The sequence below is a fragment of the Streptomyces sp. NEAU-174 genome (genome assembly GCF_052665095.1).
Genome location: NZ_JBQTCE010000022.1, coordinates 1 through 56,679, shown reverse-complemented (window position 1 = coordinate 56,679; position 56,679 = coordinate 1). Strand labels below are relative to the sequence as shown.

50 protein-coding genes and 7 pseudogenes are annotated in these 56,679 nt (G+C 68.1%); 30 read left to right on the top strand and 27 right to left on the bottom strand.

What is annotated here, in order from left to right; translation table 11 throughout:
• Window positions 1-48: 48 nt before the first annotated feature.
• The 3 genes from speB to argJ (ACT2CW_RS43140) all read left to right on the top strand — a co-directional run bounded on the left by speB (window position 49) and on the right by argJ (ACT2CW_RS43140) (window position 3,325).
• Window positions 49-999, top strand: coding sequence for an agmatinase (speB, locus tag ACT2CW_RS43150; RefSeq protein ID WP_037960949.1), 951 nt, complete (start codon window positions 49-51; stop codon window positions 997-999).
• Window positions 996-1,970 (top strand): clavaminate synthase Cs1, encoded by a 975-nt coding sequence (cs1, locus tag ACT2CW_RS43145; protein ID WP_037960951.1) that lies wholly within the window; start codon window positions 996-998, stop codon window positions 1,968-1,970. Before speB ends, cs1 begins: the two co-directional genes overlap by 4 nt.
• Window positions 1,971-2,143: 173 nt before the next feature.
• The gene (gene argJ, locus ACT2CW_RS43140; RefSeq protein WP_037961036.1) at window positions 2,144-3,325 is read left to right on the top strand and encodes a bifunctional glutamate N-acetyltransferase/amino-acid acetyltransferase ArgJ; all 1,182 of its coding nucleotides are present in this window, start codon (window positions 2,144-2,146) and stop codon (window positions 3,323-3,325) included.
• Between the two features lie 248 nt (window positions 3,326-3,573).
• On the opposite strand, the gene ACT2CW_RS43135 is transcribed toward argJ (ACT2CW_RS43140), so the two are convergent.
• Window positions 3,574-3,807: a hypothetical protein gene (locus ACT2CW_RS43135; RefSeq protein ID WP_138911707.1), complete on the bottom strand. Its 234-nt coding sequence runs from the start codon at window positions 3,805-3,807 to the stop codon at window positions 3,574-3,576.
• Between the two features lie 323 nt (window positions 3,808-4,130).
• Between ACT2CW_RS43135 and ACT2CW_RS43130 the strand changes: the two genes are divergently transcribed.
• Window positions 4,131-4,292 (top strand): hypothetical protein, encoded by a 162-nt coding sequence (locus ACT2CW_RS43130; RefSeq protein WP_445520558.1) that lies wholly within the window; start codon window positions 4,131-4,133, stop codon window positions 4,290-4,292.
• Window positions 4,293-4,565 (top strand): annotated as a pseudogene (locus ACT2CW_RS43125) (DUF4158 domain-containing protein); the annotation flags it as partial.
• A 23-nt stretch (window positions 4,566-4,588) separates the two neighbouring features.
• On the opposite strand, the gene ACT2CW_RS43120 reads toward ACT2CW_RS43125, so the two are convergent.
• Complete coding sequence (locus ACT2CW_RS43120) at window positions 4,589-4,804, bottom strand: hypothetical protein (RefSeq protein WP_241787977.1); 216 nt, start codon at window positions 4,802-4,804, stop codon at window positions 4,589-4,591.
• 462 nt (window positions 4,805-5,266) lie between these two features.
• Between ACT2CW_RS43120 and ACT2CW_RS43115 the strand changes: the two genes are divergently transcribed.
• Window positions 5,267-5,392 (top strand): hypothetical protein, encoded by a 126-nt coding sequence (locus ACT2CW_RS43115; RefSeq protein ID WP_276616780.1) that lies wholly within the window; start codon window positions 5,267-5,269, stop codon window positions 5,390-5,392.
• 327 nt (window positions 5,393-5,719) lie between these two features.
• Window positions 5,720-6,877 carry a bifunctional glutamate N-acetyltransferase/amino-acid acetyltransferase ArgJ gene (gene argJ, locus ACT2CW_RS43110; RefSeq protein ID WP_445520557.1) on the top strand — a complete coding sequence of 386 codons (1,158 nt, stop codon included), beginning with the start codon at window positions 5,720-5,722 and terminating at the stop codon, window positions 6,875-6,877.
• Between the two features lie 30 nt (window positions 6,878-6,907).
• Here the strand turns inward: argJ (ACT2CW_RS43110) and ACT2CW_RS43105 are convergent, their stop codons facing one another.
• The 10 genes and pseudogenes from ACT2CW_RS43105 to ACT2CW_RS43060 all read right to left on the bottom strand — a co-directional run.
• Window positions 6,908-9,958 (bottom strand): BTAD domain-containing putative transcriptional regulator, encoded by a 3,051-nt coding sequence (locus ACT2CW_RS43105; protein ID WP_445520556.1) that lies wholly within the window; start codon window positions 9,956-9,958, stop codon window positions 6,908-6,910.
• A 486-nt stretch (window positions 9,959-10,444) separates the two neighbouring features.
• Window positions 10,445-10,828: a hypothetical protein gene (locus ACT2CW_RS43100; protein ID WP_241787978.1), complete on the bottom strand. Its 384-nt coding sequence runs from the start codon at window positions 10,826-10,828 to the stop codon at window positions 10,445-10,447.
• A gap of 55 nt (window positions 10,829-10,883) precedes the next feature.
• A pseudogene (locus tag ACT2CW_RS43095) lies at window positions 10,884-11,273 on the bottom strand (alpha/beta fold hydrolase); the annotation flags it as partial.
• Window positions 11,274-12,010: 737 nt separating this feature from the next.
• Window positions 12,011-12,316: an AzlC family ABC transporter permease gene (locus tag ACT2CW_RS43090; RefSeq protein WP_445520555.1), complete on the bottom strand. Its 306-nt coding sequence runs from the start codon at window positions 12,314-12,316 to the stop codon at window positions 12,011-12,013.
• Window positions 12,317-12,757: 441 nt separating this feature from the next.
• Window positions 12,758-13,150, bottom strand: coding sequence for an aminotransferase class I/II-fold pyridoxal phosphate-dependent enzyme (locus ACT2CW_RS43085; RefSeq protein ID WP_445520554.1), 393 nt, complete (start codon window positions 13,148-13,150; stop codon window positions 12,758-12,760).
• A 267-nt stretch (window positions 13,151-13,417) separates the two neighbouring features.
• Entirely contained in the window at window positions 13,418-13,609 is a 192-nt protein-coding gene (locus ACT2CW_RS43080) for a hypothetical protein (protein ID WP_445520616.1), read from the bottom strand.
• A gap of 12 nt (window positions 13,610-13,621) precedes the next feature.
• Window positions 13,622-13,907: pseudogene (locus ACT2CW_RS43075) on the bottom strand (transposase); the annotation flags it as partial.
• A 56-nt stretch (window positions 13,908-13,963) separates the two neighbouring features.
• Complete coding sequence (locus ACT2CW_RS43070; RefSeq protein WP_445520614.1) at window positions 13,964-14,071, bottom strand: winged helix-turn-helix domain-containing protein; 108 nt, start codon at window positions 14,069-14,071, stop codon at window positions 13,964-13,966.
• Window positions 14,072-14,479, bottom strand: a complete 408-nt coding sequence (locus ACT2CW_RS43065) for a helix-turn-helix domain-containing protein (RefSeq protein WP_445520553.1) — start codon at window positions 14,477-14,479, stop codon at window positions 14,072-14,074.
• Between the two features lie 85 nt (window positions 14,480-14,564).
• A pseudogene (locus ACT2CW_RS43060) lies at window positions 14,565-15,522 on the bottom strand (IS630 family transposase); the annotation flags it as partial.
• An 83-nt stretch (window positions 15,523-15,605) separates the two neighbouring features.
• Here ACT2CW_RS43060 and ACT2CW_RS43055 point away from each other — a divergent pair.
• Window positions 15,606-16,151, top strand: coding sequence for a hypothetical protein (locus tag ACT2CW_RS43055; RefSeq protein WP_164436131.1), 546 nt, complete (start codon window positions 15,606-15,608; stop codon window positions 16,149-16,151).
• Between the two features lie 175 nt (window positions 16,152-16,326).
• Here ACT2CW_RS43055 and ACT2CW_RS43050 read toward each other — a convergent pair whose 3' ends face one another.
• The 4 genes and pseudogenes from ACT2CW_RS43050 to ACT2CW_RS43035 form a co-directional block, all read right to left on the bottom strand.
• Complete coding sequence (locus tag ACT2CW_RS43050) at window positions 16,327-17,226, bottom strand: hypothetical protein (protein WP_445520552.1); 900 nt, start codon at window positions 17,224-17,226, stop codon at window positions 16,327-16,329.
• Window positions 17,227-17,294: 68 nt separating this feature from the next.
• A complete protein-coding gene (locus ACT2CW_RS43045; RefSeq protein ID WP_166484362.1) occupies window positions 17,295-17,432 on the bottom strand; it encodes a hypothetical protein in 138 nt (45 codons plus the stop codon).
• A 191-nt stretch (window positions 17,433-17,623) separates the two neighbouring features.
• A pseudogene (locus ACT2CW_RS43040) lies at window positions 17,624-17,867 on the bottom strand (transposase); the annotation flags it as partial.
• 333 nt (window positions 17,868-18,200) lie between these two features.
• Window positions 18,201-18,353 (bottom strand): annotated as a pseudogene (locus tag ACT2CW_RS43035) (MarR family transcriptional regulator); the annotation flags it as partial.
• A gap of 495 nt (window positions 18,354-18,848) precedes the next feature.
• On the opposite strand from ACT2CW_RS43035, the gene ACT2CW_RS43030 reads away from it, so the two are divergent.
• The 8 genes from ACT2CW_RS43030 to ACT2CW_RS42995 all read left to right on the top strand — a co-directional run bounded on the left by ACT2CW_RS43030 (window position 18,849) and on the right by ACT2CW_RS42995 (window position 27,832).
• Complete coding sequence (locus ACT2CW_RS43030) at window positions 18,849-20,255, top strand: peptide ABC transporter substrate-binding protein (protein ID WP_445520551.1); 1,407 nt, start codon at window positions 18,849-18,851, stop codon at window positions 20,253-20,255.
• A gap of 73 nt (window positions 20,256-20,328) precedes the next feature.
• On the top strand, window positions 20,329-21,798 hold the full coding sequence (locus tag ACT2CW_RS43025) for a M14 family zinc carboxypeptidase (protein WP_445520550.1): 1,470 nt from the start codon (window positions 20,329-20,331) through the stop codon (window positions 21,796-21,798).
• Window positions 21,795-22,718 carry an ABC transporter permease gene (locus ACT2CW_RS43020; protein ID WP_164436122.1) on the top strand — a complete coding sequence of 308 codons (924 nt, stop codon included), beginning with the start codon at window positions 21,795-21,797 and terminating at the stop codon, window positions 22,716-22,718. The genes ACT2CW_RS43025 and ACT2CW_RS43020 overlap by 4 nt, the downstream gene beginning before the upstream one ends.
• Complete coding sequence (locus ACT2CW_RS43015; protein ID WP_164436120.1) at window positions 22,711-23,610, top strand: ABC transporter permease; 900 nt, start codon at window positions 22,711-22,713, stop codon at window positions 23,608-23,610. Before ACT2CW_RS43020 ends, ACT2CW_RS43015 begins: the two co-directional genes overlap by 8 nt.
• A gap of 4 nt (window positions 23,611-23,614) precedes the next feature.
• Entirely contained in the window at window positions 23,615-24,655 is a 1,041-nt protein-coding gene (locus tag ACT2CW_RS43010) for an ABC transporter ATP-binding protein (RefSeq protein WP_311767062.1), read from the top strand.
• Entirely contained in the window at window positions 24,645-25,652 is a 1,008-nt protein-coding gene (locus tag ACT2CW_RS43005; protein ID WP_445520549.1) for an ABC transporter ATP-binding protein, read from the top strand. The genes ACT2CW_RS43010 and ACT2CW_RS43005 overlap by 11 nt, the downstream gene beginning before the upstream one ends.
• A gap of 18 nt (window positions 25,653-25,670) precedes the next feature.
• Window positions 25,671-26,306 (top strand): FMN-binding negative transcriptional regulator, encoded by a 636-nt coding sequence (locus tag ACT2CW_RS43000; RefSeq protein ID WP_445520548.1) that lies wholly within the window; start codon window positions 25,671-25,673, stop codon window positions 26,304-26,306.
• Entirely contained in the window at window positions 26,303-27,832 is a 1,530-nt protein-coding gene (locus ACT2CW_RS42995) for an amidohydrolase (RefSeq protein ID WP_445520547.1), read from the top strand. Before ACT2CW_RS43000 ends, ACT2CW_RS42995 begins: the two co-directional genes overlap by 4 nt.
• Window positions 27,833-28,071: 239 nt before the next feature.
• Here ACT2CW_RS42995 and ACT2CW_RS42990 read toward each other — a convergent pair.
• Both ACT2CW_RS42990 and ACT2CW_RS42985 read right to left on the bottom strand, forming a co-directional pair.
• Window positions 28,072-28,353: pseudogene (locus tag ACT2CW_RS42990) on the bottom strand (aldo/keto reductase); the annotation flags it as partial.
• A complete protein-coding gene (locus tag ACT2CW_RS42985; protein ID WP_164436113.1) occupies window positions 28,350-29,576 on the bottom strand; it encodes an FAD-dependent monooxygenase in 1,227 nt (408 codons plus the stop codon). The pseudogene ACT2CW_RS42990 and the gene ACT2CW_RS42985, both read right to left, overlap by 4 nt.
• Before the next feature lie 120 nt (window positions 29,577-29,696).
• On the opposite strand from ACT2CW_RS42985, the gene ACT2CW_RS42980 reads away from it, so the two are divergent.
• On the top strand, window positions 29,697-30,488 hold the full coding sequence (locus tag ACT2CW_RS42980; RefSeq protein WP_164436111.1) for an AraC family transcriptional regulator: 792 nt from the start codon (window positions 29,697-29,699) through the stop codon (window positions 30,486-30,488).
• Between the two features lie 228 nt (window positions 30,489-30,716).
• On the opposite strand, the gene ACT2CW_RS42975 is transcribed toward ACT2CW_RS42980, so the two are convergent.
• Window positions 30,717-31,133, bottom strand: a complete 417-nt coding sequence (locus ACT2CW_RS42975) for a transposase (RefSeq protein WP_164436109.1) — start codon at window positions 31,131-31,133, stop codon at window positions 30,717-30,719.
• A gap of 1,249 nt (window positions 31,134-32,382) precedes the next feature.
• Here ACT2CW_RS42975 and ACT2CW_RS42970 point away from each other — a divergent pair.
• The 6 genes from ACT2CW_RS42970 to ACT2CW_RS42945 all read left to right on the top strand — a co-directional run bounded on the left by ACT2CW_RS42970 (window position 32,383) and on the right by ACT2CW_RS42945 (window position 39,127).
• Window positions 32,383-33,183, top strand: coding sequence for an AfsA-related hotdog domain-containing protein (locus ACT2CW_RS42970; protein WP_164436108.1), 801 nt, complete (start codon window positions 32,383-32,385; stop codon window positions 33,181-33,183).
• A gap of 78 nt (window positions 33,184-33,261) precedes the next feature.
• Complete coding sequence (locus ACT2CW_RS42965; RefSeq protein WP_037964747.1) at window positions 33,262-33,906, top strand: methyltransferase family protein; 645 nt, start codon at window positions 33,262-33,264, stop codon at window positions 33,904-33,906.
• 7 nt (window positions 33,907-33,913) lie between these two features.
• Window positions 33,914-36,610, top strand: coding sequence for a PEP/pyruvate-binding domain-containing protein (locus tag ACT2CW_RS42960; protein ID WP_164436107.1), 2,697 nt, complete (start codon window positions 33,914-33,916; stop codon window positions 36,608-36,610).
• Window positions 36,607-37,578 carry a hypothetical protein gene (locus ACT2CW_RS42955; RefSeq protein ID WP_445520546.1) on the top strand — a complete coding sequence of 324 codons (972 nt, stop codon included), beginning with the start codon at window positions 36,607-36,609 and terminating at the stop codon, window positions 37,576-37,578. Before ACT2CW_RS42960 ends, ACT2CW_RS42955 begins: the two co-directional genes overlap by 4 nt.
• A complete protein-coding gene (locus tag ACT2CW_RS42950; protein WP_445520545.1) occupies window positions 37,575-38,594 on the top strand; it encodes an MDR family NADP-dependent oxidoreductase in 1,020 nt (339 codons plus the stop codon). The genes ACT2CW_RS42955 and ACT2CW_RS42950 overlap by 4 nt, the downstream gene beginning before the upstream one ends.
• A gap of 8 nt (window positions 38,595-38,602) precedes the next feature.
• Entirely contained in the window at window positions 38,603-39,127 is a 525-nt protein-coding gene (locus tag ACT2CW_RS42945; protein WP_164436104.1) for an NUDIX domain-containing protein, read from the top strand.
• Between the two features lie 177 nt (window positions 39,128-39,304).
• On the opposite strand, the gene ACT2CW_RS42940 is transcribed toward ACT2CW_RS42945, so the two are convergent.
• Window positions 39,305-40,342 carry an IS110 family transposase gene (locus ACT2CW_RS42940; protein WP_250853594.1) on the bottom strand — a complete coding sequence of 346 codons (1,038 nt, stop codon included), beginning with the start codon at window positions 40,340-40,342 and terminating at the stop codon, window positions 39,305-39,307.
• 285 nt (window positions 40,343-40,627) lie between these two features.
• Between ACT2CW_RS42940 and ACT2CW_RS42935 the strand changes: the two genes are divergently transcribed.
• Both ACT2CW_RS42935 and ACT2CW_RS42930 read left to right on the top strand, forming a co-directional pair.
• Window positions 40,628-41,845, top strand: coding sequence for an IS110 family transposase (locus ACT2CW_RS42935; protein WP_375792357.1), 1,218 nt, complete (start codon window positions 40,628-40,630; stop codon window positions 41,843-41,845).
• Window positions 41,846-41,934: 89 nt separating this feature from the next.
• On the top strand, window positions 41,935-42,126 hold the full coding sequence (locus ACT2CW_RS42930) for a hypothetical protein (RefSeq protein WP_445520544.1): 192 nt from the start codon (window positions 41,935-41,937) through the stop codon (window positions 42,124-42,126).
• A gap of 184 nt (window positions 42,127-42,310) precedes the next feature.
• Here ACT2CW_RS42930 and ACT2CW_RS42925 read toward each other — a convergent pair whose 3' ends face one another.
• From ACT2CW_RS42925 to ACT2CW_RS42905, 5 genes are all read right to left on the bottom strand, one after another.
• Complete coding sequence (locus ACT2CW_RS42925) at window positions 42,311-45,037, bottom strand: SpoIIE family protein phosphatase/ATP-binding protein (protein ID WP_250853592.1); 2,727 nt, start codon at window positions 45,035-45,037, stop codon at window positions 42,311-42,313.
• A 790-nt stretch (window positions 45,038-45,827) separates the two neighbouring features.
• Window positions 45,828-47,174, bottom strand: coding sequence for a phytase (locus ACT2CW_RS42920; RefSeq protein ID WP_138911719.1), 1,347 nt, complete (start codon window positions 47,172-47,174; stop codon window positions 45,828-45,830).
• 236 nt (window positions 47,175-47,410) lie between these two features.
• The gene (locus ACT2CW_RS42915) at window positions 47,411-47,659 is read right to left on the bottom strand and encodes a hypothetical protein (protein ID WP_138911720.1); all 249 of its coding nucleotides are present in this window, start codon (window positions 47,657-47,659) and stop codon (window positions 47,411-47,413) included.
• Window positions 47,660-47,694: 35 nt separating this feature from the next.
• On the bottom strand, window positions 47,695-48,162 hold the full coding sequence (locus ACT2CW_RS42910; protein WP_445520543.1) for a DUF418 domain-containing protein: 468 nt from the start codon (window positions 48,160-48,162) through the stop codon (window positions 47,695-47,697).
• A 237-nt stretch (window positions 48,163-48,399) separates the two neighbouring features.
• On the bottom strand, window positions 48,400-48,546 hold the full coding sequence (locus ACT2CW_RS42905) for a hypothetical protein (RefSeq protein ID WP_445520542.1): 147 nt from the start codon (window positions 48,544-48,546) through the stop codon (window positions 48,400-48,402).
• Window positions 48,547-48,929: 383 nt separating this feature from the next.
• Between ACT2CW_RS42905 and ACT2CW_RS42900 the strand changes: the two genes are divergently transcribed.
• On the top strand, window positions 48,930-49,286 hold the full coding sequence (locus tag ACT2CW_RS42900; RefSeq protein ID WP_164436103.1) for a hypothetical protein: 357 nt from the start codon (window positions 48,930-48,932) through the stop codon (window positions 49,284-49,286).
• Between the two features lie 642 nt (window positions 49,287-49,928).
• Here ACT2CW_RS42900 and ACT2CW_RS42895 read toward each other — a convergent pair.
• Window positions 49,929-50,753 (bottom strand): helix-turn-helix transcriptional regulator, encoded by an 825-nt coding sequence (locus ACT2CW_RS42895; RefSeq protein ID WP_037964761.1) that lies wholly within the window; start codon window positions 50,751-50,753, stop codon window positions 49,929-49,931.
• 218 nt (window positions 50,754-50,971) lie between these two features.
• Here ACT2CW_RS42895 and ACT2CW_RS42890 point away from each other — a divergent pair, with 218 nt between their 5' ends.
• Both ACT2CW_RS42890 and ACT2CW_RS42885 read left to right on the top strand, forming a co-directional pair.
• Entirely contained in the window at window positions 50,972-51,709 is a 738-nt protein-coding gene (locus ACT2CW_RS42890; protein WP_445520541.1) for an SDR family oxidoreductase, read from the top strand.
• Between the two features lie 212 nt (window positions 51,710-51,921).
• Window positions 51,922-52,569: a hypothetical protein gene (locus ACT2CW_RS42885; RefSeq protein WP_164437350.1), complete on the top strand. Its 648-nt coding sequence runs from the start codon at window positions 51,922-51,924 to the stop codon at window positions 52,567-52,569.
• A 54-nt stretch (window positions 52,570-52,623) separates the two neighbouring features.
• Here the strand turns inward: ACT2CW_RS42885 and ACT2CW_RS42880 are convergent, their stop codons facing one another.
• Window positions 52,624-53,352, bottom strand: a complete 729-nt coding sequence (locus ACT2CW_RS42880; RefSeq protein ID WP_037964765.1) for a TetR family transcriptional regulator — start codon at window positions 53,350-53,352, stop codon at window positions 52,624-52,626.
• 154 nt (window positions 53,353-53,506) lie between these two features.
• On the opposite strand from ACT2CW_RS42880, the gene ACT2CW_RS42875 reads away from it, so the two are divergent.
• Together ACT2CW_RS42875 and ACT2CW_RS42870 are read left to right on the top strand one after the other, a co-directional pair.
• Complete coding sequence (locus ACT2CW_RS42875) at window positions 53,507-54,658, top strand: acyl-CoA dehydrogenase family protein (RefSeq protein ID WP_037964769.1); 1,152 nt, start codon at window positions 53,507-53,509, stop codon at window positions 54,656-54,658.
• A 1,206-nt stretch (window positions 54,659-55,864) separates the two neighbouring features.
• Window positions 55,865-56,662: an SDR family NAD(P)-dependent oxidoreductase gene (locus tag ACT2CW_RS42870; protein WP_445520540.1), complete on the top strand. Its 798-nt coding sequence runs from the start codon at window positions 55,865-55,867 to the stop codon at window positions 56,660-56,662.
• Window positions 56,663-56,679: the final 17 nt, after the last annotated feature.

Genomic DNA, 56,679 nt, shown 5'->3' with positions numbered 1-56,679 from the left:
CCGTTGCCCTCGCTCCGCGACCAGCCCCTACTGTGAGGAGGATCCTTCTTGGAACGCACCGATACGAATATATCTCCACGCTACGCCCAGGTCCCGACGTTCATGCGGCTCCCACACGAGCCCATGCCGCGGGGCAGGGATGTCGTGGTCATCGGCGCCCCGTACGACGGCGGCACTAGCTACAGACCCGGTGCCCGGTTCGGTCCGCGGGCGGTGCGGAATGAATCTGGGCTGATCCACGGGGTGGGCATCGACCGCGGGCCCGGTACCTTCGACCTGATCGACTGCGTCGACGCCGGGGACATCGACCTCACCCCGTTCAGCATGCATATAGCGATGGACACTGCCACAAAGCGGTTGTCCCGACTGCTCACCGATAATGCCGCCTTCCTCATGATCGGTGGCGACCACTCGTTGACTCTGGCAGCCCTGCGCGCGGTTGCTGGGAAGCACGGCCCAGTCGCCGTCCTGCATCTGGATGCACACTCCGACACCAACCCCGCTTTTTACGGCGGCGAGTACCACCATGGCACCCCCTTCCGACATGCCATAGAGGAGAAGCTCGTCATTCCAGAGTGCATGGTGCAGATCGGCATCCGTGGGCACAATCCGCGCCCCGACTCGCTGGACTACGCTCGTGACCGCGGTGTTCGGATCGTCACCTCTGACGAGTTCTACACGTTGGGCCCAGAAGCTACGGCGGGGCTGGTGTGCGACCGGGTCGGCGAGTTGCCAGTCTATGTGTCAGTCGACATCGACGTGGTGGACCCGGCCTTCGCACCAGGCACCGGTACCCCTGCACCGGGCGGGCCCAGCTCCCGGGAGGTGCTCGCCCTGTTGCGAGCCATTGGCGATCTACACCCGGTGGGCTTCGACGTCATGGAAGTCTCGCCCCTCTATGACCATGGCGGTATCACCTCGATCCTTGCCACTGAGATCGGCGCCGAACTCCTGCACCAGTACGCACGTGCTCACACTCAAGAAAGGCCAGACACATGACTATCGTGGACTGCTCGACATACGCCTCCGAGCTCAGGGGCCTGGCGGCACAACTGCCTGACGTCCCCCGCACGGACCTGTACGGCTTCCTCGATGCGGGTCGCCGCGGAGCCGTCGCGCTCCCTGAACCCATCGCCAGGGCGCTGGACGCGTTCAACGTGAGGGGGAGCCAGAGCGGTTACCTGCTGTTGCGGGGGATGCCCGTAGAAGAGGATGACGCCCTGCCTCGTACACCCTCCAGTACGCCGGCGCCTGTGGACCGGCCCATGCTGACCATGGAGGCCATGCTCGCGCTCACCGGCCGCCGCCTGGGGCTGCATACTGGCTATCGCGAACTGCGCTCGGGCACCGTCTACCATGACGTGTACCCCTCACCCGGCGCGCACCACCTCTCCTCGGAGACCTCCGACACCCTGCTCGAGTTCCACACCGAGATGGCCTACCACGTGCTCCAGCCGAACTATGTGATGCTGGCCTGCTCCCGCGCTGACCACGAACGTAAGGCAGCCACCCTGGTGGCCTCGGTTCGCAAAGCGCTGCCGCTGGTCCCCCAGGATGTCCGTACTCACTTGTTCGACCGGCCGATGCCCTGCTGCGTGGACGTTGCCTTCCGCGGTGAGGTGGAGAACCCGGGTCCCATCGCAAGCGTCAAGCCGCTGTACGGTAATCCGCAGGACCCGTTCCTGGGCTACGACCGCGAACTGCTTACCCCGCGTGAGCATGCCGATGTTGAGGCGGTCGCGGTGCTGTCGAAAGCGCTGGACGAGGTCACCGAGCCGGTGCACTTAGTGCCCGGCGACGTTCTGATCGTGGACAACTTTCGCACCACGCACGCCCGGACGCCCTTTACTCCGCGCTGGGACGGCAAGGACCGCTGGCTGCACCGTGTCTACATCCGTACCGATCGCAATGGGCAGCTGTCGGGTGGGGAACGCGCCGGCGACGTCGTGGACTTCACACCGCGCCGGTGAGCCACACCGCCCGGCTGACATGCGGCCCCCGCGAGGAAATGCTGGGGCTCGTGTCGAGATGTCGCCTGTAGCCGACCAAGCTGGGCAAACCCCATGATGGAGATCCGCCGGGCACCCTCGGTGTCCGGCGGGCCTTAATGACGTATGTCTGTATATGGTTGAGGGGATTAATCATGACACACGGCGCATTCGAAGAACCCAGAGGGTTCGCGGTTCACACTGCGCCAGCCGGGCTCTTGGACGACGGGCGAGACGACTTCACGGTGCTCGTCTCAACCGTACCCGCAGTGGTAAGCGGCGTTTTTACAAGGTCCCGTTTCGCCGGGCCGAGCGTGTCGCTCAGCCGCGCTAGTGTCGCGGACCATTCCGCCCGTGGCGTGGTGGTCTTAGCCCGCAACGCGAACGTTGCCACCGGCCAGGAGGGCGAGAGGAATGCCCGTGAGGTACGCGACTCGGTGGCCCGAGCCATCGGCGTCGCCAATGACGAGCTCCTCATCGCCTCTACAGGAGTGATCGGCCGCCAGTACCCCATGGCCTCAATCCGGGAGCTCATAAGGACCCTGCCGCCCGACCTTCCCCAGGGCGGCTTCGACCATGCGGCGCGGGCAATCATGACCACCGACACGCGGTCCAAGATCGCATCCGCTCGGGTGGGTGACACGGTGATCACCGGGATTGCCAAGGGGATCGGGATGATGGAGCCTGACATGGCAACCTTGCTGGCCTTCTTCGTCACCGATGCCCGGCTGGACCCGGAGGCTCAGGATCCACTCTTCCGAAGGGTGATGGACCGCACCTTCAACGCGGTCAGCATCGACACCGACACGTCCACGAGCGACACTGCCGCGTTGTTCGCCAATGGCCTCGCGGGGGACGTGGACCCGGCCGCGTTCGAGGAGGCCCTGTATGAGGTGGCGCTCGCCCTGGTAAAGGACATTGCCCACGATGGCGAGGGCGCTGGCAAGCTCATCGAGGTGCAGGTGACCGGTGCACGCGACGACGAGCAGGCCAAGCGGGTCGGTAAGGCGGTCGTCAACTCTCCCCTGGTGAAGACCGCAGTGCATGGCGCCGACCCCAACTGGGGCAGGGTGGCCATGGCGATCGGCAAGTGCTCCGATGACACAGACATCGACCAGGACAAGGTGGTCATCCGTTTTGGCGAGGTGGCCGTCTACCCACCGGGCCGACACGCCAGCAAGAGCAACGACGGGGTACGCGCAGCGGTGGCCGAGGTGATGCGGAACCCCGAGGTCGTGATCGGTGTCGATCTCGACATCGCTGACGGCGCCTTCACGGTGTACGGCTGCGATCTGACAGAGGGGTACGTACAGCTGAACTCGGAATACTCCACGTGAACTTCGTCGGCGCAGTAAGTGGGATGGCGAGGTCATCGAGTCACCAAGTCCAAGGCTGTGTCTTGCAGTGCCCCTTCGGCCCTCCTCCCTGACCGCGCACGCGGCGCTCGCAGCCTTCAAGGACATCGGCCGGATCGAGGACGCAGCGCGGACCCTCGGGACGGAGTCCCCAGACCGCTCGGCCGAGCTGGTCGGCTGCCAGTGGCAGACCCACACCGTCCGAGTGGCCAGAAACAACGGATCAGATGTCAGTCCGCCGGAATCGCGCTGGTTATCTGCTGGGTCAAGTGGGCGAAGTGGCGTGCGGCGGGTGGCGGATTGTGAGGCAGTGCCACGTAGACGTCACACCAGGACGCGTCGGTGATGGTGAGGTAGGCCAGACCGGGACGTGCGTAGAAGCGGGCGGCTGTGGCCGGTGCGATGGAAATGCGGCGGCCGGAGGCCACAGCCTTCAGCTCCGCATCGAAAGACAGCCGCCTCATGCAACCACAAGCAGATTGACGAAGATCCGGTCCCTCACGGTCGCCGACCAGCGCTCCAGCTGCGCCAGGAAGCAGATGTAGACGAGTCCGAACAGCAGCCAGTCTGCCAGCAGTAGCGACCGCCAGGCGATGCACGGAGGGGACCACTCTCTGTCCCTGGCCGCGATGCGCGCCTTGCACGGCAAGCTCGCTGTGCTTCCCCTCGGGGTCCCAGTAGTACCCGCCGAGAAAACCACGGAGTAGCCCCTGACCTGGCCCGTTGCCGTGAAGCCGGTGGCTCGTTGGGCCGAACGAGTGAATCCGGCGGCGAGAGGGGCGGGCAGATGGCAACGCGGGTGTTCTCCGGTGAGGAGTTGGAGGCCCTGCGCTCCTTTCCCGCGATCGGCAAGGACGAGCTGATCAGCTACTGCACCCTCACCCCGGCGGATGAGGCGTTCCTGCGGAAGTTCCTGCGTCCCCAGGCGGTTCTCGGCGCCGCGGTGTAGTTGTGCACGCTGCCGTGGCTGGGCTTCGTGCCGGACGAAGTGCCATCGGCACCGCTGGCGGCGGTGGGGCGGCTGGCCAGGCAGCTCGGCCTGCCGGTCGAGGTGGTGGCGAAGTATCTGGGGTGGCGGTCGGCGAAGTCGCTGGAGCTGAAGGAACTGGACGAGTTCCTGCTGGCCCGAGCGATGGAGCATGACTCGCCGTCGCTGTTGTTCCGCCTGGGCTGCGAGTACCTGCGCTCGGCGGAGGTGATCCGGCCCGGCGTGGTCACGCTGCTGGAGAAGGTCGGCACCGCGCGTCAGGCCGCCGAGCGGGAGATCCACGCCCGCGTGGCCCACCTGCTGACCGACGAGCGCGCCCGCGGCTTGGACGGGCTGCTCGTAGTCGAGGCGAAGCTGAAGTCCTCGCGCTTGCACTGGCTGGTCACCGGACCGGTGCAGGTGTCGCCCAACAGCGTGGGTGGCGAGGTCGAGAAGCTGAACCTGCGCAGCCTCGACGCCGACACGCTCGACATGTCCGCGCTACCCGCTGAACGGCGCCGTCACCTCGCCCAGATTGGCCGGCGGCTCGCCTCGCAGGCCCTGGCGCGTCGGGAGCCGAACCGGCGCCACCCGATCCTGCTCACGCTGCTGGCCCAGTCCGCGGTCGACGTCCTCGACTCCGTCGTGCAGCTCTTCGACCAGACCCTCTCGAGTCGGAGTCCCGGGCCCGGATCAAGCTGCGCGACGAACTCGCCGAGCGGGCCGAGCTCTCGGAGGACCGGCTCACCCTGCTGGGTGAGATCCTGCCCGTGCTCGCCGATGTTGGCGTCCCGGACGATGACGTCGGCACGCTGCTGCGCGAGAAGATCGGAATGGATCGCATCCGCGCCGACCGCGAGGGCAAGGCCACACCTTGGACGGCTCCGTACGCAAGGGGTTATCCCGTCTGGACGAGTCCACCCGCACGGAGCTGTACCGCAAGCCCATGAGCTGCCATGCCGATATGGCCCTCCGCACCAGCGAGGGAACCCTACTGGATCTCCGTCCTCGACGGCCACCGCGACGACCCGCTGTTCGCCTATGACCGGGAACTGTTCGACCCCGTCGACCTGCCCACCTAGCAGGTCCTGGCGGAGCTCTCGGAGGCCCTTGACGAGGTGACCGAACTGTTGCACTTGAGGCCGGGCACCCCCCTTATCGTCGACAACTACCGCGCCACGCACGCCCGTACGCCGGTCACCCCCAGGTAGGACGGCAAAGGCCGGTGGCTGCGCCGCATGGACATCCGTTCCGGAGCGCATGACCGACAACGCTGCTCAGGTGGGCGACGTCGTCGGCTTTGTGGGCCGGTGAGGTAGCACCGACCCGAACGTACTCCGAACGGCTATCACCGGGGCGGCCTCGTCGGAGTACGATCACCGCGAACTTCAGAGAGGACCAAGCCCAAGATGACCACGCTGTCCTTACCGCAGGGGTTCCGCACGCACACTGGACGGTCCGGAATCCGCGGCGACCGTGACGACTTCCTAGTCGTGGCTTCCGACGTGTCGGCCGCTGTCAGCGCCGTGTTCACCCGGTCCCGGTTCGCAGGCCCCAGCGTTGTCCTCAGCCGTGCGGCGGCCGCGTCGAAGACCGGCCGTGGTGTCATCGCGCTGTCCGGCAATGCCAACGTCGCCACCGGTGCGGGAGGGCTCAGCGACGCGCGTGAGGTCCGGGCGGGTGTGGCCAGGGCCCTCGGGGTCGCGGACGACGAGCTGCTGATCACCTCCACGGGCCTTATCGGGCAGCGCTACCCCATGCCCGCGGTGCGCGACCACCTCGCGACACTGAGTTATCCCTTCCTCGGCGCCGATTTCGAGGCCGCGGCCAAGGCATTCATGACCACAGACACCCGGCACAAGGTCCGCTCCGCCCGTTGCGGTACGGCGTCCCTGATCGGCATCGCCAAGGGCGTCGGCATGATGGAGCCGAATATGGCGACTCTGCTGACGTTCTTCTTCACCGACGCCAAACTCGATCCCGATGTCCTGGACGCCGTGTTCCGCCGGGTGATCGACCGCACCTTCAACGCGCTCAGCATCGATACCGACACCTCCACCAGCGACACCGCGGCGGTGTTCGCCAACGGCCTGGCCGGTGCAGTGGACGTCACGGAGTTCGAGCGGGAGCTGTTCGGTGTCGCCCTCGACCTGGTCAAGGACATCGCCCGCGACGGTGAGGGCGCCACCAAGCTAATCGAGGTGGCCGTCGCCGGCGCCCGCGACGCCGAACAGGCCCGCCGGGTCGGCAAGGCGGTCGTCAATTCCCCGCTGGTGAAGACCGCCGTGCACGGCGCGGACCCCAACTGGGGGCGTGTGGCGATGGCCATCGGCAAGGGCGAGGAGGACGCGGACATCGCCCCGGAGAACGTCACCATCGGCTTCGGTGACGTCGACGTCTACCCCGACCTGCCCGACAAGGAGCGCCTCGCGCAGGTTGTCGAGCATCTCAAGGGCGACGAGGTCCTCATCAAGGTGCGCCTTGGCACCGGCCACTCCGCCTTCCGCGTGTACGGGTGCGATCTGACCGAGGGCTACGTCCGTCTGAACGCCGACTACTCGACCTGACCGCACCCGTCATCGCCGTACGGCAGGCCATCAGGCCGCGTGCGGCAGTGCTCGCCACGGCAATAGGTGCGCTGGCAGCGTGTTGAGGAACACCACCTCACCGGTCTGGGCCACTAGCCTTCGCAGGCGCCGCAGATGGGCGTGGGCCTCGCGCGGGTGTCCGGCGACCCGCTCGGCGTCGGACACCAGCGCGAGGCCGAGCGTGATGAGCCGGGTACCTGCCAGCTCTTCCCGGGCCAGGGAGCTGAGCGCGGCGGCGAAGTCGGCCGAACGCGCCGTGCCCCGCCGGGCGTTCGCCCAGAGCAGCACGGCATCGATCAGCCACTGCCAGCGGGACGTCCACTTCCGCTGGATCGGCTCGACGGCCGCGATCGCGTTCCGCCGGGCCCCCTCGGGGTCGTCCTCGAAGACCTGCAGGACCGCCTCGTAGGTATGCGCCAGGCTGGTGGCCACCGGCCTGGCGCCGTGACACTTCAAGCGCCAGATCTCGGCCATATTCTGCCAGGCCTCGTCCGTGCGCCCCCGCAGCCATTGGATCACCGCCTTGTTCAGCCGCGCTTCGAAATGCAGCCATCGGGCGGTAATTGCGCCAGAGTGTGCCGCCGTCCCGCCATCGGCTACGGCGAGCGCGTCGTCCATCGAGGCCTGGGCCTCGGACAACTTGCCCCGGGCATAGTGCACGCGGCCCTGGCCGTAATGGGTGACGAAGTCCAGGTATGGGTCATTCTCCTGCTGCGCTGGGCCCGACCGGGGCGAGACTGTCGCCTCTGCGGCGGACAGGTCTCCGCGGGTGATTTGGTCGATCAGGCGGCTGGGCAGGATGACACCCGCCTGCGGGGAGCCCAAATAGCACCCGAGTTGCTGCACACGGTCGCGCAGTGCGTCCCGGGACACTGGCGCGGTCCGTTGGACGACATTCAGCAGATCCAGGCGTCGCAGCTGTACGTTCAGCTCCGCCTGTGCGTACCGCTGGTCGCCGGCGGGAGTGTGCAGTATGTCCGCCAGGAGGTCCAGCCAGTCCAAAGCCACGTCGTACAGTCCAAGCTTGACGGCCTTCTCCACCTCGTCCAGAAGCGGCCGCAGGACCTGTGCCGGGGGCGCCGACCGCAGGGCGGCGCGGGAATGGGCGCGGATGGGGTCACGTATGTCGGAGAACCGGGCGCCGTTCAGCAGGGCGGGCACCGCCTTCCAGTGCAGTTCCCCTAGCTCACCGTGGGACAGGTTGCGGCGCACCGTGTCCCGCAGCAACGGGTGGACGAACTCTAGGCTCAGCCCTCCGGACGCCCGGGTCAGCAGGCCGCCACGGATCGCCTGCTGGATCGCCGGACCGGCGCCGTCTTCACCTCCGCCAACGACCTGACTCAGCACGGACTCGGTGCAGTCGTCGCCGAGCACAGTGCACGCTCGCAGGACGCTGTTCACCAGCCGGGGGAGCAGGGCTAGCCGTTCGAGGACGACTTCCTCCAGGGTCTCAGGCAGCAGGCTCTCCACGGCAGCGGCGGACATATCGGGGTTGAGCTGTTTCAGCATTGCGACCAGGAAGTACGGGTTGCCGACCGTGCGCCGGTGGAGGGCGTCGGCCACGGTGTCGGTGGGGTGCCGTCCCGCCGCCCGCGCCAGCTCGCGGCTTTCCGCGGCGTGCAGACCGCTGAGCATGATTTCGTCGGAGACGGGCAGCTCGCGGATCGCGGCCAGCAGAGCCCGCACGTTCGGGTCGGCGCTGGCCCGGAAGGTGCGGGAGGTGGCGACGAGCAGCAGCCGGGAGTCGGCGAGCTGGCTGGCAAGGAGGCGCAGTAGCCGTAAGGAGGCGACGTCAGCCCAGTGCAGGTCCTCTATGACCAGCACCAGCGGCCTGCGGCCGAGAGTCAGGAGCGCCTGGGCCACAGCCTCCTGGACAAGGAAGTCACCGATCGGGTGCGGCGCGCGCGGAATGTGGCCCGGGGTCCCCTGCCAGCCGGGCAGCATGGCGATGAGCGTGGCGCGGACATCGGCGGGCAGCGCGTTGATGGTCTGTGGCCAGCGCTCGGCAGCGGCCCGCAGCACCTGCTTCCAAGGCCAGTGCGTGGGCAGACCCTCGGCCTTCGGGCAGTTGACGGTGAAGACGTCGATCTCGCGCTCGACGCAGTGGCGTCGGAACTCGCGCAGAAGCGTCGTCTTTCCGCTGCCGCTCTCCCCGAGCAGGCTCACCACCCCGCCTCGGCCCTCACAAGCCCGGTGGACGGCCGCCCGCAGGACTTCGAGCTCCTGCTGTCGCCCGATGAACGGCATCTGCCCGAGCGCCGGGGCATTCTCGATGGGTTCCGCCGCCGGGGAGGGGGCCGCCGGGACGGGCACCTCGGCCGGCGCCAGCGAGGGCGCCTGGCGCAGGATCTCCTCATGGGTGCGCCGCAGCTCGGGGCCGACGTCGACGCCGAGCTCCGTAGAGAGGTAGCGGCGGGTGCGGTCGAAGAGCTGCAAGGCGTCCGCTTGGCGGCCGTCGCGGTACTGGGCCTGCATCAGCAGCCGCACCAGTCGCTCGCGCGCTGGGTGGTGCGCCGCCTCGACCTCCAAGTCGTGCAGGATCTCCCCACTCCGACCCAACTGCAGGGCGGCCTCGGCCCGCCCTTCGACGGCGGACAGCTTCAGCTGGCACAGACGCTGCGCCTCCTGGCAGGCGAAGTCGTACTCGGACAGGTCCTCGAACGGAGGCGCGGTCCACTCCTGCAAGGCGGCCGACAGCAGCGTGAAGGCATGGGCCCGGTCGCCTCCTCGCTCGGCCGCGAGTCCCCTTGTCACCAGCCGCTCGAAGCGTACGGCGTCGATGTTCTCGGGGGCGACGTCGAGGACGTAGCCGTGGCTGCGGTATTGGAGGGTCAGCTCCGAGCCATCAGCGAGTGGACGGTGGACGATGAGCTTGCGCAGCCGGGACACGTACGACTGGAGTGTAGTGACCGCGTGGTCGGGAAGGTCGATTCCCCATAAACTTTCGAGGATGGTCGGGATGGAGACGACTGTGCCGACCCTCATCACCAGCAGGGCGAGAACCGCGCGGCGGCGGGGCGGTCCTATCTCCAGAGGCTGTCCGGTGAACTGTATGGTCAACTTTCCAAATACACGGATGGCCCCCTCGTGACGGAGCGGTAAAGCCGTGTCGTCCTGATGGAGAGAGGTTGGGGCCGACGTGATACGTGCTGACATGCTGTTTCTCCTACGGTTCCGGTGCGGGGCGCCACCGGTTGGGTGTGTGGGGGCAGCGTGCTGTGTGGGAACGGCGCATGTTCACAGGGCTTCCGGAGCAGGCTTCTGGGGACAGCAATCCAGCATGCGCGATCCATGGCCGGAAGGGTTTCGAGATACGGAATTGTGAGGCAGGCTGTCGAGTTGCTTACTCCCAGAAGGCGGAGTGTCGGCAGGCGCGCTTCCGGGGGGCACGATCGTCTAGCGGCTATTGGTATGCGATCCAGCAAGCGGCTGAGGGCGCTGGCGACGAAGTCGCGGTCCGCCGCCGTTGCCCCCGAGGTGGCCCCAGACACCGGGAATCACGCTCAGCGCGGAGCGCGGGATGATCCCGGCCGTTGCGGCCTCGTCCTAGGGCGCGAAGCGCTGGTTGCGCAGACCGGGCAGCGACGCTGTGTCGGCCCGCACGGCTTCGAGCGCCGTCCGCACGCTCCCGCCGCGCCCGCGGGTCGCGCCGACGTCGCTGCGCTCCCAAGTGCCGGCCATGACCAGCAGGTCGTCGACGTTCCGGCTGGTGAAGAAGGCGTCCCAGAAGCCGGTGAGATAGGCATCCCGGTCTGCAAACCCCAGCTCCCGGTAGCGTCGCTTCGCCCAGAATTCGTGGGAGGCTGTCCAGCCCGCGGGCACCCGGGCCGCCGTCCGCGGCCGCCGCTTCGCGGGCCCGCCGCCGCGCAGCGCAGAGCCGAGCGCGGACAGGAAAACCCGGGTGGGCCCCGCTGGTGGTGGCGGAGCCACAGATCGGCGCGAGCCGGGCTACCAGCTGCGGGTGTGACACCGCGCACTGGTAGGCGTGCGTCGCCCCCATCGACCACCCGGTTACCAGCGCCAGCTCGGCGGCGCCTAACTCCCCAGTGACCAAATGGTGCTGGGCGACGACTCTGTCCCGGGACGAAATCGCCGGGCACCGGTAGCCGCTCGGATGGTTACTCGGAGAGCTGGAGAAGCCGTTGCCGAACAGCCCTGGTGCGACCACGCAGTGGCGGTTGGCATCCAACGGCTGCCCGCTGCCAGTGAGCCAATCGTAACCGGTGTGGCCGCCGCCGAAGAAGGTGGGGCACAAGACGACGTTGTGCCGGTCGGAGGCGAGCTGCCCGTGCAGAGCGTAGGTGATCCGCGCGTCGTGCAGGATCTCTCCGTTTTCCAGGGGCAGGTCGCCCAGGCAGTAGATGTCAAGAGACATGGGGGTCTCCTAAACAGTGATGGACACATGGGTGTGCTGGGCAACGGAGGGTCAAGAGCGTGCGGGGACTGGTGGGCGAGGCTGTCACCTTGCGTGGGGCTATGGTGACAGAGGTGTTTGCTCATGGCCTGATCGGCGACTGATCAATACACGTCGGTTCCGTGCCGGAGCAGATTCAAGCGATTCCGCACAGCCGCCACAGAGCCGTGGCGCCCGCGCCCGCGACCACCATGACCGCGAAGGTGGTACGGCGCAGGGCGAGGACCAGAGCGACGGCGACCCCGGCAGGCCGGTTCCACCCTGCGAAATACCACGGAAGTACCCCGGCCTCGGTCAGTGCGCCTGTGACACACAGCGCGGTCGGTCAGTGGGACAGCGGCCATGATGGGCATGATGGGCAGCAGGCGTACGACAGTCGCAGGCAGCGTCAGCCGGTGGTGCAGCAAAACAGGTCGGCGAGGTGCGTGAGATACGTGCGGGGACGGAGAGAATCATCATCGGGGCGTCTCTTCGCCGGCGTTCGGCACCGAGTCGTCGCGGGTCAGCGAGGTCAGGGCGGGGAGGGTGAGCGCGAGCAGGCCAGCGGGGAACGCGGTGTCCAGGCCCTAAGGCGTTCGAATCATCGACGCTGCCCGCGAGTAGTACGCCGACGGCCGTGCCGCCGTCCCAGGCGAAGGTGGGCGCGATGTGCCGCAGGCTCAGAAGGCGCCGGGGGCCGCGCGGCCCCTCCGGCCGGCTCAGCGCAAACGCCACCGACTCGTCGCTGATGAGCTGGCTCCCTGAGATCCGCGCCCGCCAGGTGTCGCCCGGGGTGTCGTGAAGGGGGAGGCCGAAGGGCAGATGACGGGCGCGTTCAGCAGGAGCCCGCCGACCACCGCCGCGACCGAGTTGCCCACGGCCAGCAGCCCGACGGACAGGAATTGGGCGCCACCGGCATGAATGAACACCGACATGGCGATCGCCAGCCAGCCCGGCACTCCGGAGGCGACAGCGATCGCGCCGAAGGAGACCCCGATGGCGGCGGCGCTCAGTGTGCTGAACACATCTCTCGGCCTGTGGGCGTTTTATGCTGATTCGCGTGCAGTAGGAACGAGGGGCTCCCGCATCACGACGAGGCAATGGAAAAGGCGGTGCCCGGTGCCACCAGGGCCCCCGCCTTGTCGAGCGGCTGGGCGGCGGATTCGTGGGCGGGCAGCGGAGTGGCCCAGTCGATCCACGCGAATCCGAACCAGCCACCCTCTGAGGGGTACGCCTCCAGACTGGCCCGGCAAGCCGCTCGATCATCGGCTTCCAGGTCACCTGGAAGTGCTCCGCGCCCGAACTCGCTGTACTCACGGTCGCGTCGCCCTCCTACAGCGGCGTGGCGGCGCACACCGTCGTGCGCTCCACCACCCGGCGTAGCTCTGCGGTTAGCGTGGGCGGCGCCACGCAGTGCCCCAGCCGCCAGACGGACATCTGGGACTTGAAGAAGCTGCCCACCGCGATCAAGTGCTCGCGGGCTGCAAGACAGGTCCAGCGGCGAGGTCATCTCGCACCGCCCGAAGACGAAGCTGTCGTACCTCGTTGGTGACACAGACGAGGTCACGCTGGACGCAAACTTCCACGAGCGCAGCGATCTCGGAGGCGGAGAAGACGCAGCCGGTGGGGTTGTGCCGCGTGTTGAGGAGGATCGCCCGGGGGCGCGAGGTAATCGCGGCTCGGACGGCGTCGGCGTCGAGCCGCCAGTCGCCGAGGGTTAGCGGCACCGGGCGGGGCACCACACCAACGAGCCGGATAGCGCCCGGGCAAGACTCGAAACCAGGGTGCCGGTACGAGGACTTCGTCGCCTGGGTCGGCACAGGCCAAGAGCGCCGCGAGCAACGTCTTCTGATGCTCATGGACAACCACGGTTTCGGCCGGGCTTGAGCCCGAAAGGACAACCGGTTTGACTCCCTTGCCTGTCCCTTGCCCCAGAACGCACGGAAGACAACAATGGGACCGCCCAGCGGACTGTCGAAGAGCCATCGTGATGACGGAGGTCCGCGGTGGCCACACAGGTCACCGGAGCTGGTTCCCGCCGGACAAAGTTCGAGAAGACGTGCAATGAAGCCGACCGACGCCGAACATCTCATCCGTAACACCAAAGTCGTCTACTGAGGATTTCGTTAGTTCTGTGGTGAGTGGTTATGAATTATCAGTCCCGTGTGGGTGAGGAAGGACCATGGGGGAAGTTTGTCGGAGCAGACCCGGTGGATGCCTCGTTCGGTGGCATCGGCGACGTCGGCGAGGTGGTCGCCGGTGAGGTTGGCCAGCTCACGTGTTTTGATCGCCGACCACAGCAGTTCCACTGGGTTCAACTCAGGTGCATAGGCGGGCAGCCGTTCCAGCGTCAGCCAGTCCTGTCCGGCAGTGCGCGGACAGCCCGTCCCACACCAGCACCACCGGCTCACCCGCATAGAACGCTTTGACCTGCCGCAGCACTTCGATTAACGCCATGGTGTCGTAGCTGCCCGGCTTGAGGTGGAAACACAGCCGCGGACCACGGCCGGCGTCCGCGGCGTGATATCCCAGAGCGGCGGCCATCGAGGCGCGTTTCCAGTTCAGCCGGTGCCGCAACGTCGGGGTCCGGCCACGGGGCGCGTAGGTCCGGCGCACCTGGGGCAGCAGCGACACACCCGATTCGTCGAAGAACACGATCCAGGCACGTTTCTTCACTGCCCCCTTTTGATGCGTGGCCACTCATAGGCGATCCACCGGGCGATCTCGGACTCGTCCCGCTCGACCGCCCGGCGCTGGGGGCGCTGCAGACTCCAGCCCAGTCACCCGGTCAGCAGGCGCCACACCGACGCCCGTGCCAGCTTCACCCCACTCACCCGCTCCACCACCAGCCCGACCCGCTCCAAGGTCCATAAATCGGCCTCGAACCCGTGCGCCTGGGCGCCCTGCTCCAACGCGGCCCGCACCTGCTCGACCTGGGCGTCATCAAGCTTGGGCGGCCGCCCCGTGGCCGGAGACCGCCGCAGCGCCGGGGCCCCGCCCTGTTCCCACTGGCGCTTCCATCGCCGCACGCTCTCGGGACTGACCCCCGGCATTCCCGCGATCTGCGCATGGGGACGCCCCTGCTCGAACAACTCCACCGCTCGCATGCGTCGGGCCTCGGCCAACTGCGGTCGCGTCAGCGGCGGAACGGAGACATCGGAAACAACGGACTGAGACTCGGAAAGCACGCCAAGATACTCACACCGCAAAGCGCCCTACACCCACAGAACTAACGAAAACCTCAGTAGTGTGCTGCGCCAGAAATTCTGAGGGTTAGTCGGTGCTGGTTGGGGCGATCCTGGCCAGGTAGTCAGCGAGGGAGTGCAGGATTTCGTCGGCGGTCTTGGTCCAGGTGAAGGGCCTTGGGCCCGAGTTCCAGGTCTCGATCCAGTCGCGGATGTCGTTCTCGAGACCCTGGACGGAGGTGTGGACGCCGCGGCGGATGAGTTTGTCCGTCAGCAGGCCGAACCATCGCTCGACCTGGTTGATCCAGGAGGAGCCGGTCGGCGTGAAGTGTGGACGTGGAAGCGGGGGTGCCGGGCGAGCCACTTCTGGATCTCGGGGGTCTTGTGGGTGACGTAGTTGTCGCAGACCAGGTGAACGTCGAGGCCGGCGGGCACGGCCCTGTCTATCCGGGTCAGGAACTTCTTGAACCCCACCGCCCGGTGGCGTCGGTGGGTTCACTGATGACGGTGCCATCAGCGATGTTGAAGGCGGCGAACAGGCTGGTGATGCCATGCCGCAGGTAGTCATGGGTCCGGCGTTCGGGCATGCCCGGCATCATCGGCAGCACCGGCTGGGACCGGTCCAGCGCCTGGATCTGCGCCTTCTCGTCCACGCATAACACCACCGCCTCCTCAGGCGGGTGGTGATAGAGGCCGACGACATCGACGACCTTGTCGACGAACTGCGGATCGGTGGAGAGCTTGAAGGAATCCTGCACATGCGGCTTGAGATCGAACCTCTTCCAGATCCGCCCGATGGTGGACTTCGACAGGCCGGTGCGCTCGGCCATAGAGGCCCGCGACCAGTGCGTGTCCTTGCCCGGCATGGCCTCCAGCGTCGCAACGATGACGTCTTCGACCTGGTCGAGCAGGATCGAGGGCGGCCGGCCGGTTCGCGGTTCGTCCTGCAGGCCGTCGAGGCGATCGGCCACGAAGCGAGCCCGCCAGCGGTACACGGTGGACTGGTCCACTCCCAGGTCAGCCTCGACCTGCTTGTTCGTGACGCCCTTAGAAGGGTGAAAACACTCAAGCGCGCCATGTATGGGCGGGCCTCGTTCGAACTCCCCCGGACCCGCATCCTCACCCAGCCGTGATCGTCACCAAGCCCGGGCAGAGGGTGGTTTTCGAGAAACCGGTCGTGGCACGGCACCCATCTACCAGGGTGTATGGCATGGATGGAGTTGCTGGAAGCACGGTTCTCGCCTTGATCGGTGTCTCTCTCGGGACCGCGGGGACACTCGTAGGGCAGTACCTGGCGACGCGCGTCGAGGTGCAACGTGACCGGCAACAACGCAGAGACGCAGGGCGCGCTGAGCGCAAAGAGGCGATCTCGGGATTCCTGGCTGCCGCGCAACGCGTCGAACTGGTGCTGGATCGCCGAGAACTTGGTCTTCCGGCTCCTGAAGACCCTGCAGACGAGAGACTGCACGACCTGTGGCTGGCGAAGAAGGCCGTCGAGCTGACCTGTTCGCATGAGACAGCCCAGGCCGCCCACGACTACACCAAGACGCTACACGCACACATGCGCAACGCAATTTCGCCTGGACAGGGTGCCACCAAACGTGAATGTCGCCACGCCTTCATGGAAGCGGCGCGGGACGCGTTGGAGAGCTGCCGCCCGAGGATCAGGCGATGACACTCGCGCATAGGTCGTCCGTGACTCCACGACGGACGCGATCTTCACCAAACTGCGGCCAGAGCTGAATTCAGAGATCCCCATTAACCCGTGTAGAGAGGTCCCGGCAGGCCATGTGTGGCCCGCCGGGGCTCCCTGCGGCCTGCTGCTACGGGGGAGACAGCAGGCTGCTTACTCAGGCGGCGCCGGTCTGGTCGACCTGCCGTAGTGCGTCGGACAGCTCGCCGGGGTCAACGAATCGAGGCCGGGTGGGGTGCGGAGTGCTGAGCCACGTGGCGGAGAGGGATCCGCGCTGGCCTGTCGGCATGAGCAGCCACGAGCCCGTTGTCAGGGAGCGGGTGCCCTGGGCCGTGCACCGGCGGGCGGTCCCAGCGGGGACGTGGACGATGAGCTCCTGGCGGATGTAGTCCGCCAGGACTGGGTAGCCGCAGTTGATTGGGAGGCTGAGGCGGGTGAGTACGGCCAGGCCGCGTTTCAGCGGCGCGATGACGATGGCGTCCCACTCCAGGCCGCAGTCCACCAGCCTCGTGACGTACGGCGAGGAACCCCACAAGCTCCGCGCGGCTTCCTCCGGCTCCACGACGTGGAGGCGGCCGCCGGGTAGGTCAGCGGTGTAGCGGATGGCGACGGGCAGGGCTGGTTGGTGGGCGCGGGTGGCGGCTACGGCGGCGCAGGCTCCGGTGCCGCAGGCGCGGGTCTCGCCGACGCCTCGTTCGTGGACGCGCAGTTGGAGGTGGTGGGGGCCGCAGGTGGTGACGAACTCGACGGTGGCTCCGTGCGGGTATGCGGCGGCGGGCGTCACGGTGGGAACGGTGCGCAAGTCTCCGGCGAGCGCGGTGTCCTCGAGGAAGACGACGGCGTGGGGGTTGCCCATGTCGACGTGTACGGCGGGCCAGGTGCGGCCCGCCGCGGTGACCTGTATGCCGCGGGTGCTGGAGAGGCGGGGGCGTCGCATGTCGATGGTGACCGGTCCGGTGTGGTCGTCGGGGACGTGGACTCTGCGGGTTCCGGCGCGGGTGGCGATGAGCAGGGCGCCGGGCCGGTGCAGGCCGGTGTCAACGAGCGCCCGCCCCACTCCTGGCGCAGTCCTTCGGTGAGCTGGTAGAGGCCGGGCGAGTAGCGGCGGTAGGTCTCGTCGTAGGACTACTTCAGGCAGGTGAGCCGGTCCTTGGCGCGGGCGTCCAGCCGGAAGACGGCGGGGCGGACGCCGTCCCGCAGGCACGTGGCGCTGAGCGTCCCGGCAGTGACCAGCTGCCAATACCGATTCCCTGCGCTTCTCACTGCGTGACCGCGATGGCGCCGCGTGACCTGCGGCTATGACTTCTCGAGCGGCACAGGGTCTCGCATCGAACCGCTTACCGGTCAGCCTCCGCTGACGGGCTGACGGCGTGCGGCCGTCTCGACGATGGCTGAGCACCACGCGAGGTCCGCAGCGTCGCCGGGCGCCTTGGTCATGGCGTCGAGCCAGCGCTGCCAGAGGTCCGCCTTGCTCCATGCCGTGAAGCGTCGGTGCGCGGTGGAGTGCGAGACCCCGAACTGTGCGGGGAGTTGCTGCCAGCCACAGCCGGAGGTAAGGACATACACGACGGCGGTGAATGCCGCCCGTTCGTTCGCGGAACCGGAGGGCAGCAGCGGCTCGGCCACGGCCCACAGTGCGTCCGAGACGAGATGCCGTGCCAGCACCGGGCTCAGTGTGGCGGAGCGGCGGTTGCGCATCTCCTCGTTGTCCGGCGCCGTCGACGCCGCCGGCTCGCCGGCTGCCGGGCCGTCCCCTTCCTCGGGCTCTGCCGCGTGGTCCGTCGACCGGCCGACGTTCTGGGACCGGTACTTCCGCCACCGCGCCAGCAGGTCGTGGTGGTTGCTTCTGACCCAGCGCATGTAGTCGCGCATATTGCTCAAGCGGCGGCGGGGCGTTTCCTCCTCGGGGCCGAGCAGGGTGATGGCCTGCGTCGCGAGCTGTTCCTGGCGGTCCAGATAGCGGCGTTCACCGGCGAGGAAGCTGCCCCACACATCATCGTCGACGCGGAAGTAGTGGCTGCGCTGCCCCGGCACGGCATGCCGCCTGATGAAGCCCGACTCGACCAGGCGGCGGGTCGCCAGTGAGACGGAGCCGGCGCTGACCTGGAGGGCGCTGGCCAGTTCCGCGGAAGAGACGTATGGGACATCCGTGATCATCAGGTAGGCGATGATACGGCCGTCCATCCGGCTGCTTCCGGCCGCTTCCCATACCAGCCCGATCTCCTCCACGAACGACTCCCGGCTCCAACCGCTCCCACTCTCGCGAGATCCGGTGGTGCCGTGTGTGTCGTGCGGGGTGCTGGCTGGAGCGTCACCGGGCATTGATTCCTCCGTGTAAACATTCATCTCATGCTAAAAGTTTCGCATCTTTGCATTGACATGGCATCTCAACGCGACCAGTATCCCGGTTACGCACCCGGGTGAGCATCGGGCCGTCCAACGCCCTTCCCGGGCAAGCCGAGGTGCTCCCCGCTCTCTCATGGAGTCGTCTTGCCTAGATCACCCATGTCCACAGCCTCGGCGAGCCTATCGCTGGCCCTTGTTCTCTCCCTCGTCGGTTGCTCCGGCAGCACGCAAGGCGGCAGCGGTTCGGCGAAGAACGGCCGATTCTCGATCGCCGTTGGTGAGCCCGATCATCTCACTCCGGGCCGCAGCACCGTCGGCTGGGATGAACTCCGAGTGCTCTTCGCCCCCCTGGTCAAGGTCGATCAGCAGGGCAAAGTCAGCTATGTCCAGGCGCAGTCGGTGACCTCCACCGACGCCCGGCACTGGACCATCAAGCTCCGTTCGGGCTGGACGTTCCACAACGGGGAGCCGGTGACCGCCCAGAGCTACGCCGATGCCTGGAACGCGACCGCCTACGGCCCCAATGGCTGGGCCGCCAACGGCCAGCTTGCGGGGATCGAGGGCTACGCGGCGCTGAACCCGGCCAAGGGCAAACCGAAGACCACCACCCTGTCCGGTGTGAAGGTCGTCGACGCCACCACGCTGAAGGTCACCCTCTCCAGTCCGGACAGCCAGTTTCCGCTTCAGCTCACCCCCAACCAGACCGGCTTCTACCCGATGCCGAAGGCGGCTTTCAAGGACCCCAAGGCATACGACAAGAAGCCGATCGGCGACGGCCCCTTCAAGATGACCTCCGCCTGGACGGCCGACAAGGGCACCACGGTCACCGGCTACGCGGCGTACAAGGGCACCAAGCCGAAGTCCTCCGCCATCACCTTCAAGAGCTATACCGACCTCAACACCGCCTACACCGACGCGCTGGCGGGCAACACCGACATCATCAGCGTGCCGGTCAGCAAGTACGGCCAGGCCAAAGCCGACTTCGGGGACCGGCTGTACACCTACGAGGCGCCATCGCTGGAGTTCATGGGACTGCCTCTGTACGACAAGCGGTTCGAGGACGTGCGGTTGCGCAAGGCGCTGTCCATGGCGATCAACCGGTCCGCCGTCAACAAGGCCATCTACGGCGGCCTGTTCACCCCGGCCACCTCGCTCACCCCGCCCTCGGAGGTCGGCGCGGAGACCGGCCTCTGCGATGCCTGCGCCTATGACCCGGCTGCGGCCAAGAAGCTGCTCGCCGAAGCGGGCGGCTGGTCCGGTGAGCTCACGATCACCTACCCGGGAGGACTCGGCCTCGACGAGCTCTACAAGGCGGTCGCCAACCAGATCAGGCAGAACCTGGACCTCAGCGACGTCAAGGCCGAGCCCACCGCCGACTGGGCCGAGTTCAGCGAGAAGGTGATCGGCAAGAAGAACAGCGGGATGACACACGCTCACTGGGGGGCCCTGTACCCGAGCATGCAGAGCACCCTGCGCGGCATCTTCACCAAGGCGGGCGGCTGCGCGTGCAGCAACTACAGCGCCACCGGTGTCGACACGCTCCTCCGGCAGGGCGACCGCGCGACGGACGCCGCCTCGGCCCGACGGTTCTACAACGACGCTCAGAAGCGGATTCTCCAGGACTTCCCCGTGATCCCGCTCTTCTACGGCAGCTACGTCTACGCCGGCACCGACCGTGTGACCGGGGTGACCGTGGGCCCGGCCGATGTCGAGCTCAGCAAGGTCTCCGTCGTCGGCTGAGCATCCAGCACCTGCACTGCGCCCCCGCATGGCCGCATCCTTCTTTCCCCATACTCCGGAGATCCACACCCGTATGACAGCCACGACGTCTGAGCAGTCCGCCGCCTCCGCCCACGCGGCCTCCGCACCAGCCGATCCCGCCAGCTGGGTACGGCACGCCAGGACCGTCCTTGAGACCCACACCTACCCGGCCGTGGACGAACTGCTGGCCTCCTTCAGGGTGTTGACCGGTGCCCACCCCGCCCTGGTGACCGAACGCCGGATCGGCACCTCCGCCCTCGGCGAACCGCTGTACTGCTTCACCGTATGCGACCGCCCCGCCGCCGCGGGCGGCGGGGATTACGTCGTCGTCGGCGGGGTGCACCCCAACGAGCCGGTCGGTGCGGTGACCACTCTGCACCTGGCCACCGCGCTGTGCGAGGATCCGGAGCTGCGGGCACACTTCGGCGGGGCCTGGCACATCGTGCCCTGTATCGACCCGGACGGGGCCCGGCTCAACGAGGGCTGGTTCGCCACCCCCACCGACAAACAGAACTACGGACGCCACTTCTATCGGCCCGCCGGCGACCAGCAGGTCGAGTGGACCTTCCCGTTCGCGTACAAGGAGGCATGGTTCGACCGTGTCCTGCCCGAGACGCTCGCGCTGATGCGGCTGCTGGACGCCACCCAGCCGCGCTTCCTGACCACGCTGCACAACTGCGAGGCGGGCGGCGTCTATTACTACATGAACCGCCCGGCTCCCGAGTTGTACAGCGTTCTCGCCGACATCCCCGCCTCGCTTGGAGTCCCGCTGGCGACCGGCGAGCCCGAAGCGGCCCACGTCCCGCTCTACGCCCCGGCCGTCTACGGCTGCATCGACATGAAGGACGCCTACGACTATCTCGAAGAACTCGGGGTTGACGCCGCCGCCAAGATCGCGGGCTCATCCAGCGCCGCGTATTCCGAGCGCTACGGCACGTTCTACTTCGTCACCGAGGTCCCGCACTGGAGCCACCCGCACGCGGACGACAACACGCCCACCAAGGAGCGCTACGCCGACGCGGTCCGGCGCCGGGCGCGGGCCCTGGCCGAGACCGGGACGTTTCTGGGGAGCATCCTCGACTCCGCGAGCCCGCACCTGAACATCCCGTCCCCCTTCCTGCGGGCAGTCCGCGACTTCGTACCGTCGCTTACCGAACTGGCCAGGACCGAGACGGCCCGCGCCGACAAGCTGCCCGACCGGGCCGCCACGGTCTCCGAAAACTACGGTTGCGATGCCGGTGTGCACAGCTCCCGCCTCCGCTTCGGCGGCATGCTGCTGCGCGCCCTGCACGCCGAAGTGGTCGCCGGTATCGCCAGTCCCGAAGTGCGCAGGTGCCACCGGGAGTTGCTGGAGACGTACGAGACGTGGGAGCGCGCGGCCGCCCCGGCCACCGGCGACCCCATCCCGATCTCCACCCTGGCCGGGATCCAGTATGCCGCGCTGCTGGCTGCCGCCGACCACGCCCGCGGCTCGGCCCGCGCGCAGGGCGCGGACCGGACACGCACTGGGGACTCGGGATGACGTACCTGATACGGCGGCTGCTGGAGGCGCTGGTCGTCTTCTTCGGCATCAGCCTGGTCATCTACGCGATGACGTATGTGCTGCCCGGCGATCCCATCGCCGCGCTCGCGGGCGACCGGCCGCTGGCGCCCAGTGTGGCGCGGGCGCTGAGTAAACAGCACCACCTCGACGAGCCGTTGCTGTCCCAGTATGGCCACTACCTCGCCGGGCTGTTCCACGGCGACCTCGGCACCGACTTGGGCGGGCGTTCCGTGGCCGGGCAGATGGCCGACCGCTGGCCGGTCACCCTGAAGCTGGCCTTCACAGCCTGGGGGATCGAGGCGGTCGTCGGTATCGGGCTCGGAGTGCTCGCCGGGCTGCGCCGGGGCACCTGGACGGACCGCACGGTGCTCGCGTTCACCATCGGGGCCACCTCGGTACCCGTGTTCGTCCTCGCGTACACCGCCCAGGTGGTCCTCGGTGTGAAACTGGGGCTGTTCCCGGTCGCCGGGGACACGGACGGCTGGCCGACGAGCTATCTGCTGCCAGCGCTGTGCGTCGCGGCCTTCGGGCTTGCGTCGGTGTCCCGGCTGGTCAGGGCCGAGGTGATCGAGAATCTGCGGGCCGACTACACACGCACCGCCGTCGCCAAGGGACTCAGCCAACGCCGGGTGGTCGGGATCCACGTCCTGCGCAACTCCCTGGTCCCGGCCGTCACCTACCTCGCCATCGACCTCGGCTACCTGCTCGGCGGCACCGTGATCATCGAGGGCGTCTTCAACCTGCCCGGCATCGGTCAACTGCTTTTCCAGGCCATCCGCGCCCACGCCGGGCCGACCGTGGTGGGGGTGTCGACCACCCTGATCCTGATCTTCCTTGTCGCAAGCGTCCTGGTCGACCTCCTCAACAGCCTCCTGGACCCGAGGATCCGCCATGACTGACACCGTGATCGCGCCGCCGGATGGCACCGCGCCGGCCCCCGGAGCCGCTTCCGGCGCGGGATGGCGCGAGCTGTTCCGCAGGCCGGTCTTCCTCCTCACCGGCGGCTGCATTTTCCTGCTGCTCCTGGTCGCCGCGGCGCCGGGGCTCTTCGCGGGCTGGTTCGGCCACGGGGATCCGACCGTCTGCGACCTGGGCCACAGCGCCGGGGCACCGGCCGCGGGCCACCCCTTCGGATACGACGTCCAGGGGTGCGACCTGTACGCCAACGTCATCCACGGAGCCGGACCCTCGCTCGGTGTCGGCCTGCTCGCCACCGGTTGCGGCTTGGCCGTCGCGCTGGTCCTTGGCTGCCTGGCCGGGATGGCCGGGCGAATCGTGGACAGCGTGATCGCCCGGGTCACCGATGTCTTCCTCGGCTTCCCGTTCCTGCTCGGTGCGATCGTCGTACTCAACAGCGTCACCACGCGCGACGTACCGACAGTGGCCGGGGTACTGGCGCTGTTCGGCTGGCCGACCATGACCCGGGTGGTCCGGGCGTCGGTCCGCTCGGTGCGCGAAGCCGACTACGTGATGATGGCCCGTAGCCTCGGCGCGAGCCAGTGGCACATCACCGTCAGGCATATCCTGCCCAACGCCCTCACGCCGGTCCTCGTCCTCGCCACCATCACCGTCGGCGGCGTGATCGTCGCCGAGTCCGCGCTGACCTTTCTCGGGGTCGGACTGCAACCCCCCTCCATTTCCTGGGGCCTTCAGCTTGCCGGGGCCCAGAACTCCTTCCAGACCCACCCGCACCTGCTGATCTTCCCCGGGCTGTTCCTGTCCTTCACCGTCTTCGTACTCATCACCTTCGGCGACACCGTCCGCGACGCCCTGGATCCGAGAGGCCGCTGACCCCGTGCACACGAACACCCCCGACCCGGCACCCCAGCCGGACGGCGTACCACTCCTGGAAGTCGAGGACCTGACCGTCGATCTGCTGTCCCCGGGCGGCACCGGGCCGGCCGTCCAACGAGTCGTCCACGGAGTCTCGTTCACCCTCCGCAAGGAGGAGACCGTCGCGCTCATCGGCGAGTCCGGGTCCGGCAAGAGCATCTCCGCGATGGCCCTCATGGGGCTGCTCCCGGCCGCCACCGCCCACGTCGGCGGCAGCGCCCGCCACCGGGGCACAGACCTGCTGGCGCTGCCCCCCGACCAGCTCCGCACCCGGCGCGGCAAGCACCTCGCGACGGTCTTCCAGGACGCCCTGTCCGCGCTCAACCCCACACTCACCGTGGGCTACCAGATCGCCGAAACCATCCGGGCCCATGAGAGCCTCGGCCGCCGCGAGGCCCGTACCCGAGCCGTCGAGCTGATGGCCCGGGTCCGCATCCCCGACCCAGCCCGCCGCTACCGCGACTATCCGCACCAGTTCTCCGGCGGTATGCGCCAGCGGATCATGATCGCAATGGCGGTGGCGCTCAGCCCCGACGTCCTCATAGCCGACGAACCCACGACCGCCCTGGACGTCACGGTGCAGGCGCAGATCATGGAACTGCTCGCCGAACTCCGCGAGGAGACCGGCTCCGCGCTGCTGCTGATCACCCACGACCTGGGACTCGCCGCCGGTACCGCCGACCGGGTCGCCATCATGTACGCCGGGCGCATCCTGGAGCAGGCACCGATCCAGGAGCTCTACGACCGGCCCGCCCACCCCTATACCCGAGGACTGCTCGCCGCCGTACCCCGCCTCGACGGGGACGCCGATACCCTCACCCCCGTCCCGGGAAGCCCGCCCGGCCCCGGACTGCTGCCCTCCGGCTGCCCCTTCCATCCCCGCTGCCCCGACGTCGCTGAGCGCTGCGCGACGCAGCCGCCCTTGCTGCTCCCGGTCGAAACCGCCCCGGCCGCACGGCTCGTCGCCTGCCACTATCCGCTGGAGGTCTCCGGTGTCCGATGACGTTCCGGCCGGCGTCCCCCTGATGGAGGCCCGCGGCCTGGTCAAGCATTTCAAGGCCAATGCCCTGCCGTTCGGCGGTCGGCGCCGCGCCACGGTCAAGGCCGTCGACGGCGTCGACCTGGCCCTGAGACGGGGCTCGACCCTCGGCCTCGTGGGTGAGTCCGGATGCGGAAAGTCGACCCTCACCCGCCTCCTGATGGCCCTGGAGCGCCCTACCTCCGGCACCGTGCTCGTCGAGGGCCGGAACCTGCTCGCGCTGCCGCAGGGCGAGCTGCGCCGCCGCAGGCGCGACATCCAGCTGGTCATGCAGGACCCGTACACCTCGCTCAACCCCCGGATGACCGCGCTGGAGATCGTCCGTGAACCGCTGGACATCCACCGCGATCTGGTGCCGGGAGAGGACCGCGCATCCCGGGCCCGGGAGCTGCTGGAGATGGTCGGGCTGGACCCGGGGCACGCGCACCGCCACCCCCATCAGTTCTCCGGTGGGCAGCGCCAGCGCCTCGGCATCGCCCGAGCGCTCGCCCTCCGCCCGAAGATCCTGGTCTGCGACGAGCCGGTGTCGGCGCTCGACGTGTCGGTGCAGGCGCAGATCATCAACCTCCTCAAGGAGCTGCAAAGGGAGTTCGGGCTCAGTTACGTCTTCATCGCGCACGACCTGGCCGTGGTCCGGCACGTCGCCGATGAGGTCGCCGTCATGTATCTGGGGCGGATCGTCGAGCACGGCGACCGCGACACCGTCTACTCCCGCCCCGCGCATCCGTACACCCGGGCGCTGCTCTCGGCCGTCCCCGATCCGGATCCGCGTCGTCGGGGCGCCACCGGCCGCATCGTCCTGCAGGGCGACCCGCCCAGCCCGACTCGGCAGCCCTCCGGGTGCGCCTTCCACACGCGCTGCTGGAAGAGCCGGGAAATCTGCGCCACGCAACCTCCGGCGCCCACCACACCGATGACCGACGGACGACGGCAGGTTTCCTGCCACTTCCCCGAAAGCTGACCGGACGGGAAAGAGCACATGCTGCAGCAGGAGATCTTCCAGGTGGACGACTCCGGGTGGATCCGTGGTCTGGCACGGGCCCACCCCTGGGCAACCCTGATCAGTCACACCGCCGACCGTGGACTGGTCGTCTCCCACCTGCCGGTGCTGGTGGACGACTCGCGGCAGGACACCGAGGACGCCGTCCTCACGCTCGTCGGCCACCTCGCCAGGACCGACGCCGCGAAGCACGAACTCGGCTCCCACGAAGTCGTTGTCGTGCTACAGGGGCCGCACGGCTACATCTCACCGGTCTGGTACGAGGTGACACCTCATGTTCCGACCTGGAACTTCACGGTCCTGCACGTCCACGGTCGCCCCGAAGTCCTCGACCCGACGGACACCTACGACGTGCTGTCCGCCACCGTCGACCACCTCGAGGGCCGCTTTCCCGAGCCATGGCGGCTGGCCCAGTCAGACGCATACGCTCACCGGATCGCTGCCGCCGTCACCGGATTCCGGTTGACCGCCACAAGGGTGACGGCCAAGGCGAAGCTCAGTCAGGACGAGCGCGAGGAGGTCGTCCTCCGCCTTGCCAGGGCCCTCGAATCCGGCCAGCCGTACGCCAGTCCCGAACTCGCCCGCGCCATGCGCGACATCCGGAGGAAGCCGTGACCACCACGTCCATGTCCACCGTGGCGTCCGGCACCCAGCCGGCCACCGCCGAGCCGCTCACCCTGCGCCGTGTCCACCTCGGCGCGGGCGGACCGCTGAGCGACGTCCGTATCGAGACCGGACGCATCAAGGCCGTCTTTCCGGCAGGCGAATCACCGGGCGCCGACGGACAGAGCCTCGACCTCGACGGCCGTACCCTGCTGCCAGGGCTCTGGGACTCGCATGTACACATGGTCCAGTGGGCGGGCCTACGCCGGCGGCTCGATGTCTCCGGCGCCGGTTCGGCGCGGGAGGCCGCGGACGCGGCTGGCAGGCGAGCCGCCGCCCTGTCTCCCGGTGAGACGGTGATCGGCCACGGCTTCCGTGACGGACTGTGGCCCGACGCGCCCCACAAGGACCTGCTGGACGCCCTGGTCCCCGACCGCCCCGTCCTGCTGGTCAGCATGGATCTCCACTCCGCCTGGCTCAACTCGGCCGGACTCGCCCTGGTGGACCGTGGCGGCCACCCCACCGGACTGCTGCGCGAAGATGAGTGCATGCGGGCCGTGCAGCAACTTAGCGCCGCTGGACCAGAGGTGACGGACCAGTGGGTACAGGAAGCCTGCGTCGCCGCCGCCGCGCGGGGGATCACCGGCATCGTCGACTTCGAGTACGCGGACAACATCGTGGACTGGACCCGCCGAATGAACGGTGCCACAGTGCCGCTCCGAGTGGCGGCCTCCATCTGGCCGCCGCACCTGGAAGCGGCCATCAGCTGCGGGCTCCGCACCGGCCAACCGCTGGACACCCCCGGCGGACTGCTGGAGGTCGGGCCGCTCAAGCTGTTCACCGACGGTTCGCTCAACACCCGCACCGCACTGTGCCACGAGGCGTACCCGGGCACGAACCCCGGCGAGCCCGGCTCTCACGGACTGGAGATGCTGTCCCCGCAGGAGCTGGTGTCCCTGCTGCGCCGCGCCTCCTCCCACGGGATCGAACCCGCCGTACACGCGATCGGGGACCGCGCCAACGAGATGGCCCTCAACGCCTTTGAGACGGTGCGCTGCCACGGCCGGATCGAGCACGGTCAGTTGCTCGCCCCCAAGGACATCCCGCGCTTCGCCGAACTGAGCGTCACCGTGGGCATCCAGCCCACGCATGCGGTGGACGACCGGGACATCGCCGACCGGCACTGGGCGGGCCGGACCCACCGGGCCTACGCCTTCGCCGACCTGCTCGCCGCCGGGGCCGTCCTGGAACTGGGATCCGACGCTCCCGTGGCGCCGCTCGACCCCTGGCTGACCGTGGCATCCGCCGTGACCCGGACCGGCGACGAGCGCCCGCCATGGCACCCGGAGCAGCGGATACCGGTGGCGGACGCCCTCGCCGGTTCGTCCCAGGGGCAGCGGCTGATTCGGGTCGGCGACCGGGCGGACCTGGTGGTGACCGACCACGACCCGCTCACCGCGGACGCCCGGACACTGCGCGAGATGCCGGTGTTCGCCACCATGCTCGCCGGATGCTGGACCCACGGCCCGTCGCTCTGACATACGGCGCCGTGTGGTGACCTACGGCCGGACCGGGCTGTTCCGGGCAGCCAGCCAACCGTTTCCGCCCCCCACGCATCCTTTACGGGGAACTGGGCGAACTACTTGTACCGGGAGCGACGAGGTTCCCTTGCTGTACGTGCCATCGCAACAGCACCTGAGCCGCACTCCTGCCATGCTTGTGTGATGTTCGACTTCGAAGTTCGAGACTTCGATGGCCTTGGCACGCGCCTCGGTGTATCCACATACTCCACATCCAGCTTGGCAAGCGACGTGTCGAAGGCGCGCAGGGCGGAGCCGTACCCCTGATCGCAGTTCCAGAGCTTCGTAGTGACGAAGAGTTCTTCCCTGGGTATTCCGGATTCCTTGATGGCCGATCCGACGTGCTCCTCCGTGCCCGCCACGGCCGCTGAGTCGAAGCTGCGGTACCCGGCTTCGAGTGCCGCTCGCAATAAGTCAGGCCGGGTACGGCGGTCGACGTAGAGCCTCGCCGCCCGTGCGTGGCGGTATGAGCTCGTCAATAGGAGTCGAGTTCGATGGCGTTGGCCGCTCGGGTGATTATGTCTCCCGCGGTTTCGCCGGCCCCGGTCGTGCCGTGGCCTTGCCGGGTCATGATGTCGAGTACTTCTGCGTTGCGTTGCTCGATTCCCTCCCAGGAGGACGGGATGGCCAGCTCCGGGGACTCGAAGGGTATGGCCTGGTTGAGTTCCACGTAGGGGCGGACCTTCGCCTCATACCGGGGGAAGGCCACGGTGGGGTCACCGCCGGCGGCCTTCAGCTCGCCCGCCAGGACGTAGGCCCCCACGACGGCCGTGCTCGTGCCCTGACCGCTCATCGTCGTGGGTGCGAACGCGGCGTCGCCGACCAGCGCCACCCGGCCGCTCGACCAGGCCGGCATCGTGATCTGGGTGACTTCGTCGAAATACAGATCCGTCGCCTGGTCCAGTTCCGCGAGCAGAGGTGCGACGGCCCAGTAGGCGTGGTCGTCCTTGAAGGCTCCCCGGATGAGCGCCTTCTGCTCATCAGCGTCCCACTTGTCGAACTCGAGAGGCGGTGAGGCGAAGACGAGCATCCCTCGCGTGTGTTTGGCCAGCCCGTACTGCAGGACGATGACGAGCTTGCCGGGGAGCGATGACATGAACATCTGTCGTTCCATGCCGAAGATGTTCGGGATGCTGAAAATCGCCGCGTAGTACCCCAGCCGCTTTTTGTAGGCCTCGGCTTCCTCGAACGTCAGAGCGCGGACCGTGGAATGCAACCCGTCTGCGCCCAGAACGAGATCGAAGCGGCCGGGAGGGCTCTTTTCGAAGGCCACTTCGACGTGGTCGCCGGTCTGGTCGATCGACTCAATGCTGTCGTTGAACCGGTAAGTCAGGCCGTCGAGTTCCGCACAGGCACGGCCCAGGAGCGAGGTCAGGTCGTCGCGCAGGATCTCCACGTCTCCGGTGAGTCCCTCGCCGGCCCCGAAGTTGCCGTCGGTCTTCCAGACCGGTTCGCCGAGATGGTCCAGGTGCACGATCTCCTTCATGTGCACCCGGTTCGCGCGGACCGCGTCGATGATGCCCATACGTTCGGCGACGTGCACCGCCGTGCCACGCAGATCGATCGCAAAGCCGCCGATGCGCGGAGCGGGCGCCCGCTCGACCACCGTCGTCTCGAACCCGTGCCGAGCCAGCCAGTAGGCGAGCGTCTGACCTGCTGCTCCCGCACCGGAGACAAGAACTTTCTGACGATCGGACACCATCACACCTTTCGGTAGGGACCCTCGCGAGGAGTCCAGTAAGGCGACCCTAAGATTCCGGGTAACGGAAATGTGGCCAACCGTGATCGCGAATGGGCCATCCGATCGTTGAAGGGGTGCAGGGTGAAGGACCGCGAACCGATCGATCCGCTGACGGGACCTCCGTCGGCGGCCCGCGCGACGCTCGACCGGGAAGCGGACTTCGCCGGCCGGCATCGGCACGACCGGCACCTGATGGTGTGGTCCGCCACGGCGGCCTTCGCGGTCCACGCCGACAGTCACGACTGGGTCGTCCTGCCCACCCACGGGCTCTGGCTGCCGGCCGAAACCCCCCACTCGGGCAGGATCCTGCGGCCCGGGCACAGTGACGATGTGCTGCTCGACGCGGAACGCTCCCCGTTTCCGGGAGCGGAAGCCACGGGTGTACTCCTCACGCCGCTGATGCGTGAGCTCCTCACCTATCTCGGCCGGCACCGGGAGCGGACACGCGCGCGTTCACAGGCCGAGTCCCTCCTGCTCGAACTGCTGGAGAGCGATTCCGGCGCGGCGTTCCGGCTTCCCATGCCGCAGGACGCGCGCATCCGGACGATCGCGGAGGCTCTGATCGCCGACCCGTCCAATCGACGTGACCTCTACGCGTGGGCCGACACCGTGAACGCCGGCGCCCGGACCATCACCCGCCTCTTCGTGCGCGAAACCGGCATGCCGTTCGGCCAGTGGCGCGTCCATGCCCGTATTCACGCGGCACGCGGCCACCTGGTTCGAGGCTCCTCCGTCGCCGCGACCGCACGAGCCGTCGGCTACCGCACACCGGCAGCGTTCGCGGACGCCTTCCGCCGCCTCACCGGCCAGAGCCCCAGCGACTATCAAGCAGACCTCCGTTCGGGCGGCAATCGGGGGCGGCTGTCGCGGTAGGAAGAATCGCCCCGGCTCCGGGCGTGTGAGCATCCTCAGTGAACGCCCCACGTGCGTCGGCCAGCTCGTCAGTGAGAACTCACCTCCGCCCTCGCCTGCGTGCTACTCCGTCAGAACACAGTCGAGGCGACGTCACCGGCACCCGGGCGGCTCGTCGCGGTGGTTCTTCCGTCACCCTCTTGAACCCTCCGGCCTCATGCTCATGCTCCATGTCCGCGGATCCCTCTCCTACGAGGTCGTTTTGCCCCTTTGCTGCAGCGCCTTTTCCTCCGCCACGGCCTTCTCCAGGTCCTCAAGGAGCTCCGGGTCGACGACCATGCCCGCCGCGTGGTGATGCGCGCGGGCAACGGTCGAGTCGACGCTGACCAGGCTGAGATCGACATCGTCGCGGGCGGCTGCCTCGGCGATCATCGCGTCCATGAGGGTCTGGGAGACCTCGTCACGCGCCCACATCCGGAACCGGTCGTAGATCGTCGACCAGGAGCCGTAGCTTGCCGGCACATCCCGCCAGGGACTGCCGGTACGGAACCGCCACATCATCGCGTTGAAGTAGCTGCGCAGGTCAGGGATCGGTCCGAACGCCCCCAACGGCAGGTGCGGCTCGATCAACTCCCACTCGGCATCGGTCAGATCACCACGAGTCACGCGACCGGTCTACCGCAGCCAACACCCTCCTGAAGCGGGAATGACCGATCCCGTGCCGCTCTTCTCCGCCGAGATCGCCTCGCCGCTGAGCCGTGAAGCCCTGGTGTGGCTCGCGGCGGGCACCCTCGGCCCGGTCCAGGTACCGGGCATGCTCACGCCGGAGGTCTGCGAGCGGATCACCGCGAGCTGGACGGCACCGAGTTCAGCACCTACGACGAGCGGCGCATCTGGCCGCCGATCGCCAAATTCGGCCCGGTGGTCTACGACTGCTACTTGGACGGCGAATTGCGTCCGGGGTACCGGCAGGACCCCCGCAAGGCCGGGGAGCAGTGGGTGAAGGCGAAGGGCGCCGATGACCCGATGGAGACGCTGATCGCGCAGATCACCGTGGCGTGGGAGGGCCCGTCAGCCAGCGACTGTGGGTGGGCCGAGCCAGTTCGCAGGGATGGTGCGCGAGCTGAGGGGCGATCCGCGGATGCACTTCGACGAGGTGGTCCGCGAGGTCCCCGGCATCTTCGACCGCACCCCGACCGGACGGCGGCGAGCTGAACGTCTTCCGCCGGCACTGGCGCCCGGCAGATGATGAGGACCGCATTGGCTTCGGTTCGGCCCAAACCATCGTCGCCCGCGAGCCGCGCCTGATGCTCACCCCGGAACTGGGCGAGGGCATCTTCTTCGACACCCGCAACTACCACTTCATCACCCCCGGACACGCAGGGCCGCCAGCTGACCCTGTCCTTCTTTGTCGGCGTGCCACGGACAACCGCCTGATCATCTGGGCGTGACCCGCTCCCGAAGGTCGTGTCGGCCTCCTCGGCACGGACTTCCGCCGCTTCTTCGTCTGCTGGGGATCGGCCTGGGCCGCCAGCCTCCGGCACAACGCCCGCCACGCCGGCCGACCGCTCGCCCTCCTCGAACTCACATGATCACGGAACGGACGTCACGCGACTACACCGGAGCCCTGGCGCGGAGTCCAGGAACAGAACGGAAGCCGACCCGCCGATGCCGAGACGAACCAAGGCGCGGCCCGCTCACGCGTGGGTCGGCCTCGCACGGTACCCGCGGGAGGCGGGTCCCGGGCTCGGGCCGGTGTCGGCGCAGGTCCGCGCCGTGTCCGGCTATGTCGCCTTGTCCCTCCGCTGCCTCGCGTCTCCTTTCCCACAAGCGCATCGTCCTGTAGAGCACAAGTTGATGGCCGGAGGATGGCACCTCAGCGGCTCCTGCATTTGCACAAATACAGGGAGGAAGCGTGCCAGAGAACGTTATATTCGTGGTAGGCGACAATCTGGCCAGCAGGTCACATTCGGTCGACCTGGTTCCCTTGTCTCGACTGGAGGCTCTGCTCGATGGGGAACTGACGTCCGGTTCGCTGCCGGTGATCGTGCCGGGCCAGGGCGTAGAAGAGTACGAACGGGAGATCCTGCGCGGCGCGCTGCGCAGGTACGGCCTGCCGGAGTCGCTGCTGGCGGACGTGCCATTACCGGCCCCGATTTACCACTCAGAAGTGCACAAGCGCAATCCCGATAACGTTCTCATCGCGGGGCTGCGCAGGATCTCGGACGACCAGTTCGAGGCCGTCTTGAGGATCTCCGACCGGCAGGAGATGGTCCTCGACCACACCACGGGCTCGCACATAGCGGGCATGGTGATCACGGAGGTGGTGCGGCAGATCTCGCTCGCCGTCGGGGAGCGCTATCTGCTGACGCCGTCGCGCACGCCCCGCCGGTTCATCCTGAACTCCCTCCAGACGTCGTTCCACAAGTTCCTGCTCCCGCTGCCGGCCCGGCTGGAGTACACACTGGAGGAGGTCAAGTACAAGGGTTTGAACCGGGTGCGGTTCGTGGGCCGGTGCGATGTGCTGCAGACGAACGTCCTCGCCGCGTCGGGCTCGATGGACCTGGTAGTGATGGACGAGTCGCGGGCCGACGAGATCGAGGCCCGGCAAATCCATGAGATGACGCACGCCCTGGCTGAGCTCCAGCTGCCCAAGCTCCAGGAGACGGAGGAGTGCGCGGCACGTACCGCCCTGAGCAGGACCGCGGCTTCCTGATCCCCGCAAAGGGCGGTCTGCGGCTTTCGTCAGAACCCCAGGCCGCCTGTCCTTTGTCTCCTGGAGGTTTCTTTCGTCATGACCTGGATTCTGCGCAAATATCCGATGTTCGTGCTCGGTGCCTGTCTGGTGGCGACCGCCACCGCGGTGGTGCGCGGGCTGCTCGACTTCTCCGGCCCGTGGCAGCGGCTGGCGGCGGTGTTCGCCGGGCTGCATCTGGTGTGGCTGCTGCTGGAGGCCTGGACGACCGTGCGCAGCTCGCAGTCGACCGACTCGGCGACCGATCGCGGCACGCTCTACGTGTACGGCACGGCGCGTACGGCCACACTGGTCGCGGCCTGTCTGCCGGCTGCCGACAACCAGGCGTACCGGCCGTGGCTGCTGGCGCTGCCGGTGGTCTTTGTGGGCGCGGTGGGCCTGCGGCTGTGGGCGATCCACACGCTGGGTCGGTACTACTCGCACCGGGTGCGGGTCCTCGGCGACCACGAGATCGTGCGGACCGGCCCGTACCGGGTAGTGCGCCACCCCGCCTATCTCGGGATGGCGCTGGCGCATGTCGTCTTCGTGCTGTTCTTTCTCAACACGTACAGCGCAGCCGCCCTGATGGTCCTCCTGGCGACCATGGTCGTCCGCATTCTCATCGAGGAGCGCACTCTCCTGACGCTGCCCGGCTACTCCGACTATGCGGCGACCCACCGTCGTGTCATCCCCTGGGTTTGGTGAGGCGCCCATGAAACTCCGTCTCTCGAAGAAGCGCCCGGTGCTGCGTGGACGCGCCCTGCTGGACGAGACGCAGGTCGGCCCGAAGTTCGCCCGCCAGGCGCGAATGGCCGACGCCGGATTCCCGGTTCCCCGGTTCTTCTGTGTGTCGGCGCCGGTGTTCACGGAAGTCCTGAAGCCGATTCGCACCGAGCTGGACGCTCTGCTCGCCTGTCTCGACCCGGCCGATTACGATGGCGTGGAGAAAAAGGCCACGCGGCTACGGCAGCTGGTGCTCGGCGTACCGGTTCCGACCGCCGTGGAGCGGGAGTTGTTCGAGGCGTTCGACGCGGTCTTCGGCGCCGATGCCGTGGTGTCGGTCCGCTCGTCTGTGGTCGGCCGAGGCTCCCAGGCAGGCGAGGACTCAGCGCACGACGCGTTCGCTGGGATCAGCGACAGCTTCCTGTACGTCACCCGTGATCAGCTCCTGGAGCGGATACGGCAGTGCTGGGCGTCCGGGTTTGGTGCGGAGGCGCTACTGTACCGGGCGGCGCGGGGTGGCACCCAGCACGGTTTCGCGGTGGCCGTCGGCGTGCAGCGCATGGAGCTGGGCCGACGTTCCTTCGTACTGTTCACATGCGATCCCCTGACCGGTGCCCGGGACCGGGTGCTCGCGGCGGGGCTGGGGATCGGCGAGGGCGTCGTACAGGAGAAGGTCCCGGTCGACCACTACTTCATCAGCCGGCGCGGGGACACGATCCGTTCGGTGCTGGCGCACAAGACACATGCGATGGAGGAGAACCCCGCACGGCTCGCCGACGGACCGGGCGCGGTGCCCGTGCCGGAGGAGCTCCAGGATCTGCCCGTGCTGTCGGAAGAACAGATTCGACAGGCAGTGGCGGCCGGGGACCGGATCGAGAAGCTCTTCGGCGGCCCGCAGGACATCGAGGGCACCTTCACGGCCGACGGCCGGCTGCACATCCTGCAGGCCCGCCCGGTGGTGCTGGAGCTGGACCGGCAGCGACTGTGGAGCAATGCCAACATCACCGAGTCCTATCCCGACGTCACGACCGCGCTGACCTATTCCTTCGCACAGCGCTTCTACCGTGAGGACTTCCACGACTTCTACCGGCTGCTCGGGGTGCCACGGAAGGTCCTGGACCGGCACGAGGGCGAACTGCGCGGCATGATCGGTATGTTGCACGGCCGGGTCTTCTACTCGCTGAGCGTCTGGTACACGCTGCACGGGCTGAGCCGGACCTTCCCGCTGTGGCGGGGCAGCTTCGAGCGGATGATGGGCATGTCGCCATCGGTGACACATGTGACGCCGACCCCGCCGCTCACCGACCTCGCCCTGTTGCCGGCCACGGCGAAAACCCTGGTACGGCTGGCGTGGCGGCTGGTGACGCACGGTGTGGCGGTGAAGGACTTCGAGTCCTGGTGGGAGCGGACCCTCACCGCGCACCGGGAGGCCGCCAAGATGGCCGATCCGCTGCAACTGAGCCAGCTGATGCGGTCCTTGTGGAAGGAGGTCGGCGGCCGCTGGGGCATCACGCTGGTCAACGACATACTGCTGCAGATGCATGAGACCGTGGCCATGAAGATGCTGGAACGTTGGGTGCCGGGGGCCGGCCCAGGGCTGCACAGCGATCTGCTGTGCGGCGGGGAGGAGAACCGCAGCGTCGTCATCCTGATGTCGATCGTCGACATCGCCGAGCGCGTCCGCGCCGCGCCGCGCGTCTTGGCGGCCCTCGACGTCAAGCCCGCCGACGAGGTGTGGGCGGAGATCGACCGTGGCGCCTACGGCGGCGAACTCGCCGATCGTATCCGCGAACACGCCGAGCTGCACGGCGACCGGGGTCTGCAGGAATTGAAGCTTGAGGTGACGGTCCCCCGCGACCGGCCGTCCCAACTGCTGTGCATGGCCGCCGAGTACGCGCGCGGCGACCTCACCCGCGCGCTGCTGCGGGAGCGAGAGGCCGAGGTCCGGCTGGCGGGCGAGCGCAGGCTGGCCGAGCATTTCACCGGGCGGCCGCTGCGCAAGCAGGCGCTGCGCGCGGTGCTGGCTGGGCAGCGCCGGTACATCAACATGCGGGAGAACACCCGCTATCGGCGCAGCGAGCTGTACGGCTTCGGCCGTCAGGTCTACCGCCGGCTCGGCGCCGACCTGGCCGCGCGCGGACTGCTGGAGCGGGCCGAGGACGTGGCACATCTGACGGAGGAGGAGATCCTCGGTACATACGACGGGACTGCGGTCACCGACGACTTACGGGGCCTGGCCGCCGTCCGCAAGGCCGAGTTCGACGCCCGGGGCCCCGAACTGCCCATGGACTTCGTGACGATGGGCCCGGTTCGTGACGCGCTGCCGGCCCCGAATCGGGTGGCGGCCGACTCGGGCACGCTGTACGGCCTCGGCTCCAGCGGCGGGGTCGTACGCGGTACCGCGCGGGTCGTCGTCGATCCGCGCGACTTCGGTGAGCCCAGCGACAACATGATCCTCATCGCCCGGGAGACCGACCCCGGCTGGCTGTTTTTGATGCTGTCGGCGCGCGGCATCGTCGTCGAGCGCGGCACGCTGCTGTCGCACACGGCGATCTCCGGGCGCAAGTTCGGCATCCCAACCATCGTGGCGCTCCCTCACGCAACGGCCCGTATCCCTGACGGCGCCCAGGTGGAGATGGACGGCGCGGCTGGCACCGTGACGATCCTGGAGGAGGACGAGGCATGACCGTCGCTGGCACCCCCCACCCAATGGCCGGCGCCTCCCGCTCGGCTGCCGACAGTGCCCGCCGCCTTGGTGCCTTCTTCGCGGAGCGGGCGCCCTGGCGGGTCTACATCACCTACGCGGTCCTGTGGGTGCTCGCCCTCGAGGGCACCCTGGCCGCCTTGACCCCCGGGACCGACTTCAGGCTGGGCGGCGCACTGCTCGCCGAGATCGCCACGGTCTATCTGGCGCTCCTGTTCATCCGGGTCGTCGACGAGCAGAAAGACCTGGAGTACGACCGAGTCCACAATCCGGGCCGGCCGCTGCCGCGCGGCGCGATCGATGTGCGGGAGCTGCGGGTGGCGATGGCCCTGATCGTCGTCGCGGAACTCGCACTCACCGGCTGGCGGTCGCTACTGCTGGCAGGCTGGCTACTGTTCGACCTGGTCTACATCTGTTTCCTGGTGCGGCTGGAACGCTGGTCGGCGACCGTGCGGGACCGGGTCTTCGTCAATCTGCTGGTGAGCTATCCAGTGCAGGCGATGCTGAGCGTGCACATCTGGCTGTCGTTCAGGGATGCGACCGGCGGCGGCTCGGCACCGCATGCGCTGGTGGGCGGGCTGTTGTGCGTGCTCGTGTTCATGCACTTCGAATTCGCCCGCAAGACCGGCGCTCGGGTGGTGCCGGGGGCGACGTTGTACTCCAACGTGGTCGGGCTGCGCGGCTCGGTCGCGCTGACCGTGGGGTGCGCGCTGGCCGGGGCAGGGCTGGCGCTGGCGGTGGTCCGGCCCTGGGAGCTGCACGGCGCGGCCGCGCTGGCGGGCTGGCTGCCGGTGACCGCACTGGGCTTCGTATGGACGGGCGCGGAACGGTTCGCGTCGCTGCGTACGCCGATATGGCCACCGGGGCCTGCGATGGGGTATGTGGCCTGGCTGTATCTCGGGGTGTTCGGCGCCGCGCTGGCCGTGGTCAGGCCGGGGGCCGGAGGATGAACGCGAGGGCGCTGCCGACCACCGTCGAGGAGATCCGGCTGGCCGCCCATGTGGCCAGTGAGCTGCGGCCGGAGCACTTCGAGACGGTGCGGGTGCCGCTGCGCCGAGCGGGCGTCGGGCAGGTGCTGGTGCGCAACCTCCTGTTGCGCGTCGCCGCCGTCACCCGCACCCTGATGGCCCCGGAGCGAGTGCTGCCGATGGCGCCCTACCGGCCCGGCCGGGCTTTGGGTGGCGCCGCCCTCGGCCAAGTGGTCGAGGCTCCTGGGACGGGGCTGCGCCCCGGTGAGCTGGTCCGGCACGATTACGGCTGGCAGCAGTACGCCCTGCTGCCGAGCGCCTCCGTGCGCCGGGTCGATCCGGCCCGTTGGCCCGACCCGGCGGCCTGTCTGTCACAGGGGTTCGTGGGCTGGCTGGCGGTCGACCGCACCGGGGTGCGCGCTGGGGACACGGTCTTGGTCACAGGGGCGGCGGGCGGGGTCGGTACGGTCGCCGGGCAGTTCGCGCGGCTGCGGGGGGCCGGGCGGCTGATCGGGACGACGAGCGCGCGATGGAAGGCGGAGCGGCTGCGGCGTGAGTTGGGTTTCGACGCCGTGCTGGTGCGCGGGCAGGGGCCGATCGCCGAGCAGTTGCGGGCGGCGGCTCCGGAGGGCGTGGACGTGCTGGTCGACACGGTCGGTGGGGAGCAGTTCGAGGCCGCGCTGTCCTGTGCCCGGCGCGGGGCGCGCTGCGCGGTGGTGGGCGCCGTCGGCCGGCAGGCGGGTGGCGGCACCCGCGCCCAGGCCACGCTGGACACCCTCGCGCTGTTTTCCGGGGGCATCAGTGTGCAGGGGCTGACAGTGCGCGACCATCAGGCGTCGGCGGCCCGCTGGGAGGCGGAGTTCAGCGCCGGGCTACGGGAGGGCAGGCTGCGTTTCCCGCACGTCCGGCTAGCTGGGCTCGGCCAGGCTCCGGGCGCTCTGCTCGATCTGCTGGCGGGCCGCCACCTGGGCACGGTACTGGTGGAGACCCACTGGTGAGGAGAGATATGGAAGAGATCGTCGCCCTGTACGCCCAGGACGAGTTGCCCGGCCGAGTCGTCGGCAGCGCGCCCAGAAGCCGGATGCGTGCGCGGAACCTGCCGCACGCCGCCGCGAAGACCCTGGTCAGGGATGTCTCCGGGCAGGTGTACGTGCATCGCCGCACCGACACCAAAGACCTGTATCCCGGTCTGTACGACGTGTGGGTCGGTGGGGTAATCGCGGCGGGCGAGGAGCCGGACAACGCCGCGGAGCGGGAACTGGCCGAGGAACTCGGTGTGAAGGACTGTACGGTGCGGCTGGTCGACCGTCACTGGTTCACGAACACGCACACCAATTTCCTGGCCCACATCTACGAGACAGTGTACGAGCCGACGCTGCACGGCCCGATCGCCCATCAGCCGGAGGAGGTCGCCGAGGGCTGGTGGCTGCCCTGGGACGGGCTCAAGACGCGGCTGGCCGACCCGGACTGGCCGTTCGTCCCGGACGGGCGGGCACTGCTGGCCAGCTACGAGCGGGTACGCGGGGCCTGAGCCTGTCCTGCCGTGCTAGCGCGGGCCCACGCCGGCGGCCGTCCCGCTCCGGATTGGCAACGCAGGCTCCAACACTGCCGTCGCCCACATCGAAACCACCCGGCCCGTCCTGGCACAACTGACCAGACATCTGCGGAGGGGACGCCGGGCACTGACTCTGAACCTCCTATAGATTCGTCAAGTGGCTGGAAAGGTCGATGGGATGACTCTGAAGGCGCCGGTGAGGTGGTGGTAACCTCGCGCGCGATGAAGCGCTTGAGGCATCTGAAGATATCCTTCGTCTTGAGCCCTTCGAGGGTCCGTCGTGCCACGTAGTTTCGGGTTCGTGCGTCGTGGCGCATGCGGACCAGCACGATTGTGTGTAGCGCGCGGCTGGCCCGGCGGTCGGTGCGGCCGGAGGAGGCCGGCACGGGTGCGGGCGGCGCACAGGTAGGCGAAGGATGCCTTCGAGACGAGCCTGTCGGGGTTGTCTCCGGCTGTGACCAGCAGCTGCCCGGCGGTTTCGGTCCCGACGCCCGGTAGCGCGAGCAGGCCGGGCGCGGTGCTGGCGATCAGGGCGCGCAGTTCGGTGACTGCGTCCGCGATCTCCACGCTCAGGTGCTGGTGGCACTTGGTCAGGCGCTTGAGCGCGAGTTTGACGGCGACGGCCGGGTCGGTCAAATCGGCGCCGGGACGGCTGGCGGACAGGCGCCGTATCAACTCGGTGGTGGTCAGCGAGGGCAGTGCTTCGCGTACCGCGGCGGGCGCGGTGATGATCAGTGATTTGATCTGGTTGGTGGTCTGAGTACGTGCCTTGACGGTGCTGGCGCGGACCACGCGCCGCGCACGGATGGCCTCGACCGTGCCGTCGCGGCCCTTCGGGATGCCCTTGGCGCCGCCGGAGAGCACGGCGGTGGCGGCGGCGTAGGCGTCGACAGGGTCGGATTTGCCTGTGGCGCGGCGAGCTCGACGGTCGGGTCGGTCCACCTCGATCACGGTGATCTGGTTGGTCCGCGGGTGCCGGGCGAGTTCGGCGCCGAAGGATCCGGTGCCCTCCATGCCCACCATCAGTACCTGACCGTGCGAGCGCAGCCACGCCAGCAGGTGCCGATAGCCTTCCGGCGTGGTGGGGGACGCCTCGGTGGCCAGGTGCTGGCCTATGGTGTCGATGACGGCGGCCTGGTGGACGTCGGTGTGGGTGTCAATCCCGCCGATCACTTCGATGGGCTGTGGCATGGCGTCCGCATTCGTCCTTCCGCGCGCGGTGTGGGCTGACACGCACCGGTCCGGTGGACGGACACGACTGTGATGGGACCGCGTCGGTCAAGCTCCTGACTTGTTGAATCGAGCCCAGACGCGCGGTCTGCAGCCGTAGCCTCCAGGGTGCCGGTCGGCACGGGCCCGCAGTGCTCCTTGCCGCCCCGCGGGGGCTGGCTCACTCATAGCGTGCCGCAGCCGGTCGGCACCCGCGCGGTGTGGCTCGACAGAGGCATGATGGTGACACGGTGACTTCGAGTCAGGATGCCCACCGCACTCCCTTCCCCTTCTCAGCGAGTGCGAGGCCAGCCCGTGATCCTGATCGGTGTCGATCCGCACAAGTCATCCCACACCGCCGTCGCCGTCGACGTCGCGGGCCACCAGGTGGCCGAGCGCCGGTTCATCGTCAACACCGGGACCTTCCGTCAGCTGATGCGCTGGTGCGAGCAGTGGCCCAAGCGCCGCTTCACCGTCGAAGGCGCCCGCGGCCTGGGCCGAACCCTCGCCCAGCAGCTGGCCGCCGCAGGCGAGAAGGTGGTGGACATGCCCTCCACCCTGTCGGCCCGGGCCCGGCTGCTGGCCACCGGCGGTGGCCGCAAGACCGACGCGAAAGACGCCCGCCACGTCGCCCAGGTCGCCCTCTTCCGCCACGACCTGCGGCCCGTCGAGCCCCAAGACCAGACCACGATCCTGCGGTTGCTGACCGAACGGCACGACGACCTGGTCCACGAACGCACCCGCGTCCTCAACCGGCTCCACGCCGTCCTGCGCGACCTTCTGCCCGGCGGCGCCCCCACCGGCTTGTCCGCCGACAAGGCCGCCGTCGCAATGAAGGCCGTCCGCCCCGTGACGGCCACGGATGCCTGCAGCCGGGACATAGCCCGCGACCTGCTGGCCGACCTGCGGCGCCTGGACCGGCAGGTCAAGGATAACGAAGCCGAGATGCGCGACGCCCTCGCGGTGACCCGCACCGGGCTGACCACTCTGCCGGGCCTGGGACCGTGCTGGCCGCCAAGGTCATCGGCCACGTCGGCGACGTCAGCCGCTTCCCCACCTGGACGCCTCGAGCGGCAACAACGTACGCCACCGGCTCAACACCGGCGGCAACCGCGCGCTGAACTCCGTACTGCACATCATCGCCGTCTGCCAGATCCGCGACGGCGGACGCGGGCAGGACTACTACCTGCGCAAGATCGCGGAAGGCAAAACATCAGCGGAGGCCCGACGGGCCCTGAAACGACGGCTGTCCAACGTGGTTTACCGGATCATGAAACGCGACCAACGAAACCACCTCGCTCAGGCTGCTTGACACACAGAGGCGCTATGAGGTCACGATCGCCGAGCCGGTATGCGCAACGGCACCGCTGGGAAGGTCGACGATTCAGAGTGAGGACAGCCGAAGCGTCGATCGGGGATCGGGTCAGACCCCGAGCGGTGCCTCCCTCATCCTCACAGTCGGGGATACGGATGTGCTCGCGGTGATCGAACACGGCAGTCGCCGGATCCGCGTCCTGGGCGCCACCGCGCATCCGAGCGCATCCTGGGTAGCACAAGCGGCAAAGAACCTGGTCATGGACCTCGAAGACCTCGGCTGCCGGGCACGAGTCATGATCCGGGACCGAGACGGGAAGTTCTCTGCCCTCGTCGATGCCGTCCTCAAGGACGCAGGGATCGAAGTCGTCCTCAGTAGCATCCAGACGCCCAGGATGAACTCGATCACGGAAAGGTGGATACAGACCTGTCGCCGCGAGCCCCCTCGGTAATGGTGGCTACAACGTACGCCACTACGTCCTGAATCTGCCTTGTCGACGACCTGAAGAGCTACACAGCCACCACTCTCAGAGGCCGCGCCAGGGCTCATTGACCTGCCGTTGGCATGGCAGATATGAGCACCGAGCCCGCCAAAGTCCTCGATGCCTCACCGCTTACCATGCGCGAGATTGTTCGTCACATGGGCGGCTCTTCCCACTGCTCCAGGAGGGGCTCCGCTGTTCCACGGGTGTCGGCCGTGCCGTCGTCAAGGGCCTGTTCGGTCCAGATCACCTTACCGTGTGGCGTATAGCGGGTCCCCCAACGCTGCGCGAACTGGGCGACGAGGAACAGGCCGCGCCCGCCCTCGTCGGTGGTCTTGGCACTGCGCATATAGGGGGAGGTGCTGGAGCCGTCGGATACCTCGCAGATCACGGTGCGGTCATACAGAAGCCGAACGGTGATGGGCTCGCTGCCATAGCGGATGGCGTTGGTGACCAACTCGCTGAGGATCAGCTCGGTCGTGAAGGCGGTCCCCTCCAGCCCCCAGTCGGCCAGCTGCCGGGCGACCCGGCTACGGACGGAGGCGACGGCGGCGGGGTCGGCGGGTACCTCCCAGGTTGTGACCTGTGTGGAGGCGAGCACGCGGGTTCGGGCCATCAGCAGTGCGATGTCATCGCTCGGATCCTCGGGTACCAGCGCGTCCAGTACCGCCTGGCAGGTGTTGTCCATACTGCGGTCCGGATGGCCTGCCAGGACGCTGCCGAGGAGTTCGAGGCCCACGTCGATGTCGCGGTGGCGGTCTTCGACGAGGCCGTCAGTGAAGAGGGCGACTTGGCTGCCCTCGGCAAGCTGCAGTTCCACGGTCTCGAAGGGCAGACCTCCCAGACCGAGGGGCAGGCCGGCGGGCACATCGGGGTATTCCACGGCGCCGTCGGGATGGACGATGGCGGGCCCCGGATGCCCGGCCCGGGCCACGGTGCAGCGACCGGAGACCGGATCGTAGATGGCGTACAGACAGGTGGCCCCCGTGGCTTCCTCTCCTGCACTCTCGGTCGTCCGGTCCTGGTCGATTCTGGCGACCAGCTCGTCCAATCGGACGAGGAGGTCGTCGGGGGCCAGGTCGAGGGCCGAGAAGTTGTGCACCGCGGTGCGCAACCGCCCCATGGTGGCCGCTGCGTGCAGTCCGTGCCCGACCACGTCGCCGACCACGAGGGCGACCCGGGTGCCGGGCAGCGGGATGATGTCGAACCAGTCGCCGCCCACACCGGCCCGGGCAGGCAGGTACCGGTACGCCACTTCGAGAGCGTTCTGCTCGGGGACGCCGCCGGGGAGCAGACTGCGCTGCAGGGTGACGGCCATGGTGTGCTCTCGGGTGTAGCGGCGGGCATTGTCGATGCACACCGCCGCACGGGCAGCCAGCTCCTCGGCGAAGGACAGATCCTCCTCCCCGAAGAGCTCAGATTGCTCAGCGCGCCAGAAGTCGACCGCCCCCAGCACCACGCCGCGCGCCTGCAACGGCACAGTGATCAGCGAGCGAACGCCATAGTCGAGGATCCTTTGGGTGCGTTCCGGGTCCTGAGCCTTCCAACCGGGTGCCGTATGCAGATCGGCCTCAAGGGTCGGGTGGCCGCTCGCCATACCCAACGCAGTCGGTGCCGCGGGGACAAACCTGACAAGCTCACCCACCGGGTAGAACGGCGGATCATCCCGGATGCCGCAGAAGGCCGTGCGGCGCATCTCGCTGCTTGGCCCGACCGGCTCCTCACCGCGCAGAACGGGATCAAGGAGCTCTACGGTGACGAAGTCGGCGAACCCAGGGACTGCCACCTCGGTCAGTTCCTCGGCAGTACGTACCACATTGAGTGTAGTGCCGACGCGCACACCAGCGTTGTAGAGCAGTTGAAGCCGCCGGCGGGCCTCCTCGGCCCGGTCGGTGAGCGCATGCAGCTCGGTGGTGTCCCGCAGTGTCGTCACGCTCCCCGGCGGACCTCCTCGACGGTCGGTCGGTCGAACATTGACCGCGAGCAGCCGGTCACCGGCTGGGCACACCTTGTCCGTGGCCTCACGACCGGAAAGCAGCAACTGCGCGAGGCCGGGAGCCAGGCTGAGGTCGGTGACCGGCCGTCCTTCCACATCCGAGGGCAGCGCTAGCAGCCGTCGAGCCTCGTCGTTGGCCAGCAGCAGCCGTCCGTCGCCCCGGACGATCACCACCCCTTCGCGGACCGAGTGCAGTACGGCGTTGTGGTGGTCGTACATCCGTGTGATCTCGGCAGCGCCCAGGCCGTGCGTCTGCCGTCGCAACCGCCGACTCGCCAGCACAGAACTGCCCGAGGCGAGAAGGAGTGCACCCGCCGCTGAACCCAGCACCACCGGCAGCTGTTCTGCCACCATGGTGTTCACCCTCTTCATCGTGATCCCGGCCGAAACCAGGCCGACCAGCTTGCCATCCGGCCTGGTCACGGGCACAGAGGAGGTCATGCTGACGCCTGTGACCGTGGGGAAGCTTCTGATGAAGGGCCGATTGGCCCGCGCGGCCTTGAGCGTTTCCTCGTACGGGCCGACGATGTGCTTCCCGATCTTCTTGGGGTCAGGGTGCGTGTACCGGATCCCAGCTGTGTTCCACACCACGATGTAGTCGAGGTGGGCGTCCTTCCGGGCAGCCTCGGCGCGTGGCTGCAGCACCGCCGTGGGATTCCGGCCGGCCAGGGCCTCGATCATGCCAGGCGAGTGGGCGAAAGCCTCGGCTGCGGCGAGTGTTCGGTCACGAGCATCCCGGGTGCTCTCGCGCTGAGCCTGCAGCACAAGAGCTGCTACCGCGGCGGCGACGAGCAGGACGATGAGAATAACCTGCAGGGCCAGCATCTGGCTCGCGACGCTGCGCGTTTTTTTACGCTGAGCAAATGAACGGGAAATTACTTCCATATCGTATTTTTACCACTGTTCCCATGTTTTTCATGGATGCCACTGATGCTAGTAGAATGCCCGTGGTGTCCGGAGCGGCACTTCCGGAGCCGGTAAGAGGGATGTGGCAGGCGTCCGACAAGCATGGGGCGAACTCCCCAGGGGCAACAGCAACATGCTGATCATCCGTACCCTCGTTGCCGTCGTGATCTCGAGCTGTGACGGCGCTGCGAGGCGCGACGGGGCTATTTGGACGATGTTGATGGGTGCACCACCGTCTACGTTCGCGACGGGAACAACAACTTCTCAAATACCTGGTGGGCCCCTGAAGAGTGTCTTTATTTGCTGTACGCGGGTTGACCTGGGGCTCTGCGTCCGTCCAAGGATGGGCACGCTGGGTGCTTCCGGTTCCTCATCTGTCGTGACCGGGACAATAAGTTCACCGGCCGCATTCGACGCCGTCTTCGCCGGCAACGGCACAGCGGCCATCCCGACCCTGCCGTAAATCCCGCAGTCCACCCCACTCGCCGAACGATGGATACGTACAGCCCGCACCGAATGCGCCCGACCGAATTCATCGAGGACTCGGTGTGAGGCGTTGTGCCCCCGAGGTGGCCACCGATCTGCTTGCTCAAGTACGAGAGCATCGCGCGCAGCAGGGGCGGAGCGGTACAGGGGAGGACGGCGAGGTGTCGGCAGACGGCGTGCCACTGGTGCGGGGGCGGGACATGCCTGGCTCACACGGTCGCACTGGTCGCAAGGTGTGGTGGAGCGCCCGGCGGCCGTCGGAGGTGTCAGCGCGGTGCGGACGTCACAGGTCGGCGGCGTCCATCACGTCGCCCAGGTCGACGAACTTGAAGCCGGTCGCCGTGCGGGTGCCGCCCTCGCCATCGGGGACCTCGGGGGTCTCGTGGCCGTCTTGGACGACCAGCATGCCGTTCGGGTAGCGGCTGCCCAGCGGGGCGTTCAGGACGGCGGCGCCGTCGCACTCCTCCGACCCGTCGAGGGTCGCGGAGGCCGCGCCGACGCGGAAGCCGCCCTCGTACTCGTTGTCCTCGCTCACCTCACGGTCGTACAGGGCGAAGGTGCTGTCGCCCTGGCTGGAGGCGAAGAGGTAGCCGTCGTCGTCGGACTCCTGGAACAGGGTCAAGCCCTCGACGTCCGCGGTCAGCCGCTCGCCGCCGAAACCGGGGTCGGCGCCGGCCGTGCACTCCTCGGTGGTCTCGTCGTAGACGCCGGGGACGCCGTACTCACGGACCTTCTCCACCAGGACCGGCTTGTCGGTCAGGTCGGCGCGCAGCCGCCAGATACCGACGTCCTCCTGGCCTGCGTAGAGGGTGCCGGTGGCGGGGTCCACCGCCATGCCCTCGACCTGGGGGAGCTCACCCGGCTCGGCGCAGGGCGACCAGGTGGCGCCGTCGGGCAGACGGAATGACGCCGGAAGGTCGAGGGTGCGGACCTTGCGGTAGTCGACGGTGCCCCGCGCGGTCGGGGTCAGTTCGACGAGGGCGAGCCGGGTCCGCTCCCGCCGGCTGACCAAGGCGTAGGAGCGGCCGGTGGCCTTGTCCTGCCAGGTGGCGAGGCCGTACGCGGTGCGCTGGTCGTTGATCTCGGCTTGGTCGGCGGAGAAGACCGGGACGGCGGCCGGGTCGGTTATGTCGGTCAGTGGGGCGCCCGGCTTGGACGGGTCGATGCGGTAGATCCGCAGCCGGTCGTTGCCCCGGTCGCTGACCACGGCCACATCGGCCCGGCCGGTGGGGGTTTTCAGACCGGTGACGAGGTCGACGTTGTTGAACCGGCCCGGGGCGTCGTCCTGGGCCGGCGGCCGTGGCGCGGGCAGTGACTGCACCAGGCGGGCGTCCAGGCCGTACACGCGCAGGCCGCCTTCCTTGGCGGTCGCGATGACGAGGCTGCGGTCGGGGTCGGCCGCGTTGCGCCAGATCGCGGGGTCGTCCGCGTCGGAGTTGCCGCCCGCCTCGTCGTCGTAGAGGGCGGGGGTCTCGCTGGTCGGGGTGACCGTCGGCAAGCCCTCATCGTTGGCCCCAGCCGGGGTGGCGGTCAGGAGGGCGAGCAGGACCGCACCCAAGGCGAGGGCGGCGGCCGTACGCGGAGTGCGATGCGTTCTCACCAGCGCTTCCTTGGTCGGTGTCGAGGACATGCCAATCTTGCGTGGAGAACTTGGCCTGGAGGGAACCGTGACCTGAACACTTGCCACAAAAGAGACGGCCCGATACCAATTGCCGTTCAGCACTGTACAGTACGGCCGCTGCGTGGTGTCGTATGGGAGCGCTGTCGGAGCCTGCGGACGACCCGCTCCAGACCTGGACCGCACGGCACCAGCGTCCGGAAGGCAGCGCTCGTCGGCCACCACTGTGGCGCTGCCGACGGATGCCTTCACCGGTCAGCTCCTACGCTGTGCAGCCGTTGCGGCTGCCGGATCTCGGTCGGCCAGAACACCGGCTGCACTGGCCGGCTGACCACAACGACGAGCCGGGTGTCGGCGTCGACGATCAGCACGGTGGCGGCACCGAAGCGCGGACACGGTGGAAGCACGCCCGCAGCGGCCTTCGGATCAGCACAGGCAACCGCCCTGCCACGGGGCGGCAGGGTGAGGTCGGTCCAGGCGCGCAGCGACCATTCCACGGGCCGTACGGATGCCGGCGCGGCCACCAACGGCATCAGGTCGTCCGGAGGACGAACAACGTCAATGTGATCATGGCGATCCAGACCGGTGCGACGCGGCCGACGAACGAGGTGCCGTAGCCGGTGAACATCAGCGTACCCACCAGGGGCTGGGCCAGGTAGTTGATGAGGGTCATGCGTCCGGCAGGGGCCAGGGCCGAGGTCGTCACACGGGCGTGGCCGCCGATGGCGAGCCGCAGGCCGGCCGTCCCGTGTGCGGCAGCCAACAGCGATGCGGTGATCACATCCGCCCCGAGGGCGAGGACTTGGGAGGCGCCGCCCGGCTGGGGCAGGCCAGTGTGGGCGCACACCACGCCGTCCCCGAGGTCCGGGCCGAAGCCAGCCCACCCGATGCGGCGGCTGTCGATGTCGGCACGGCCGCGGGCCCAGTCGACCGCGGCCAGGGTCTCCTCCGCGCGGTCGGTCATGCTCAGCTCCAGCCAGTCGCTTTCCGACCCCGCCACGCCCGGATTGCCGAGAGACGGCGAGGTCTAACCCGCGCGAAGGACTCCCACAGAGGCCGGTAGAACGTGTCGCGCGTGGCGTTTATGGGCCGCCCCGCCGTGAGCCGCGGCGATTGAGGCCCTACAGGCCGGAACCCGTGCCCTCTTCCTGCGCCGCGCACGGGCCGTCGGCCCTCCTACGCGCTCGCCGTGCCCGACCGTACGCTCAGGGCCTGGCTGCCCGGCTGTGTTGCGGGCTCATCGGTGGCCGCGCAGCTTTCGTACCAGCTCCTGGGCTTGTGCGCGGCGGCGCGGATCGGCTGCGGTCTGGCGCACCTGTTCGATCGTTCGCCTACTCTGCGGACTCCTCGCGAACTGCTTGATGCGTTCGACGACTCGAGCCACGACACTCCTTCCGCCGGGATGCTCTGCCTGTCTGAGGCACCGTTGGGGTCTCGGCTGCCCGGTGACCGGCCCTCCACCCCCTTCCGGCCAAGGATCGGCCCGGCTGCTGCCGGACGGCTCGCGGGCCGCGGTGTCCCGGTCGGCGTCGGGCGCCGGTGACCTGGCTCGACGGCATGTCCTCCGAAGGCGGCTGGAGTGGTTGAAGCGCCATCTGGTCCCTCAGATGCCCCAGGTGGCGCGTTCGCGCCGGTGACGGGCTGCCGGGTCCGAAAGGGCTGGGCTGTCTGAAAGAGGGCTCATCGGGTTGCGCTCGTGTTCACCCTACCGGAATCTTCAACTTCTGAAGACCGCAAGGCGTGTTGCGGGATGAGTAACTCAACTACATGTACACACCCGGTCGGCGGGACGAGGAGGAAATGATGCAGATCTGGATCAAATGGGGCATTGCGTCCGCAGGAGTCGTCACAGCATTGATTCTCTCGTTCGGCCTGTCCGTGCCGGCCGCCGCCGGAGCCCGGACATCCGGGTCGGCTCCGGCCTGCGTGGCGATGTCCGAGAGCTGGCGATACACCAATGCCGCCAATAACTGCGCGGACACCGTGAGTGTGATGGTCGTCTACCAGGACGGCGCGACCGGCCTGTGCTCCACGCTCCCGCCGGGCGCGTACAGCACGGTCGGGGAGGGATACCTCGGCCGGCACGGTCACCCCGACCACCTGGCGGTATGCGAGGTGTCCTGAGTCCGATGCGCCGGATCACGGAGGCTGTTCGCCCCACTGCCGGTCGGTGCGCGGCACCGTCTCCAGGTCGCCGGGCCGGCCCAGGCCTTTGGTCAGAGGCGGGAGACGGGTGGGAGAGACCGAAAGCAACGTCGAATGTCGTCTCGCGGCCCAGGTCAAGCCTCAGAAGGGTGCCTACCAGGCATCACGCCGCGAACAACGCCGAGATCCTCGTGCTTCGCCATGAGGTCGCTGTGCTGCGCCGACAGATCGAGCGGCCACAGCTCTCATGACCGTGCCGTGCTTTCAGCTCTCGCCCGGCAGCTGCCATGCGCTTTACGCCGCCGTCGGCTGGTCACCCCAGGTGCGCTGCTGACCTGGCACTGGCGTCTGGTGCGCTGGAAGTGGTGCCAGACACGCGATTGGACCCGGTCGGCCACCGTTGCCGGAAGAGACAGCCGGACTCATCCAGCGCCTGGCGAGAGAACCGGCCTGGGGTATACGCGTCGATGTCCTGGGCGTCACCGCGCCTCCCCGCCGGTGCATGGGTCACCCAACTCGTCCGCAACCTGCTCATGGATCTCGGCGAGGGCTGGGTACTTCCGGTTCCGCTGGTGCTCCGCCGCCGTAACCGTGAGCGAACGCCGCCGTCGACCTCTTCCTTCATTCGCCGGTCACGGCTACGCCCCCGTCGGGCGGTTCGCTGCTGTCGAAATAGACGACCAGCGTCTGTTCCATCTGTTCGGCAAGGTGAAAAGCGGTGTACACATAGTCGATCGCTCCTCGTTGCGGGTGCCGTAGCCGTTTCCGACCGCTGTGCCGGGCCTGCACCTCGTACTGGGGCCACCAGTCCCGTACTTCCGGGCTGCCCTCGTTCAGTTCCTCGATCAGTCGGGTGTACCGCGGGTCGCCGGAATGGCGTACGGCCAGCGTCCGAAGTCGGCCGAGCAGGCCGCGTGCCTCGGGTTCCCAGTCGACCAGAACGTCCCGGGCCATCGGTTCGAGAAACACCCAGCGGACGAAGTTGGCCCGCCGGTCCGCCTCGGTGATGAGCCTCGGGAACAACTCGTCGGCCGCCTGGTTGTGGCTGAGGACGTCATAGTTACCGCCGATGATGTATGCAGGGTTCGGCTGGAGCAACAGGGGGACGGCACCCACCTCGGCCGTCAGTGGCTCGCTTTCCTCGGCTTCGGCCGCAGGCGCGTGACCGGCAAGATGCAGAAGATGATCGCGCTCGTGCCGGTCGAGCCGCAGCGCCGCCGCGAGTGCGTTGAGCACCTGTTCGGAGACGCGGATCTCCCGCCCCTGCTCCAGGTACGTGTACCAGGTGGCGCTGATCCCGGCCAGCAGCGCCAGTTCCTCTCGGCGAAGTCCCGGAGTGCGACGGCGACCAGTCTGGGGCAGGCCCACCTCGTCAGGGGTCAGGCGCTCTCTCCGGCTGCGGAGGAACTCACTCAGCAGACGGCGTTGGTCCGGCTGCGTAGGCATGACGGCAGTACTTTCAGTTCCAGAATAAATACGGTCTGGATACCAGGCTAACGCCCCCGGAGACTGGTGTGCGAGCACGGGCCGCGGCACTGCCGACGGCCTCACACGGTCACACCGGCACCCGGCGGTCCAGTGCGCAGCGGCTTCCGGACACTTCTCCAGGGCCCGCTGCCGCTCGGCCTCCCGGTCCCGGTGCGGAGAACGGAGAGGACAACTTCATGTCCGAAATCAACGGCAAAGTGGTGGCGATCACCGGAGCCAGCAGCGGCATCGGTGAGGCAATCGCACTGCTGCTCGCCGAACGCGGCGCGCGACTCGTCCTTGGCGCACGCCGGTCCGAACGCCTGGCGGAACTGGTGGCCCGGATCGAGAAGGCGGGTGGCGCAGCCGTGCAGATCCGCACCGACGTGACGCGGCGGGATGACCTGCAGGCCCTGGTCGCGCTGGCCGGTGAGCGATTCGGCCGACTCGACGTACTCGTCAGCAATGCCGGAGTCGGCACGATCTCGCCTCTCGATGATCTGCGCGTCGACGAGTGGGACCACATGGTCGACGTCAACGTGAAGGGCGTCCTGCACGGGATCGGCGCCGCGTTGCCGGTCTTCCGTGCGCAGGGCGCCGGCCACTTCATCACCACCGCCTCCACGGCCGCCTTTCGCATCGTGCCGACCATGGCCGTCTACGCGGGCACCAAGTTCGCGGTCCGTGCCATCTGCGAAGGACTGCGCCAGGAAGCCGGCGACTCCCTGCGGGTGACCACCGTCTCACCGGGCCCAATTGCGACGGACTTCGCCGAGGCGTCAACCAACAGCCAGGTCAGGGCAGAGATCGTGAAGATGCGGGACCGTATGGCGATCCCGCCCGACGCGATCGCCCGGGCCATCGCTTTCGCGATCGAACAGCCTGCCGCGGTCGACGTGAACGAGATCGTCGTCCGGCCCACTGCCCAGAGCTGACCTCTTCGCCCCTCGGGTGCGGACACCCGCTACGACCCTTGACGTGGTCCTCCATCCCAGGGACGAGGTCGCCGTGATGCTGAAGGACGCAGTGGCGGAAGAAGGGTGGCGGCTGGGCCATCGTCGAGGTCGACGGCACGTCGCTGGAACCCTGCGAAAGCGCCCGTGTGAGCCGTGGGTGGGTCGAGGCCGTCGAGGCAGGAGGCCTTCTCGTGGCCGACGTCCTGTGTGTGGGCTGCGGCCCGGTCGGTTCGGCCTACGTCCGAGCCGTCCTCGACGCCATTACGGATGCGCGGATCGTGATCGTCGGGGCCGGTGCCCAGACAACCGACCCACCCGCCTCGCATGTCAAGAACAATCGGGATGATGCTCTCCGTGCCAGCGCCTCCCTGCGCTCCCAAGGCCCCGACCAGGTGCAACGCGAGGTCGTGTCTGTCCCGGAACGTGGTGGTGCTTATAGGGCGGGCTTTCCCGAGCGGCTCCTGGACCGACCCGGCCTGTATCTGATCGAGGGCGAACCGCACCGTCGCCACGGCGGCCTGGCGGCGGCATCGGCCATCGCCTGCGTCGGCGGCTTGGCAACCCAGTGGACTGCTGCCTGTTCACGTCCGTCCGGCAGCGCGGTGATCCCGTTTCTTGAGTCGGAGGAACTCAAGGGTGCTTTCTCGGCTGCCGAGCGTTACCTCGCGGTGTCGAATTCCGCGATCAACCAGACGCCGCGTGACGTGAAGAGACGTGGCATCCATGTCCGCAGAGCCACCGCGGACGACAAAGGCGGCGGGGGCTTGTTCCTCGTCGCCCAACTGGCTGATAGATGGGGAACGTGCTCCGCGTACCGTCGTAGACGGTTTGAGACTTAGTTCTCCCTCTAAGAGTACTGAGTCTCACCAGATGGATGGGAGGAACAGGGCGGGTCAGGGGTCGCCGAGCGTGGTCTCGATCCCGCGGACGACGCGCCACATCGGCGCCTTCCGTTTGGTGATCAGGACGACGACGTCGTCGGCGTCCTCCTCGTGGGCGCTTCTGGCCTCGCCTTCCGGCCCCCAAGAGTTCAGCACGAACCGCAGAGCGTGGTCCATGTGGGCCGTGGGGTCGTCCTGTCCACCAGAGCGGAGCCATGCGCGGAGCGCGTTGTTGTGAGCTGCCACCACGGAGGCGGCGATCACGTCAGCGCGCAGCGTTCCGTCGGGCCGATGCGCGAAGCGTCGGCGCAGGTAGTCGGCGAGGGTGCGCTCGTAGCGCCATACCACAGACAACTCATGATGGCGGAGCCCCGGAACGCTCTTGGTCAGACGGTACCGCTGAACGGCGAAGGAGGGGTTGCCGGAGTACATCCGCATGACGAGGCGCGCAGCGTCGCAAACCCGGATCACCGGATCCTCCTCGCCGCTCCCATCCTGCAGGAAGGCCGTCATCTCGGCCAAGCAGCCTTCGTGGTCGGGGAAGACCACATCCTCCTTGGAGGGGAAGTAGCGGAAGAAGGAACTCCTGCCCACGCCCGCGAGCCGGACGATGTCATCGACCGTGGTCTGCTCGAACCCGTGCTTGGTGAAGAGATCGAACGCCGCCGCGATCAGGGCCTCCCGCTTCGAGGGCTTCGCGGAGCCGCCGGCTCCCCGCCCCTGTCCCTGTGCCTCGCTCATACGGGGAACCTAACACCACCCCATCACGTGCCATTGGATCTGTGAAACTCAGTGTGCATAATGATGGTACTGAGTTCCACTTCGGGGTTCATGCTGACTTCCTACGCGTCCCTGTCTGCCAGTGGCAGGGCCAGAGACCGAGGTATTCCCTGCCATGAATCAGGACTTCGACCTGTACCAGACGTCGGAGGAGCACGAGATGCTCCGCGCGTCGATCCGCTCGCTTGCCGAGGCGAAGATCGCGCCTTTCGCCGCCGAGGTGGACGAACAGAGCCGCTTCCCGGCCGAGGCCCTCAAGGCGCTGGTCGCCGCCGACCTGCACGCGGTGCATGTGCCACAGGAGTACGGCGGCTCGGGAGCGGACGCGCTGGCCACTGTGATCGTCATCGAGGAGGTCGCGCGGGTGTGCGCCTCCTCGTCGCTGATCCCGGCGGTGAACAAGCTCGGTTCGCTGCCAGTGATCCTCTCCGGCTCCGAGGAGTTGAAGAAGAGGTACCTGGCTCCGCTGGCCGAAGGTAACGCGTTGTTCTCGTACTGTCTCAGCGAGCCGGACGCGGGTTCGGACGCGGTGGGGATGACCACCAGGGCGGTACGCGAAGGCGACAGTTACGTTCTCAACGGCGTGAAGCGCTGGATCACCAACGCGGGCGTCTCGGAGTATTACACCGTCATGGCCGTGACCGACCCCGGCAAGCGGTCGAAGGGCATCTCCGCGTTCGTCGTCGAGAAGTCCGACGAGGGCGTGTCGTTCGGCGCGCCGGAGAAGAAGCTGGGCATCAAGGGGTCGCCGACCCGTGAGGTGTACCTCGACCAGGTTCGTATCCCGGCCGACCGCATGATCGGTGCCGACGGCACCGGCTTCGCGACGGCGATGAAGACGCTGGACCACACCCGTGTCACCATCGCGGCGCAGGCCCTCGGTATCGCCCAGGGCGCGCTGGACCACGCCAAGGGGTACGTCCAGGAGCGCAAGCAGTTCGGCAAGCCGATCGGCGACTTCCAGGGCGTGCAGTTCATGCTCGCCGACATGGCGATGAAGCTGGAGGCCGCCCGCCAGCTCACCTATGCCGCGGCCGCCAAGTCCGAACGCGTCGACTCCGACCTCACCTTCTACGGAGCTGCGGCCAAGTGCTTCGCCTCGGATGCCGCCATGCAGATCACCACTGACGCCGTGCAATTGCTGGGCGGCTATGGCTTCACACGCGACTATCCGGTGGAGCGGATGATGCGCGATGCCAAGATCACGCAGATCTATGAAGGTACGAATCAGATTCAGCGGATCGTCATGGCCCGCAACCTCCCGTAGGTGCAAGGCGGCAGCTACGGCCCCCATGGGCGCACGAGTAGCTCTCCTCGTTCCGCCACCAGACCTCGGGCCGCACACCACCTTGCGCGAACGGCGCAGCGGTCGGACGCCCGAGGTCATCAGCTCCGGTGCCTGATGCGTGCGGCGATGGTAGTGGCCTCGCCTGGCGATTCCACTACTAACTTCAGAGGAGACCGGAAGAACAGCAGGCGGAGTATCGGTGGCTCCTCCGCCTCGGCGGTGGGCCGTGCGCCCGGCAGGTCGCGGGCGGCTGCCCGCAGTGCCACGGCCGCCTCCGCGAGGCAACGGACGTGAGTCGTCGATTTCACTGCTCCGTCGTGACGTTTCAGGGCTCGGCCGGCATCTGGCTGCTTCGTCAGCCCGAGGCGTTCCATGTGCATCGACGGTACGGCACAGGTGAGTTGCTGGCTCTATGGCCTGGCCGGTTTGAGCATCTGGAAGAGGATGAGACAACCGTCGATCGTGCGGTGACGACCGCATGGGAGCCCACCCGTGCGACGGATCTGCTGAGGCGTGGCGAGCACCTGGAGATGGCCCGGTTCCAGGTGCACGGGGAGGTGTATCACCGTCCCCTCCCGGGTCTGGGATTTGGTCCATACGCGTATGGCTTTCGATGTTACAGGCGAGCGTTGCGGATGGTCCTGAGTTGTCATGGCGAACCCGGAATTCTGAAAGCCGTTGATGGCGTACATGGATATGTGCAAGGCGGCAGGAACGCCATCAGTCGGAAAGCAGTCCTTTGCGTCGGTCTTGCAAGACTGACGCACGATATGGTTTCAGCAGTGGGCTGACCGCATCGACAGCCGTCTGTACAGACGTCCTCCGCTCGGAGCCCTGGGTGCGGCGGTGGGGTTCTCCTCCAGGATGACCGGAGCCGGCCGAACATTGACATCTCGACGTATCGCCACGACCCGACATGATGCCCTGCGGGATGGCATGCACGGGTTCGTTGTGATCGACGTATTCGTCGTCGCTCGGAGACAACGGACGAGCATCGCCCCGTCAGTCCTAGGCAGAAGCGGTCTCTGGTGCAGACGGAGGCTGGAGGGCACGGTGATGGAGGCGGCCGCGACGCATGGCCGCCAGGACGGGGCTCAGGCATTGAAGACCGTGCTCGGCCGCTGAGCTGGGTCCGGGGGTTCGCTTGCGCGTCGCCCATGTCTCTTACGTTCGGAGAACACCATCATGACGTCCCACCCCAATCACCACCCCGCACCGGTGACCATCCAGGCCCGCCGGCTGGAGGGCAAGGTCATCCTGATCACCGGCGCGTCCGCCGGCATGGGCGAAGCCGCCACACGGCGCTTCGCCGCCGAAGGGGCCCACGTCGTGGCCGGCGCCCGGCGCACCGACCGCCTCCAGAGGCTGGCGGCCGAGCTGTCGACCGCCGACAACCAGATCATCGCCGTGCCACTGGATGTGACCGACGAGGCCACGGTGGAAGCCGCCGTAACCGCCGCGGTCAAGCGGTTCGGCCGCCTCGACGGCGCGCTCAACAACGCCGGCATCACCAGCGACGGCACACCACTGCACGAGAAGGACACCGATGCCTACGACCGGGTCATGGAGGTCAACGCCAGGGGTGTCTTCCTGTCCATGAAGCACGAGATCCCCGCGCTGCTCGCCGCCCAGGGCGGCTCGATCGTCAACGTCTCCTCCGTCGGCGGCATGGTCGGAGTGGCGGGCATCTCGGAATACGTCGCCTCGAAATGGGCCGTCAACGGCCTCACCAAGAGCGCAGCCCTGGAACTGGCCTCATCCAACGTGCGCGTCAACTCCCTCGCACCCGGCTCCACCCGCACCGAGATGTGGGACACCCTGCCCATCGAACTCCAGCAGCACCTGGCCTCCATGGCCCCGATGAACCAGATCGCCCTGGCCGACGACATGGCCCGCGCCGCCCTGTTCCTGCTCTCCGACGAAAGCCGCTGGACCACCGGCGCCATCATCCCCGCCGAAGGCGGCCACCACATCGGACGCTGACCCACACGTGCTCGGGG

Excerpts from the sequence above, each read along its gene's own strand:
- cs1 (WP_037960951.1), top strand. The coding sequence starts at position 996 with ATGACTATCGTGGACTGCTCGACATACGCCTCCGAGCTCAGGGGCCTG.
- argJ (WP_037961036.1), top strand. The coding sequence starts at position 2,144 with ATGACACACGGCGCATTCGAAGAACCCAGAGGGTTCGCGGTTCACACT.
- ACT2CW_RS43135 (WP_138911707.1), bottom strand. The coding sequence starts at position 3,807 with ATGAGGCGGCTGTCTTTCGATGCGGAGCTGAAGGCTGTGGCCTCCGGC.
- ACT2CW_RS43130 (WP_445520558.1), top strand. The coding sequence starts at position 4,131 with ATGGCAACGCGGGTGTTCTCCGGTGAGGAGTTGGAGGCCCTGCGCTCC.
- ACT2CW_RS43120 (WP_241787977.1), bottom strand. The coding sequence starts at position 4,804 with ATGTCGAGCGTGTCGGCGTCGAGGCTGCGCAGGTTCAGCTTCTCGACC.
- ACT2CW_RS43115 (WP_276616780.1), top strand. The coding sequence starts at position 5,267 with ATGCCGATATGGCCCTCCGCACCAGCGAGGGAACCCTACTGGATCTCC.
- argJ (WP_445520557.1), top strand. The coding sequence starts at position 5,720 with ATGACCACGCTGTCCTTACCGCAGGGGTTCCGCACGCACACTGGACGG.
- ACT2CW_RS43085 (WP_445520554.1), bottom strand. The coding sequence starts at position 13,150 with ATGAGCATCAGAAGACGTTGCTCGCGGCGCTCTTGGCCTGTGCCGACC.
- ACT2CW_RS43025 (WP_445520550.1), top strand. The coding sequence starts at position 20,329 with ATGACAGCCACGACGTCTGAGCAGTCCGCCGCCTCCGCCCACGCGGCC.
- ACT2CW_RS43020 (WP_164436122.1), top strand. The coding sequence starts at position 21,795 with ATGACGTACCTGATACGGCGGCTGCTGGAGGCGCTGGTCGTCTTCTTC.
- ACT2CW_RS43015 (WP_164436120.1), top strand. The coding sequence starts at position 22,711 with ATGACTGACACCGTGATCGCGCCGCCGGATGGCACCGCGCCGGCCCCC.
- ACT2CW_RS43000 (WP_445520548.1), top strand. The coding sequence starts at position 25,671 with ATGCTGCAGCAGGAGATCTTCCAGGTGGACGACTCCGGGTGGATCCGT.
- ACT2CW_RS42985 (WP_164436113.1), bottom strand. The coding sequence starts at position 29,576 with ATGGTGTCCGATCGTCAGAAAGTTCTTGTCTCCGGTGCGGGAGCAGCA.
- ACT2CW_RS42965 (WP_037964747.1), top strand. The coding sequence starts at position 33,262 with ATGACCTGGATTCTGCGCAAATATCCGATGTTCGTGCTCGGTGCCTGT.
- ACT2CW_RS42960 (WP_164436107.1), top strand. The coding sequence starts at position 33,914 with ATGAAACTCCGTCTCTCGAAGAAGCGCCCGGTGCTGCGTGGACGCGCC.
- ACT2CW_RS42955 (WP_445520546.1), top strand. The coding sequence starts at position 36,607 with ATGACCGTCGCTGGCACCCCCCACCCAATGGCCGGCGCCTCCCGCTCG.
- ACT2CW_RS42950 (WP_445520545.1), top strand. The coding sequence starts at position 37,575 with ATGAACGCGAGGGCGCTGCCGACCACCGTCGAGGAGATCCGGCTGGCC.
- ACT2CW_RS42945 (WP_164436104.1), top strand. The coding sequence starts at position 38,603 with ATGGAAGAGATCGTCGCCCTGTACGCCCAGGACGAGTTGCCCGGCCGA.
- ACT2CW_RS42940 (WP_250853594.1), bottom strand. The coding sequence starts at position 40,342 with ATGCCACAGCCCATCGAAGTGATCGGCGGGATTGACACCCACACCGAC.
- ACT2CW_RS42935 (WP_375792357.1), top strand. The coding sequence starts at position 40,628 with ATGCCCACCGCACTCCCTTCCCCTTCTCAGCGAGTGCGAGGCCAGCCC.
- ACT2CW_RS42930 (WP_445520544.1), top strand. The coding sequence starts at position 41,935 with ATGGACCTCGAAGACCTCGGCTGCCGGGCACGAGTCATGATCCGGGAC.
- ACT2CW_RS42925 (WP_250853592.1), bottom strand. The coding sequence starts at position 45,037 with ATGGAAGTAATTTCCCGTTCATTTGCTCAGCGTAAAAAAACGCGCAGC.
- ACT2CW_RS42920 (WP_138911719.1), bottom strand. The coding sequence starts at position 47,174 with ATGTCCTCGACACCGACCAAGGAAGCGCTGGTGAGAACGCATCGCACT.
- ACT2CW_RS42900 (WP_164436103.1), top strand. The coding sequence starts at position 48,930 with ATGTACACACCCGGTCGGCGGGACGAGGAGGAAATGATGCAGATCTGG.
- ACT2CW_RS42895 (WP_037964761.1), bottom strand. The coding sequence starts at position 50,753 with ATGCCTACGCAGCCGGACCAACGCCGTCTGCTGAGTGAGTTCCTCCGC.
- ACT2CW_RS42890 (WP_445520541.1), top strand. The coding sequence starts at position 50,972 with ATGTCCGAAATCAACGGCAAAGTGGTGGCGATCACCGGAGCCAGCAGC.
- ACT2CW_RS42880 (WP_037964765.1), bottom strand. The coding sequence starts at position 53,352 with ATGAGCGAGGCACAGGGACAGGGGCGGGGAGCCGGCGGCTCCGCGAAG.
- ACT2CW_RS42875 (WP_037964769.1), top strand. The coding sequence starts at position 53,507 with ATGAATCAGGACTTCGACCTGTACCAGACGTCGGAGGAGCACGAGATG.
- ACT2CW_RS42870 (WP_445520540.1), top strand. The coding sequence starts at position 55,865 with ATGACGTCCCACCCCAATCACCACCCCGCACCGGTGACCATCCAGGCC.